The sequence below is a fragment of the Achromobacter sp. 46006 genome, assembly GCF_059761975.1.
The window spans coordinates 1-55,098 of the sequence record NZ_JCBANN010000003.1 but is presented as its reverse complement, the minus strand read 5'-3'; the positions used below and the strand labels follow the sequence as shown (position 1 = coordinate 55,098).

Genomic DNA, 55,098 nt, shown 5'->3' with positions numbered 1-55,098 from the left:
GCCGACCGCCATCAGGCCGGAGGCGACCGCGCCCTGCAGGTTCTCGGGCGCGCTCATGTAGATCAGGCGGGTAGCGATGGCGCTGGGCGTGAGGCCGTGTTCCATCAGCGTCACCAGCACCGCGTCGACGATGCGCATGTCCACCGGCCGCGCTTCGCGGCCCAGGATCTGCATGATCATGACTTCAGTGAAGGTCTTCTTGCCGATCAGGTCTTCCACGAGGTCGACGTCGCGGTACGACATACCGGTGAGGTGATGGGCGCAGAGGCGGGTTTCGGGCGTGGTCATGGGGATTCCTTGAGGGCCGCGTCGCGCACGGCGTTCTTGAGCACCTTGCCGACGGGCGAGCGCGGCAGGCTGGCGTGCAGGTGGATCTGCTTGGGCGTGGCGACCGGGCCGAGCAGGCCGCGCACGTGGGCCTTGAGCGCTTCCGCGTCCGCGGCCATGCCGGGGTGCAGTTGCACGGCGGCATGGACGGCCTCGCCCCATTTTTCGTCGGGCAGGCCGAAGACCGAGCATTCGTAGACGGCCGGGTGGGCCGACAGCGCATTTTCGACGTCCACCGGGTACACATTGAAGCCGCCGGTGATGATGACGTCGCGCAGGCGGTCCTTCAGGAACAAGTAGCCGCGCGCATCGATCAGGCCGGTGTCGCCGGTGTGCAGCCAGCCGTCGACGATGGTTTCGGCAGTCTTCTCGGGCAGGCGCCAGTAGCCCGACATCACCAGGTCGCCGCGCACCACCACTTCGCCGATGGCGCCGCGCGGCAGCAGGGCGCCAGCCGGGTCCATGATGGCGACGTCCGAAAGCCAGGTGACGCGGCCGACCGAGGCGCGGTTCTCGGGAGATTCCAGATCGGTGGGGCGCAGCACCGTGACGATCTGCGGCGCCTCGGTCTGGCCGTAGGTGGTGCCCAGCACCGGGCCGAAGAAGGCGCGGGCGCGTTCAATTTTCTCGGGTGGCATGGGGGCGCCGCCGTAGATCAGGTTGCGCAGCTTGGGGAAATCGGCGCGCGATACGCCGGGCTGCGCCATGATCATGTAGATCAGGGTGGGCGGCATGAAGCTGAGCGTGCCGCCGCGCTCGCGGAAGGCCGCGGTGATGCTGGCCGGCGTGGCGCTGTCGAGCAGCACGTGCGCGCCGCCGCACGCCAGCACGGGCAGGAGGTAGGTGCCGGTGCCATGCGTGACCGGGGCGGCGACCACGTAGCGGTCCTCGGGCGTCAGGGCCCAACTGGTGATCTGGTTGATGATGGCGGCATTCCAAGCGTGATAGGGCTGCATCACGCCCTTGGGCAGGCCGGTGGTGCCGCCCGTGAACTTGATTGCCTGCGTGGCGTCGCGCGGCAGCGCGTGGCGCTGGGGTTCGCGTCCGGCGCCGCGCCGCAACAGCGCTTCGACATCCAGCCCGGCGGCCGGAGCGGACAGGCTGACGCGGTGCGGCGCGCCCGCCGCCACCAGGGCGTCGCCGGCGCCGTCCACCATGACGATGGACGGCTCGGTGGCATCCAGGATGCGCCCGATCTCGCGCGCCGTGCTGCGGGTGTTGAGCGGCACCCAGACCTTGCCGCTGGCCAGCACCGCCAGCAACGCCAGGATGTGGCGGCCGGTGTTGCCGGCACAGAGCGCGACACGGGTCTGCGGCGCCGGGTCCAGGTCCTGCAGCGCCGCGGCCAGCGCGCGCACGTCGGTGGCCAGTTGCGCATACGTCACCTGGCCCTCGGGCGCGTCCAGCGCCACCCGGTCCGGATACTGCTCGGCGGCGCGGAAAAAGAAATCGATCGGGTACACCCTGCGGCTCCTCAGTTGGCTTTGATATCGGCGCGCTTGACCACCGCGCCCCACTTATCGATTTCGCTGGCGATCATCTTGGAGAAGGTCGCCGGCGTATTGGGCGGCTTGGGCGCGTAGAAGCCCGCCTGTTTGTAGGACGCCTGCAAGGCGGGGCTGGCCAGGGCTTTGTTCATGGCCTGGTTCAGGCGGTCGATGACGGCTTGCGGCGTGCCCGCGGGCGCCATCAGGCCGAACCAGGATTCGACGTCGAAGCCGGGCAGCCCGGATTCGGCCAGCGTCGGGACGTCTGGCAGCACCGCCAGGCGTTGTGGCGAGGTCACGCCGATGGGGCGCAGTTTGCCGCCCTGCACGTGCGGCAGCGACGAGGGCAGGTTGTCGAACATCGAATCCACCTGGCCGCCCAGCAGGTCCGCCACCGCCGGGCCGCTGCCACGGTATGGCACGTGCAGGATATCGGTGCCGGTGCGCATCTTGAACAACTCGCACGACAAGTGGATGGACGAGCCGGTGCCTGACGAGGCGCAGGTCAGCTTGCCCGGATGGGCCTTGGCGTAGTCGATGTACTCCTGTACGGTCTTGACCGGCAGCTTGGGGTTGACCACCAGGATGTTCGGGATGGTCGCCAGCAGGCCGACAGGCTTGAAGTCCTTGACGAAGTCGTAGTTCAGCTTGCTGTAGAGCGTGCGGTTGATGGTGTTGGCGATCGAGCCGACGTACAAGGTATAGCCGTCGGGCGCGGCGCGCGAGACGATTTCGGCGCCGATGTTGCTGTTGGCGCCGGTCTTGTTCTCGACCACGAAGGTCTGCCCCAGTTCCTCGGCCAGTGACTTGGCCACCAGCCGCGCGACGATGTCGGTGGCGCCGCCCGCGGCATAACCGACCACCAGGGTCACGGGGCGCTCGGGGTAGGGCTTGGCGGCGTGGCCGGGGGTGCTGAAGGCCAGGGCGCTCGCCAGGGCCGCGACGCTCGCGGCCAGCCGCTTGCTGAATGTCTGCATGGTTGTCTCCGTCCTGTTTGTCTAATATTTGGACAGATCTTTGCCTGCCCGACCTCATATTGGGCTTTGATAGGCGCCTCATCAACGCAAGGTGTCCAGAAAATGAACAAACCGGAAAGCGACGACGGCGGGCCGCGGGTGTTGCGGCGCGGGTTGCGGGTGCTGGGCGTACTGCGCCAGGCGGGCGCGGCCGGCATGCATGTCACCGACATCGCGCGCGCCGCCGGCATGCAGCGTTCCACCGTGTACCGCTACCTGGATGTGCTGGCGCAGGAAGGCTATGCGCTGCGCGAACCGGACGCCCCGCATTGGCGCATGGCGGAACTGGGCGTGATGCTGGCCGGCGACCCGCACGCCGAGGCGGTGCGCGGCCTGCGGCCGGTGTTGCGGCATATCAGCGATGTCAGCGGCGATTCGGCATTCCTGATCTGCCGCGCCGGCGGCGATTCGCTATGTCTGCATCGCGAGGTGGGCAATTACCCGGTGCAGGTGTTGGCGGTAACGATCGGCCACCGCCAGCCGCTGGGCGTGGGCGCGGCCGGCCTGGCGCTGTTGGGCGCGCTGCCGCCGGCCGAGGCCGACGAGGTGATCGCGCAGAACGAGCAGGCCCTGCGCGCCTATGGCGGCATGACGGTGGCGCAGATGCGGCGGCTGGCCGGGAACACGCGCGATCGGGGCTGGGCGGTGGTGGGCAATGCCGCGGTGCCGGGGGTGTTGGGCGTTGGCGTGGCGTTGTGCGACGCCGGCGGCTATCCGCGGCTGGCCGTGAGCGTGTCGAGCCTGATCGACCGCATGCAGGCGCCGCGCCAGCGCGCCATCGCCGAGTTGATCCGTAGCCAGTTGGCGCAGGACGAGGTCAGGCGCCAGCGCTGGAGCCTGCCGGGCGCGCAGGACGAGGCGGATTGACGGCAACGACATCCGGTCTCTCTGGCGGCGAGGCCGGCGGGTGTGCCTCAGGCCTGGGCCGGCGCCGGCGCGCGGTAGGTCTTCTGGTAATGCACCGTGAAGGTCTTGAACGCCTCCAGGGCCTTGCGCGGGTCGTGGCCAGGCTTGACCAGGAAGCTGTCGAAGCCGACGCGCGCCTGGTAGTGGATGGTGTCGATCATCACGTCGCCGACGGCGCGCAGTTCGCCGGTCCATTGGTAGCGGGTGCGCAGCAACTGGGCCAGCGAATAGCCGCGGCCATCGGTATATACCGGGAAGTCCACCGCGATGAAGGCGATGCCGGCGGGGTCGAGCCTGCCGTCGGCTTCCAGCAGGTCGCGCAGGTCGGCGTCCGGTTCGAGCAGGACCGCGACCGGGTGGCGATGGCGCCGCAGCGTGGCGTGCGAGGCCTTCCAGGTGGCCAGCGGCACGATCCAGCCAGGTTCGTCGGTCGGCACCTGGCCTTCGGCCGCCACTTCGGGATCGGGCACGAAGGGGCGGGCGCTGTCGGCTTCGAGCCGGCCGTTGCGGATCAGGTGCGGGCCGGGCGCGTCGTGGGCGTAGGGCTCAGACATGGGCGGCCTCCTGGGCAGGCTTGGCAAAGGCGGGGTCGGAATACACGTCTTGCTTGAAGGGATCGATGCCGACGCGGTCCACCACGTCGATGAAGCGTTCTTCCTCGCTGTCGCGCAGGCCCAGGTAGGTGCGGATCAGGCGGTCGACCACGCCCGGCACCTGCTCGCGCGCGAACGAGGGGCCGATGATGCGGCCGATGGCGGCGCCGCCGCCCTTTGTGGATTCGATATCGGGCAGCGGCTTGGCGGCGCCGTTCTGGCGGCCGCCGATGGTGACCTGGTACCACTCTTCGCCGGCCTTATCGACACCCAGGATGCCGATGTGGCCGACGTGGTGGTGGCCGCAGGAGTTGATGCAGCCGGAGATATTCAAGTCCAGCTCGCCGATCTCGAACAGGTAGTCGAGGTTGTCGAACTGGCGCTGGATGGCCTCGGCCACGGGGATCGACACGGCGTTGGCGAGCGCGCAGAAATCCCCGCCCGGACAGGCGATGATGTTGGTCAGCAGGCCGACGTTGGGCGTGGCCAGGTTCAGCGCTTCGAGCTTGCCCCACAGTTCGTGCAGGCGGGCGCGGCGCACGTCGGCCAGGATCAGGTTCTGCTCGTGCGACACGCGCAGTTCGCCGAAGCCGTATTCATCGGCCAGCGCGGCCACCGCGTCCATCTGGTCGGCGGTGATGTCGCCCGGCGGCACGCCGGTGGCCTTGAGCGAGACCGTGACGGCGGCGTAGCCCGGCGTCTTGTGCGCATGCACGTTGGTGCGGAGCCAACGGGCGAAACGCTTGTCGGCGGCCGCCAGCGCCGCCGTGTTGTCGGTGTCATTGGCCGCGGCCGCATCGTATTGCGGCCAGATGAAGCGCGCGGCGATGGTGTCGACGAACTCCTGCGTGATGGTGTCGGGGCCGCCCTTGATGAGCTGCCACTGTTCGTCCACCTGCTGCGCATAGACTTCCGGCGTCAGGTCCTTCACCAGGATCTTGATGCGCGCCTTGTACTTGTTGTCGCGGCGGCCATGCAGGTTGTAGACGCGCAGCGCGGCCTGCAGATAGGTCAGCAGGTCCTGCCATTCGACGAAGGGGTTGATCAGCTTGCCGACGATGGGCGTGCGGCCCATGCCGCCGCCGACCCAGACGCGGAAACCCAGCTTGCCGTCGCGCTCGACCGCCTGCAGGCCGATGTCGTGCACGCCGACCGCCGCGCGGTCCTGCACCGCGCCGCTGACGGCGATCTTGAACTTGCGCGGCAGGAACGCGAATTCGGGGTGCAGCGTGGACCACTGGCGGATGATCTCGCACCACACCAGCGGGTCGATCAGCTCGTCCGGCGCGACGCCGGCGAAGTGGTCGGTGGTGGTGTTGCGGATACAGTTGCCGCTGGTCTGGATGGCGTGCATCTGCACCGTGGCCAGTTCGGCCAGGATGTCCGGCACGTCTTCCAGCCTGGGCCAGTTGAATTGGATGTTCTGGCGCGTGCTGAAGTGGCCATAGCCGCGGTCCCACTTGCGCGCGATGTGCGCCAGGGTGCGCAACTGGCGCGAAGCCAGGATGCCGTAGGGGATGGCCACCCGCAGCATCGGCGCGTGGCGCTGGATGTACAGGCCGTTCTGCAGGCGCAGGACGCGGAATTCATCTTCGGTGAGCTGGCCGTCGAGGAAGCGGCGCGTCTGGTCGGCGAACTGCGCCACACGCTGCTCGACGAGCTGCTGGTCGACGGGGTCATACACGTACATGTCTACTGCCCTTGAGGTCTTCTCGGTCGGGTCCCCGCAAGCGTGGCCCGCCGGGGGCGGGGTTTGGGGGATTCATAACCGTAACAGGCAGCCGCTTCGACCGTCTAAGTCATTCTGGTAATAACGGTATGCCCCCGCGCCGGGGGCGGATATTCGCAAAGGCCGGGCCGTTTCGCTGCCCCCTGGACAGGAGGGGCCCAGCCACGCGCGCCGGGCGCGCGGCCCGGCTATTTCGCGCAGATGCGTCCTCGCGCCGTTGCTACAGCGCGGCACTCACCGCCCAGCGCGCCACCAGCACCAGGATCGCGACCAGGCAGGCCGCCATCAACAGGCCGGTGAGGATCAGCGGGGCGGGCTTGTTGTGGGCGATGTCGGCGTCGTAGCCGCGGCCGCGGCGCACGCCGAAAAAGCCCCACAGGACGGATTTGACCGTGCGCAGGAAGCTGAGCATGGGGGGGCTCCAGACAGGGGATGGACCGACTGTAGCCGCCCCCGCGCGAACGGGGCAGATGCAGATTCGCGCCAGGAGACCGTATCAGATGGCGTCGGCGGGCGTGCCGATGCCGCGCACGATGTGGTCCAGCAATTCGCGCGCCGCCGGCGAGATGTGGCGGCCGGCGCGGCTGAGCACGTGCAGGCTGCCCTGGTTGAGGATGGGGTTGGCCAGCGGCAGGCTGGCCAGGCGCTGCGCCGCCATGTCTGCGGTGACGGCGATGGGCGGGGTCAGGGCGTAGCCGATACCGGCGGCGGCGAACTGCCACAGGGCCTTGAACGATGAGGTGGTCAGCACGTTGCGCAGCCGCACCTGTTCGCTGATCTCGGCGGCCTGGATGTGCTGGCGCACGCCGAAGCCTTCCTGCATCGAGGCGCCTGGGTAGTCGACCAGGTCGGTCAACAGCAGCGGGCGCTGCAGGCGCGTCAGCGGATGGTCCTGGCGCACGATGGCGCGGATCGGTTCGGGGCGCGAGTAGTGCGTGCGCAGCCGGGCGTCGTTGGGCGGCTGGAACACCAGCCCGATATAGGCCAGGTCGTCGACGATGCGCTGCACGATTTCCGAGGTGCGGGCCACGTCGATGTCCAGCGTCACCTCGGGATGGCTGCGCCAGTAGCCGGGCAGCACGCGGTCGAACATCAGTTCGACGAAGCCTTCGCCCAGCACCAGGTCGATGTGGCCGCGTTCGGCCTTGCGCAGGCTGTCGATCTCCGAGAAGAAACTTTCCTGGATGTTCTGCTGGCGCTTCACGTAGCGCGCCAGGATGTGGCCGGCGTCGGTCGGCACCACGCCGCGGCCGCGGCGTTCGAACAGGGCCATGCCGCAGTCGCGCTCCAGCGCGGCGATGGCGCGGCTGACGGCCGACGGGTCCATGTTCAGCACTTCGGCGGCGCCGCGCACCGAACCCCGGCTCATGACCTGCATGAAGTAATGGGTGCGGCGGGCGTCGAGTTTTTCGTCCATGGCGGTACTCCGTGGCGCAAAGGCATCGGTTCGGTCTGCAATATATTGAGGGTTTACCCTTATATATTGCTGGTTCTTGCAAAAAATTCCCTGCCAAGGGGCATCCGTTGCATTTTACGCAACACATTAGCCCTGGCGCTGTCATGGTTGGCGCGCCGGCCCCCGGGCGAAAATCGCCGCAGCCGCCCGCTCGCGCCGCGAGCCGTCCCCCGCGCAGGCCGTTTCGCCGGGGGAAAATCCGCCACGGACATGGCGATCGGGCCGCGCCTATACCTACTCACGTACTCAGGGGAATCCGATGTCTCATGCCAGCGCCAGCCTGGCCATGCCCGCCATGTCGCTATCGAGCCGCATCCGCATGCTTGTCGCCATCTTGCTGGTGGTGCTCGTGTCCGAAGCGATCGGCAGCGTCACCTTCGCGGTGGGCCCGGGCAAGATCGTTCTGCAGCCCATGCTCTGGGCCATCTTCATCGGCGCGGTCGTGGCCGCCTTCGGTCAGCGCCTGCCGGCCAACGCGGGTATCGACACCGCCATGCAGACCCGCATCAGCGGCTATCTGCAATACGCGCTGCTGCCGTTCCTGGCCAAGCTGGGCCTGATGGTCGGCGGTTCGCTGCCGCAGGTGCGCGAGGCCGGCTGGGCCCTGGTGTTCCAGGAATTCGGCCACTTCTTCGGCACCATGGCCATTGGCCTGCCGCTGGCGCTGCTGCTGGGCATCAAGCGCGAAGCCATCGGCGCGACGTTCTCGGTGGGCCGCGAGCCCAGCCTGGCGATCATCGGCGAGCGCTACGGCATGAATTCGCCCGAAGGGCGCGGCGTGATGGCCGAGTACATCACCGGCACCGTGATCGGCGCGCTGTTCGTGGCGCTGATGGCCGGCTTCATCACCAGCCTGAACATCTTCGATCCGCGTTCGCTCGCCATGGGCGCCGGGGTGGGCTCGGGCAGCATGATGGCCGCGGGCGTGGGCGCCATCGCCTCGCAGCAGACGCCGGAAGTGGCGCACCAGGTGGCCGCGCTGGCCGCCGCCGCCAACCTGCTGACCACGGTGGTGGGCGTGTACTTCACGCTGTTCATCTCGCTGCCGACGACCGTATTCCTGTACGGCAAGCTGGAGCCGGTGCTGGGCCGCTTCTCGCGCGGCAAGGCAGAAGCCGCCGACACCGCCACCGCGACCGACGCGCCCTCGCACGCCGTGAAGATGGGCTTCGGCGACCGCCTGACCGCCTACGCCGTGTGCGGCCTGTTCGCGCTGGTCGGCAACCAGTTCGGCTACAAGGTGCCGATCCTGGATGCGCTGCCCGGCATGCTGATCATCATCCTGCTGGTGGTGATTGCCGACCTGCTGCTGCGCGTGGTGCCCAAGCTGCCGGCCGTGGCCGTGCTGTCGCTGATCGCGATGACCGTGGGCTGCCCGGGCGTGCTGCCGTACTCGGACCAGATCATCGCGGCGGTCAACAAGGTCAACTTCCTGCCGTTCACGACGGTGATCCTGGCCATGGCCGGCCTGTCGATCCTGAAGGACCTGCCGGCCTTCCGCAAGCTGGGCTGGAAGATCGTGGTGGTGTCGCTGGCGGCCAACGCCGGCACCTTCCTGGGCGCGACGATGATCGCCGAGTTCTTCCACTGATCGGACCTCGCCGTCCGGCAAGTGACAAGCCGCCCGTGTGGGCGGCTTTTTTCTTGCGTGGATCGGCGCAGCGGCGCACGTGAGCGTTGTGTGAGGCGTCTCTACACGAGCCCTTCATGTCTCGCGCCAGTGCGCCCCTGCGCGGTTCAATCAAGTGCGCGCGTTGGGCCGGTAGCGGGCGTTGTCGGTGGCGTTCTCGGTCGGGCCGATGTTCTCGACCTTGGGAATGCCCAGGCCGGCGGCCTTCATGGCCACGGCGGTCTGCAATTCCTGCACCTGCGGATTGCCCATGGCCACGCGGTAGGGTTGCAGCGGCGTCAGGCCCTCGATGGTGCCGAGGTCGTTGGCGTTGCCGGCGCGCAGCGCGAGCGGATCGGGACGCGCCGAGAATTCGTCGACCGCGCGGCGCATGCGCGCATCGGCGTACAGGTCGCGCAACTGGTCGATGTTGACGGCGGGGGGCGCGGCGGCCGCGACGATGGCCCGGGGCGGCGTGCTGGTGACGGACCGACTGGCATCGGCGCCATCGGCCTGCGACGCGAGGGCAGTGCTGGCGACGCGTTGGGCCTGCCAGGCAGCCCGCGCCTGCGCGCTGCGCTGCGCCTGGCGCGTGGCGGCGTTGCGGGCGGCCCATTCGGCCTCCCAGACGGGGCGGGTATCGTCCAGCAGCGGAATGCGCGCGGCATGCGGCGCTTCCATGCGGCTGATGGGGGAGACGGCGGTCACGTTCATGCGTGGGCTCCCGGTGCGATGAGGGGTACGGGTTGGTCTGGCCGGTATCTCGAAAGTTCAATATAGACGGCGCCAGCGCCGCGGGCATTTCCATCTGTAAGCAAAAAAAGCCCCTGGCAAAAAGCCAGGGGCTTGCGACGGGCCCAAGGGGACGCGCCGTACCAGACCGGGACCCGGCCTGGAGCCCGGCGGGATCTCCAGGTTGGGCGCCGGCCCAAACCGGGCCGCTTCAGGCGGGCGGCAACGTGGCCTGCATCGACGGGCGCTGGTTGAACGCCTTGAACCAGGAGGCCACGGCCGGATGGCCGGCGCGCCAGTCGAAATCGGGATAGCGGAAGTCCAGGTAGCCCAGCGCGCAACCGATGGTGATGGTGCCGATGTCCAGGCGGCCTTCCAGGCTGGCGGCGGTCTTTTCCAGCAGCGCCAGGCCATCGCGCACCTTGCCCATCTGGCCTTCGTACCAGCCGTCCCAGCGCAGCGGCTCGGGCCGCAGCACGGTTTCGTAGCGCGCCAGCAGCGCGGCGCCCAGCATGCCGTCGCCCAGCGATTGCTCGGCCAGCGCGGCCCAGCGGCTGGCGCCGGTGGGGAACAGTGCGCCCTTGCCCAGGTCGTTGAGGTATTCGCAGATGACGCGGCTGTCGAACAGGCGCTGGCCGTCGTCGGTGATCAGCGTCGGCACCTGGCCCAGCGGATTGTCGGGGATGATGTTCTGGTCGCGGGCCACGGGGCCGGCGGCGCTGGGCAGTTTCTCGATGCGATCGGCCAGGCCCAGTTCGTGGGCGATGACCATGCATTTGCGCACGAAGGGCGAGGCGGGCGAGAAGTAGATCTTCATGGGAGTCCTTGTCGGAGGGGAGCGTCAGTGTTGGCCATGGGCCAGGTGTTGTCCAGCGACCCAGCCGAAAGTCAGGGCGGGACCGAGCGTGATGCCGGGCGCGGGGTAGGCGCCGCCCATGACCGAGTGCATGTCGTTGCCGGCCACGTAGAGGCCGGGTATCGGTTGGCCGCTGGCATCCACGGCCTGGGCATTGCCATTGGCCGCGATGCCGCAGGCGGTGCCGATGTCGCCGGCGTACACCTTGACCGCGTAGTAGGGGCCGGCGCCGAGCGGGGCCAGGCAGGGATTGGGTTGGTGTTCGGGATCGCCCAGGTAGCGGTTGTAGGCGGTGCTCCCCTTGCCGAAGTCGGGGTCCAGGCCTTGCGCCGCGTATTCGTTGTAGCGCGCGACGGTCGCGTGCAGCGCATCGGGCGGCACGCCCAGTTTCTGCGCCAGTGCCTCCAGCGTTGCGCCTTGCAGCAGGTAGCCGGCATCGATGAGATGCTGGCGCGGCCGTCCGCCGGGCAGCGCCAGGCCCAACCCCCAGGTATCGATGAAGCGCTGGTCGCACAGCAGGAAGGCCGGCATGGTCGGCACCTGCTCGTGGCTGCGGTACATGGCCTGCACGAAGGCGTGGTACGAGGTCGATTCGTTGACGAAGCGGCGGCCGGCGCCGTTGACGGCGATCAGCCCCGGCTTGGCGCGGTCCCACACCAGGTGAGGATAATGCAGCCGCTTGCCGCCGGGTTGTTCCAGGATCGACACCGGCGCCCAGAAGGCGGGGCTGGAATGGCCCTGGCCCAGCGCCGCGCCGGCGTCCTCGGCCAGGCGGATGCCGTCGCCGGTATTGTCGCGCGGCGACATCGACCAGTCGCCGGTGGGGTGGGGATAGGTCTGGCGGCGGCGGGTCGAATCCCACGGAAAGCCGCCCGTGGCCATGACCACGCCACGGCGGGCGCGGATGTGCATGCGTCGGCCTTCGTGCTCGACGGTGGCGCCCAGCACCGCGCCGTTGGCGTCGCGCAGCAGCGCCAGCGCCGGCGTGTTCAGCCAGTACGGCACCTTGCGCGCCAGCATGGCGTGGAACAGTTGCGCGGCCAGCGCGTTGCCCAGCAGCAGGCGGGTGCCGCGATGGTAGCCGCGCAGGCGGTCCGCGCCATAGCGCAGCACCAGCTTCATGGCGTGGCGCCACGAGGCGAACGCGCGGGTGGCGCGCAGCAGGTGGCGCACGTCGGTGATGCTGACCATCATGCCGCCCAGCACCGTGAATTCCTTGAGCGGGTCGCGCAGCGTCTTGAAATGGCGGCCCAGCTTGCGGCCGTCGAATTCCACCGGATCGAGCGAGCGGCCGCCCATGGCGGCGCCGGGCAGGTCGGGGTAATAGTCGGGCGACGCGGTGCGTGCCGCCACTTGCAGGAAGCCGCGCGCGACCAGGTCATCCATCATGCGCGGCCCGGCATCCAGGTAAGCGCGCTTCATGTCGTCGGAGGCGCCGTCGCCGACGGTTTGCGCCAGATAGGTCCAGACCTTGTCGAAGCTGTCCGGATGGCCGGCAGCCTCGGTCTGCGAGTTAAGCGGTATCCACAACGCGCCGCCGGAGATCGCGGTCGAGCCGCCGATGCGGTCGGTCTTCTCGATGAGTAATACGTCCAGGCCCGCCACGCTGGCGGTCAGCGCGGCGCTCATGCCGCCCGCGCCCGAGCCGACCACGAGCGCGTCGACTTCCTTGTCCCACTTGATGCTGTCCATGCCGCCTATGCTCCCGATCCGCCCAGCGACTTGCCGCCATCGACGAAAATCACCTGGCCGGTGATGAAGTCCATTTGCGGCGAGGCCAGGAACGACACCGCGTTGGCCACGTCTCGCGGCTGGCCGGCGCGGCCCGTGGGCTGCAAGGCCAGTTGCGCCGCCAGGCGCTCGGCGCTCAGGTTGCGCAAGAGCGGCGTGTCGATCAGCCCGGGGGCGATGGCGTTGACCAGGATGCCGCGCGGCGCCAGCTCCATGGCCGAGGCGCGGGTGTAGCCGACCAGCGCGGCCTTCGAGGCCACGTAGTGCGGATGGTTGCGCGCGCCCAGGTAGGCGCGCGAGGCGATGTTGACGATCCTGCCGCCGGCGGCCATGTCGCGCGCCGCTTCCTGCGTCAGCGTGGCGACCGCCAGCAGGTTGACGTCGAACATGCGGCGGTAGTCGTCGCTGGAAACGTCGAAGAATTTGCGCTCGTCGAACAGGCCGGCGTTGTTGACCAGCGCCGCCAGCGGCGCCAGTTCGCGCACCAGGGCGCGGGTGGCGTGTTCGTCGGCCAGGTCGACCACGCGGTAGTCCACGTTTAGCCCTTGCGCGCGCAACGCCTGGGTTTCCTGGTCGGCCAGGGCCGCGTTGCGGTCGGCCATAACCACGCGAAAACCGTCGCGCGCCAGCCGTTCGACGATCGCCAGGCCCATGCCGCTGGCGCCGCCGGTGACCAGCGCGGTGCCGGGGGAGGTAAGGGGTTCCATATCGATTCCTATACGGCCAGGTAGCCGCCGTCCACCGGCAGCACCACGCCATTGACGTAGCTGGCCATGTCCGAGGCCAGGAACAGCACGGGGCCGACGATCTCGTCGGCGCGTCCGGCCCGCGCCATGGGCGCGCGCCGCATGTACCAGTCGGTGCCGTTGGCCTGGGCGCGCTGGCCGGCGGTCATCTCGGTTTCCATCAGGCCGGGGGCCACGGCGTTGACTCGCACGCCGTGCGGCGCCAGGTCGCGCGCCAGCACTTCGGTGAACGAGCGCACGCCGCCCTTGGAGACCACGTAGCCGGCGGTCGAGATGCCGCAGCCGTAGGCCACGATCGAGCACAGGTTGACGATGGCGCCGCGGCTGGCCTTGAGCTGTTCGACGAAGGCGTGGGTGACGTTGAAGGTGCCTTGCAGGTTCACGTTCATCACGCGTTCCCAGATCTGCGGCGTCTGCGGATCGTCGAACGGCGCCCGCGCCGAGATGCCGGCGTTGTTGACCAGCACGTCGATGGCGCCATGGCGCGCCTCGCATTCGTCGGCGAAGGCGCGCACCGCGGCGGCATCGGTCACGTCCAGCGCGGCATCGATGGCGCGGCCGCCCGCGGCCGCGATGGCCTGGGCGCTGGCGCGGGCCAGGGCGGGGTCGAGGTCGGCCACGATCACGCTGGCGCCTTCGCGGGCGAAGCCCTGGGCGATGGTGGCGCCCAGGCCGCGCCCGGCGCCGGTGACGAGAACCCGCTTGTCTTGCATCATCAGGGTCATGGTTTGCTCCTAGCCGCCCAGGTAGGCGCGCTGCACGCCTTCATCGCTGGCCAGCGCGGCCGATTCGCCTTGCAGCGCGATCTCGCCGTTTTCCAGGATGTAGGCATAGCTGGACACCGACAGCGCCAGCTTCACGTTCTGTTCCACCAGCAGGATGGTGATGCCCTGTTCGCGGTTCAGGCGCAGCACGATGTCGAAGATCTGTTCCACCACCAGCGGCGACAGGCCCATGGACGGTTCGTCCAGCAGGATCATGCGCGGCCGCGCCATCATGGCGCGGCCGGTGGCCAGCATCTGCTGTTCGCCGCCCGACAGCGTGGCGGCCTTCTGCTCGAAGCGCTCGCGCAGCCGCGGGAAGTTGTCGCAGACCATGTCCAGGTCGGCCTTGACCGCCTGGCGGTCCTGGCGCAGGTAGGCGCCCATTTCCAGGTTCTCGCGCACGCTCATCTCGCGGAAGATCTCGCGGCCCTCCGGCACCTGCACGATGCCGCGGCTGACGATGGCGTCGGCCGGCTGGCGGTGGATCGCTTCGCCGGCAAAGCGCACGCTGCCCGCGGTGGGCGTCACCAGCCGCGAAATTACGTTGAGCGTGGTGGACTTGCCGGCGCCGTTGGCGCCCAGCAGCGCGACGATGGCGCCTTGCGGCACCTTCAGCGACACATCCTGCAGGGCGCGGATATTGCCGTAGGCGGCGCTGACCGATTCGACTTCAAGCAGGTTCTCAGCCACCGGCGGCTCCCTTGCCCAGATAGGCTTCGATGACTCGGGGGTTGCTGCGCACCTCCGCGGGCGTGCCTTCGGCGATCTTCTCGCCGAACGACATGACGGTGATGCGATCCGAGATCGACATCACCAGCTGCATTACGTGCTCGACCAGCAGCACCGTGATGCCGTCGCGTTCGCACAGTTCGGTGAGGATGCGGTCGAGCGTCTCGATCTCGCGGTTGCGCAGGCCGGCGGCGGGCTCGTCCAGCAACAGCAGCTTGGGCGAGATGGCCAGCGCGCGCGCCAGTTCCAGCATCTTCTGGCGGCCGAAGTCCAGGCTGCATGCCGGCGTGTCGAGGAAGTCGGCCAGGCCGACGCGTTCCAGCAGGTGCTCGACGCGTTCGCGCGCCTCGGCATTGGCCGGGCGCAGCAGGCGCGAGGCCGTGTTGGCGCCGTGCGCATAGGTGCCCAGCAGCGCGTTCTCGCGCACCGTCAGGGCGCTGAACAGTTCCAGGTTCTGGAAGGTGCGGGCCACGCCCAGCGCGGCCATCTCGTGCGGCTTCTTCTTCGTGATGTCGACGCCGTCGAAGACGATACGGCCCTGCGTCGGCCGGTAGTAGCGCGAGACGCAGTTGAAGGTGGTGGACTTGCCGGCGCCGTTGGGGCCGATCAGCGCGTGGATGCGACCGCGCTCGACCTGCATCGACAGGCCGTTGATGGCGGTCAGGCCGCCGAACTTCACCGTCAGGCCCTGGACGTCGAGATAGGGTTGGGCGCTCATGCCGCGCTCCTTTGCGTGGGTTTGGCGGTGGCCCCCTGGCGCGCGGGCAGCGGCGCGGCTGGCGGGGGCGCGCGGCGACGCGCCTCGCGGCTGGCGAACAGGCCCTTGGGCGCGAACATCATGAAGCCCATCAGGATCACGCCATAGATGATTTCCTGGAACGACAGTGCCTGGCGCAGCAGCTCCGAGATCAGGCCGAAGCCGATCGCGCCGGCGATGGCGCCGCGCACCGAGCCGATGCCGCCCACCACTACCATGGTCAGGATCAGGATGGTGGTCTGGAAGCCCAGGCTTTCCGGGTGGATGAACGAGGCGAAGGTGGTGTACATGCCGCCGGCGACGCCGGCGTAGGCGGCCGACAGTGTGAAGGCGGTGCGCTTGATGGCGTTGACGTTCACCCCCATGGCCTGCGCCGCCACGTCGCTCTCGCGCACGGCGCGAAAGGCCGAGCCCAACTGCGAGCGCGACAGCGCCACGGTGAGCCACAGCAGCAGCGCGGCGATCGCGACCACGAACGGATAGGCCTTGATGTCCGACACCAATTCATAGCCGAACAGCGTGGCCGGCGAAATGCGGAAGCCGTTCGAGCCATTGGTCACCGACTGCCAGTTCAGGAACACCCACTGCATCGCCTCGCCGAAGGCGAAGGTCGACAGCGCCAGGTAGATGTCGCGCATGCGCAGCGCCAGGGCGCCAATGACGTAGCCGAGCAGCGCGGCCAGCAGCCCGCCCGCCACGATCGACAGGAAGAAGGGCGGATGCCACAGGTTGTTGATCAGCCCGGCCGTATAGATGCCGACGCCGTAGAACGCGGCGTGGGACAGGGCGAACTGCCCGGTTTCGCCGATGACGATGTGCAGGCCCAGGGCCAGCACCACGAACACCATGAGCAGGTTGACGACATAGATCACATAGCCACTTGCAACGAACGGCAGGGCCGCCAGGGCCACGGCCATCAGCGCCAGCAGGGCGAGGTCGGTCTTGGATTTCATACTTTTTTCACCTGCAGTTTGCCGCCCAGCAGGCCTTGCGGACGCAGCAGCAGCACCACCATGATGGCGACGAAGGGCGCCACCACGATGGCGTTGGTCGAAATGAACAGGCCCACCAGGTTCTCGGCCACGCCGATCACGAAGCCGCCGACCACCGCGCCGGGCAGGCTGGTGATGCCGCCGACGATGGCGGCCGCGTAGGCCAGGATGGCGATGTGGCCGATGTCCGGGGTGATCAGGATCTTGGGCGTGATGAGCAGCGCGGCCACGGCCGAGATCAGCCCGGACAGCGCCCACACCATCATGCGGATGCGCGTCAGGTTCACGCCCACCAGGCGCGCGGCCTTGGGGTTCATGCCGACGGCGCGCATGGCCTTGCCCACGCGGGTGTAGGTGAACATCCCGTACAACAGCAGCATCACGCCCACCGCCACGGCGAAGATCACCAGGTCCAACTGGGTCAGCACGGCATCGCCGATGAGGATGGCGTCGGTCGGGGCCAGCGGCGGCAGTGAGCGTGGCGTGTCGCCCAGCCCGCTCTGGCGCACCAGGCCCTTGAGCGCATACGCCAGGCCCAGCGTGGCAATCACCATCTGCACGCCCACGCCCCTGGAGGCGATGACGCGCTCCATGACGATGCGCTGGAACAGGCCGGAGACCACGGCCACCACGGCCAGCGTCACCGGGATGACCACCAGGTAGGGCCAGCCCATCACCAGGGTCAGGAACAGGGCGATGTAGCCCCCGACCATGAAGATCTCGCCCTGGGCGAAGTTGGGCACGTCGGTGGTCTTGAAAATGATGACAACGGCGACCGCCAGCAGCGCGTACACGCTGCCCGTCACCAGTCCCGACAGCACCCCCTGCTGCAGGAACAACCAGATATCGGCAAAGCTCATGATGGTCTCCGGCGGTCCGCGCGGCGCTGCGCCGCGGCGCGGACTGGGTGCGCTGTCCCGCAAATTCGCCCGCACGTCATGCGCACGTATCTACGGGACAGCACACTGGCCTGTGGCTGCGGTTACGGTTGGTACTGCCAGACGCTCTTGAAGGCGCCCGGCACGAGCGACATGTTGGTGCCGTCGAACTTGATGTAGATGGCCGATTCCTGCGCGGCGCGGTCGTTCGGGCCGAATTCGATCGGGCCGGCCATGACGCCGGAATCGAACTTCATGGTCTCCAGCGCGGCCAGCACCTTCTCGCGGGTGGGCTGCGGGCCGGCGGCCTTGAGCGCGTTGACCACCGCCATTGCCGACGGCAGGCCGTAGGGCATGTAGGTCTGCGGGTGGCCGGGCTTGGCGGCCAGGTCCGGATAGGCCTGCTTGTACATGTCATAGACCCAGGTCAGCTTGGGACCGCCGGGCATGTCGCTCAGCACTTCCTGGATGTAGACATTCTTGAAGGCGTCCTTGTTGCCGACGTTCTCCACCAGCTGCTTCAGGTCGGCGGTGCCGTTGACGGCCAGCACGATGGGCTTGTTCCAGCCCAGCTCCTGCGCCTTTTTGATGATCAGCGCGGCGGGACGGGCGTAGGTCGTCAGCAGCAGCACGTCCGGGTTGGCGGCGCGTATCTTGAGCATCGGCGCCGTCACGTCGGTGATGTTGGGATTGACCGATTGCACCTGCAGGTTCACGTTGCCCAACTGCTTGGCCTGGGCCTGCGCGGCTTCCAGATTCCAGCCGCCGTAGGCGTCGTCGTGGTTGATGTAGCCGATCTTCTTGCCTTTCAGATGCTCGGCGGCGAATTGCACCATCGAGCCGCCCACGGCGTGCTGCGAGATCGAGAAGGCGCCGTAGATGTACTTGGACGGCGGATACAGCGCGCCGTCGCCCGAGGCGTTGAGCATGACCAGCGGCACCTTCTCGCGTTCGACGTATTCGCGCGCGGCCACCACGGCGGCCGAGCACGAGCCGCCGTTGAGCAGGAAGACCTTGTCCTGTTCGGTCAGCTTTTTCACGGCCGCGACCAGGTCGTTGGCGTTGCAGCGGTCGTCCTCGATCACCAGTTCGATCTGGCGGCCGTTGACGCCGCCTTCCTTGTTGACCTTCGCGTACCACATCTTGGCGGCGTTCAGCACGTCGAAGCCATAGGCCATGCCGCTGCCGGACAGCGGCGCAAACAGGCCGATGCGGATGGTCTTGTCGGTGATGCCCGGTTCCTGCTGGGCGTGGGCGGAGGCGCCCAGGGCAATGGCGCATAGCGCGGCGGCCGCGTGGCGGCGGATTTGTTTCATGGTTTGTCTCCCGTTTTATGTGTCTGCGCGCCTTTATCCATGGCGCGTTGCTGCGTAGGCGGCGAAGCCGCCGGATAAGGAATCACTGCATGCGATAGCCGCCATTGACGTCGATGACGCTGCCGGTGATGTAGCCCGCTTCTTCCGAGACCAGGAAGCGCACGGCTGCCGCCACGTCGTCCACCGTGCCGATGCGGCCCAGCGGAATCGCCTGTGCCGCGGCGGCCAGCGCGCCGCTGCTGGTGACGGTGCTGCGCAGCATGTCGGTGTCGATCAGCCCCGGCGCGATGCCGTTGACGGTGACGCCCAGGTGCGCCGATTCGCGCGCCATGGCCTTGGTCAGGCCCAGCACGGCCGACTTGGCGGCGATGTACGAGGCGCTGGAGCGATAACCGCCCAACTGCGCGGCGACCGAGGTGAAGGTGACGATGCGGCCATGCTTGAGCGGTGCGGCTTCGCGCCTGCGCAGGTAGGCCCGGCCGCACAGGAACACGCCGCGCGCGTTGACGGCGAAGCTGCGTTCCCAGATATCGAGCGTGGTGTCCTTGATCAGCGGGCGTTCGCCGTCGGGCTGGAACAGCAGCAGGCCGGCGGCGCTGACCAGTACGGCGATGGGGCCGTGAGTCTTTTCGATCTGGTCGAACGCCGTTTCGACGGCGCTTTCGTCGCTGACGTCGAAGGCATGGGCGCTGTGCGGCGCGCCGAGTTCGTCGGCCACGCGACGGGCGCGCTGGGCGTCCACGTCCGACACCACCACGCGGTAGCCGGCGCGGGCCAGCTCCTGGCAGATGGTGGCGCCGATGCCGCCGCCGCCGCCGGTGACGAGCGCGAGCCGCGGGGCCGGGCCCGCGGCCGGCGTGGATACATTGGACATGCTGTCTCCTGTTGCGCGGATTCGCCTGCCTTGGAGGAAGCGTCCGCTGATCTGAATTTTTGGCGATTATGTATACATGAAGGGGTGGCAGGTATAGGGGGTTTCCCGTATTTGTCGAGGAGCCTTGACTGTTCTCATTGGGGAAAGCCCTAGCACGGTGGTAAGGGGCGGTGTCGCATGTATTCTTCATGTATACAATGCGGGCATGGATACGCTATCTCAACACGTGACCGATACGCTGCGGAACTGGGTGCTGCATGGCAAGTTCAGCCCCGGGGCCCGCCTGGAGGAAATCCCGCTGGCCGAGAAACTGGGGGTGTCGCGCACGCCGGTGCGAGCGGCCCTGGCGACGCTGGGCAACGAGGGGTTGCTGGAGCACCTGCCCAAGCGCGGCTACACCGTGCGGGCCTATGACCTGGCCGAGATCGTGGCGGCTTACGAGGTGCGGGCGGCGCTCGAAGGCCTGGCCTGTCGGCAGGCGGCGCTGCGCGGTTTATCGAATGACGCGGTGGCGGTGCTGAAGAACTGCCTGGACGAAGGCGATCGCATTCTCGGCAAGGGCGTGCTGCTGGCGGAGGATCATCTGCCGTACCAGCAGGTCAACATCACGCTGCACAACGGGATCCTGGAGGCGGCGGGCAATCCGTGGGTGAAGCGGTTCGCGACGCAGGCGCAGGCGATTCCGTATGCGTCGGATCGGATCATCCTGTGGGAGGACCATGGGATCATTCAGCGGTCGCATGATGATCATCATCGGATCGTGAATGCCATCATTGCGCGGGATGGGGCGCGGGCCGAGGATCTGATGCGGGAGCATGTCTACTATGCGGGGATCATTCTCAAGAATAATTATGAGAGGTTGGCGCAGGCCTATCGGGTTTGAGGGGGCTGGCGGTTGGGTTCTTTAGCCGCGGGCGCCGGGGCAGGCGGGGGATGGCGGGGCTACGATTGCGGTCCGGAGCCTTCGCTCCGGACTGCCCCTTCCTCATCTTCGTCACAGCCTTCGGCTGTTCCTTCAGATTCCGTCGGGCGCATCTACACGCCCCACCATCCCCCGCCTGCCCCGTCACCCGCTCGCGATGAGACTTAACGGGGGCCGTGGGGGCTAGTTGTGTGCTTGGCGTTTTTGCCAGCGATCGGGGGTAGGGGAAGGTCTTGCGGGGTCGCCAAAGGCGGCCGCGCGGGCGGCCTTCTTTGGCGTTTGGGTGTGTTGCGTCGGCGGGATGACGCTGCGCGCTCGGGGTGGCGCTGCGTTGGCCGTGATGTTGTGGCTGCGCTGTGATGGCCAGGGGCGATTGGGGCGCGTGAGTGGCGCGCTTGTCGCGGTTGTATGGCACGGATGCGACGCACGCCTGCACGCCGGCTGCCGGCTTGCGCTGCGCTATTTGTGACGGGATGTGGCGGCGCTGCCTGCGCGCGGCGGCCGAGCCGCCGCGTTCGCGGCGCGATCAGCCGGGCAGGCCGGTTTCCAGGCAGGGGCTGAATTCGCCGGTGGCTGGGTCGCGCAGGAACAGGACGCCGGTGGCGACGCCGAAGTAGGTGCCGTGCAGTTCCAGGTCGCCGCTTTCGACGCGGCGGCGGATGGAGGGGAAGGTCATCAGGTTGTTCAGGCTGTGGCCGATGACGGCGAGTTCGAGGCGCTTGAGGTTGGCGGCGCGGTCGTCGCCGCCGGGGCCGATTGCGTCGGCGACGGGGGCGATCTGGGACATCCACTTGCCGATGAAGTCGCCCTTGGTGAGCGGCTTGGCGTCGTCGAAGAAGGCTCGGATGCCGCCGCAGGAGGCGTGGCCGAGGACGACGATGTGCTTGACGTTCAGGCCGTTGACCGCGAACTCGATGGCGGCGCTGGTGCCGTGGTACGAGGATTCGGAATCGGGATCACAGGGCGGGACCAGGTTGGCGACGTTGCGCACGACGAACATTTCGCCGGGGCCGGCGTCGAAGATGGCTTCGGGCGAGACGCGCGAGTCGCAACAGCCGATGATCAGGATTTCCGGGCTTTGCCCAGTTTCGGCCAGTTTTTCGTAGCGGCTGCGTTCGGAATGGAAGCGGCCGGCGAGAAAGGACTGATAGCCTTCGGTGAGTCTTTTGGGAAACATGATCTGTTCATTTCCTTGGTAACGAGGCCGGGCATGCCGGCGTGCCGGCAGACGCAACAAGGGGCTTCGTGTGGAAGCCCCTTTTGTCGAGTCGGCTGCGGAATTTTCCCACAATTGGACTGCCGCTTGCTTGACTAAACCCTATCTGGATAAGGGTTTTTCGGTCACCTGGCGTGGATGTCCAGGGCGGTGACCTTGGCGAATCGCAGTGGCGTGATGGCCCGGATCGTCTTGATCTGGCCCGGCGCCAGCGGGCCGATGTCGTCGTCGCGCACGCGGCCGATTTCGCGGCCCTGTTCGTCGTAGAGAACGAAGGTGAGCATCACGTAGTTCACGGCTCGCATCGATTGGTTGGCGAGCGAGCCGGTGATGGTGGACAGGTTTTCGTTGGTATCGCGTATGGCTTGGATATTGCCCAGCGTAATGCCGTACAGGCTCTGCGCGCCGGCAGCGCCAGTCAGGCCAGCCAGCAGGGCGAGGGAGGCGAGGGCGGTTTTCATGGCGGTCTCCTGTGGGACCCGGCTACGGGGTTGTCCGCGTCGCGGTCTCGGGCGCCGCGTATCGGGGACATGTGCCTATCTCACACCTTTCCCGCGCGCCGCACAACGGCCCAAACGGATGAATGGGTAACAGGTTGCAGGGGATAGCCGCAGATTCTTCTGCGGATGCCACAAGTGCATCGGAATGTCTCCGACTTGCGGGTATTTCCGGGGGAATTTCGCCGGCATGTCCACAGTATCGGCGCAGTTAGCATTTGTTGTCTTTTCGGCGCTTGCGAAGCGTGCGGCTTTGTCCGATGATGACCACGCCGGCAACGTGGCCGGTGGATCTTGCGGCCCGATTGCGCGCCAGGATGGCGTCCATGGGCGCTCAAGGGAGGAACTCATGCTTTCCCGTACCAGCCAATTGGCCTCGGCCATCGTGTTGTCCGCCTGCTTTTTTGGCGCCGTCCACGCCCAGACCGCCACGCCCGCGCCGGCCAAGAAGCCGACCGCGCAGCAGCAGCGCATGGCCGACTGCAACAAGTCGGCCGAAGGCAAGAAGGGCGATGAGCGTAAAACCTACATGAGCGCCTGTCTCAAGGGCGAGGCGCCGCCGCCTGCCAAGCAATTGACGCCGCAGCAGCAGAAGATGAAGGACTGCAACGCCAAGGCCAGCGAGCAGAAGCTCACCGGCGACAAGCGCAAGACCTTCATGAGCACCTGTCTGAAAGGCTGAACGCGGGATAGCTCCCGCGTCATGCAAAAAACGCCGACCTTTGAACGGGTCGGCGTTTTTCTTTGGCGCAACCGGGCGGACGGTGCGCCGCGGGCCGTCCGGATTACACCGTGGCGATCGGCGTGACCGGCGAGCCGATCGCGTGCGGCAGGCGCAGCGGCGGGGCGGTCAGCATGAAGCGGTGGCGGCCGTTGGCGTGCAGCCAGTCGGCCAGGTCCTTCAGGTACCACAGCTCGGCCAGCGGCAGGCCCAGCTTGAACAGGCAGTGGTGGTGCAGCGGCAGCATGGCGCGCGGGCCGGTCTTTTCGCGCGCGGGATAGGCTTCCACCGCGTAGTTGTCGGCGCAGATGGCGGCGATGCCGCTGTCGGTGATCCACTGCAGCAGCGCGGCGTCGGTGCCGTCGAGCGCGGCGCCATAGGTGTGCAGCACCTCGGCGTCGGGCTTGCCGGCCATGGCGACCACGGCTTCGGCGTAGCCGGTGCGCAGCACCAGCATGTCGCCGGGCTCGATCTCGATGCCGTCCGTTTTCAGCACGTGCTGGATCTCGGCGTGGCCGATCAGGGTGCGGCCGGGGCCGTAGTGGCGCGCCAGGTCCAGCAGCACGCCGCGGCCCTGCATGCCTTTCTGCGCCAGGTTCTCGACGCCGAGCTTCAGCGCGGCCGAGGGGCTGCCGCTGTTGCAGCCGCAGCCGGTGTGGTCGCCGTCGGCCGGGCCAATGACGTCGACGCCGGCCTGGTAGCCGTTGTAGTAGCGCAGCTCGGGCTTGCCGTCGCCGTCGGCGTCGAACAGCGCGCCGACGTGCGCCAGCGCATCCCATTGCGTCGAGTACTGCATCGACAGCAGCACCTGGTCGTCGCTCAGCACGTCGACCGCGTCCGGGTTGACGTTGCGCAGCGGGAAGTTCAGGTAGGGCGTGTCGGCCAGGCGCGTCGGGCTCAGTTGCGGCGGATGGCGCCGCGGGTTGAGCACGTTGCCGCCGGGCAGGTCCAGCGGCAGCGACAGGCAGAAGGTCTTGCCGGCGCGGATTTCACGCGCGCCTTTCAGGACCTGTTCTTCGGTGATGAGATTGAGGCGGCCGAGTTGGTCGTCGGGTCCGAAGTCGCCCCAGTTGGAGCCTTCGGGCCGATGGGTCCAGCGCTGCATGGTTTACTCCGCGAGGAAGTCGACCACCGCGCGGGTGAAGGCTTCCGGTTGTTCCCAGTTGGAGATGTGGGAGGTGTTCAGTTCGAGATAGCGCGCGCCGCTGATGGCGGCGGCCAGTTCCTGGCCCTGCGCGGGCGTGGCGGCCAGATCGTGGCTGCTGCTGATGACCAGCGTCGGCGCCGTGATGGCCGACACCTGTTCGCGGAAGTCGGCGTCGCGCAGCGCGGCGCAGTTGCCCGAGTAGCCGGCGTCGGGGGTGCGGCGCAGCATATCGACCAGCACTTGCGACAGGCCCGGCTCGGCGGCGCGGTAGCCGTCGGTGAGCCAGCGCTCGACCAGGGTCGGGGCCATCTTTTCCAGCGTCTGCTCGGCCACGGCGGCGATGCGGGCGCTCCAGCCTTCGGCCGAGCCGATGCGCGCGGCGGTATTGCACAGGATCAGCTTGCCGATCAGCTCGGGCCGGTTCAGCGCCAGCCACAGGCCGGTGGGGCCGCCCATCGACAGGCCGCAGAAGTGGGCGCGTTCGATGTTCAGGTGCGCCAGCAGTTCGGCGACGTCGTTGCCCAGTTGCGCGAACGTGTATTCGCCGTCGGGGACCGAGGACTTGCCGTGGCCGCGGGTGTCGTAGCGCAGCACGCGGAAGTGCTTGCTCAGCGCGGGAACCTGGCGCGCCCACATGTCGGCGTTGGTGCCCAGCGAATTGGAGAGCACCAGCACCGGCGCGTCGGCGGGGCCATCGATGACGTAGAACAGCCGTGCCTGGCTGAGATCGGCGTAAGACATGCGGGAAATCCTCGGGGAATGAAAGCGCGGCCCCCCGGAGGCGGCCGCGTGGCGATTACAGATAGCAGGTGCCGTCGACGTAGGCCTTGCGCCAGCGCGTGATGGTCACGCGCTGGAACAGCTGCGCCTGGGCGAAGGGATCGGCGTCGATGAACTGCTGCGCGGCCTCGCGCGTGTCCAGGTCGACGATGTACAAGCCGCCGCCCAGGTCCTTGCCGTCATCCTGCAGCTTGGCGCCGCAGGCCAGCAGCAGATGCTTGTTGGCGTCCAGGTATTCCAGATGCGCGGCGCGATGCTGCTGGCGCACGGCCTGGTGGTCGGGCTTGTCGAAGGTTTCGATGATGTAGGGCATGGGCGGCTCCGTTCAGATCGCCGAGGGATGGCGCGCCAGCGCCGTCACCTGGATGTCCATGTAGGGGAACAGCGGCAGCGACGACAGCAGCGCGTGCAGTTCGTCGTTGTCCTGCACGTCGAAGATGCTGACGTTGGCGTAGCGGCCGACGACGCGCCACAGGCTCTTCCACTTGCCGTCGCGTTGCAGCTGCTGCGCCAGGGCCTTTTCGTCGGCCTTGAGCTTGTCGGCTTGGGCCGCCGGCATGTCGACGGGCAGATTGACCTGCATTTGAACCATGAACAACATGATGGGTGTCTCCAGGAAAGCGGCCCCGGCGTTGCCGGGGCGCGGGGGGAATGATCAGTTGGAAAACTTCAGCGGCAGGCCGGTCAGGCGCAGCAGTTCGTCGGCGGTGGTCTCGCCGAACATGTCGATCACCGTGACGCCGTCGGCGCGGATGTCGAACACGGCCACGTCGGTGTACACGCGCGACACGCAGCGCACGCCGGTCAGCGGGTAGGTGCAGGCGTCGACCAGCTTGCTCTGGCCTTCGCGGGTCTGCAGTTCCATCATGACGAAGACGTCCTTGGCGCCGATGGCCAGGTCCATCGCGCCGCCCACCGCGGGGATGGCGTCGGGCGCGCCGGTGTGCCAGTTGGCCAGGTCGCCGTGCTGCGACACCTGGAAGGCGCCCAGCACGCAGATGTCCAGGTGGCCGCCGCGCATCATCGCGAACGAGTCGGCGTGATGGAAGAACGAGCAGCCGGGCAGTTCGGTGACGGGCTGCTTGCCGGCGTTGATGAGGTCGTAGTCTTCCTCGCCCTTGGCGGGCGCCGGGCCCATGCCCAGCATGCCGTTCTCGGTGTGCAGGATGACTTCGCGGTCGGCCGGCAGGTGGTTGGCCACCAGCGTCGGCAGGCCGATGCCTAGGTTGACGTAGGCGCCTTCAGGAATGTCCTGGGCGACGCGGGCGGCGATCTGGTCGCGGGTCAGTTTGGTGCTCATTGCTGCTCCTTGGCGGCCTGGGCGGCGTCGATCTGCACGACGCGCTGCACGAAGATGCCGGGGGTGACGACGGTTTCCGGATCGAGGGCGCCCAGTTCGACGACTTCACGCACCTGCGCCACGGCCACTCGCGCGGCGCTGGCCATGATGGGGCCGAAGTTGCGGGCCGTCTTGCGGTACACCAGGTTGCCCCAGCGGTCGCCGCGCTCGGCCTTGATGAGCGCGTAGTCGGCGTGCAGCGGATATTCCAGCACGTAGTGGCGGCCGTTGATCTCGCGGGTTTCCTTGCCGTCGGCCAGCGGGGTGCCGTAGCCGGTGGGCGAGAAGAACGCGCCGATGCCGGCGCCGGCGGCGCGGATGCGCTCGGCCAGGTTGCCCTGGGGCACCAGTTCGAGTTCGATCTTGCCGCTGCGGTACAGGCCGTCGAAGATCTGCGAGTCCACCTGGCGCGGGAACGAGCAGATGATCTTGCGCACGCGGTTGGCGCCCAGCAGGGCGGCCAGGCCGGTGGTGCCGTTGCCGGCGTTGTTGTTGATGATGACCAGGTCCTTGGCGCCCTGTTCGAGCAGGGCGTCGATCAGTTCCATGGGCTGGCCGGCGGTGCCGAAGCCGCCGATCATGACGGTGGCGCCGTCGGGGACGTCGGCGAGGGCGGCCGCCGCGCTTGCAACAAGCTTAGAAATCATGGTGTTCGCTCATAGAGGTGGCGTGTCATAATTTGTTCTTAATTAGAACTTTCGTTCTTCTGAAGAACATCGTTTCATGGGGATCGTCGACCGTCAAGGCAAGCCGGCGCGGCGCGATCCTCCCCGTTTCAGGGTTGCCGCCAGCGGCAACGTTTTTTCTCGCGGTAGACGGATGGCCGAGCAAGCAACCCAGCAACCCAGCGACAGCTACGTTCAATCCTTTGCGCGCGGCCTGTCCGTGATCCGGGCGTTCGGCCCGGATCGTTCCCAGATGACGCTGTCCGAGGTCGCGGCCGTGACCGGCCTGACCCGCGCCGGCGCGCGCCGCATCCTGCTGACGCTGGAGCACCTGGGCTACGTCACGGTCGAGGACCGCAAGTTCGCGCTGACCCCGCGCATCCTTGAGCTGGGCTACGCCTACCTGTCGGGCACGCCGTTGTGGAACCTGGCCCTGCCGTACATGGAAGAAGTGGCCGAGCAGACGCGCGAGTCGTGCTCGGTGTCGGTGCTGGAAGGCGCCGACATCGTCTACATCCTGCGTCTGTCGACGCACAAGGTCATGACCATCAACCTGGCCGTGGGCAGCCGCCTGCCGGCCTGGGTGACGTCGATGGGCCGCGTGCTGCTGGCGGGCCTGCCCGCGGCCGAACTGGACCGGGTGCTGGCGATGAGCCAGATCCAGGCCTACACCAAGGACACCGTGACCGACATCGGCGCGCTCAAGGCCATCCTGGCCGGCGTGCGCGCCGACGGCTACGCCTGCGTGGCGCAGGAACTGGAACCGGGCCTGCAGTCCGTGGCGGTGCCGATCGTCGACCGCAGCGGCCGCGTGATCGCCGCGATGAACGTCAGCGGCCATGCCAACCGCTTCTCGCGCGAGGAAATGCTGGCGACCTTCCTGCCGCCGCTGCGCCACGCCGCCGACCAGATCAACCACGCGCTGCTGCGCCGCTAGGCGGCGCGGGCGGGCGGAGTCGGGCAGGCGGGCGGACATGGCGGCCGGCCTCAGATCGGGGCGACGCCCAGCGTCGTGCCGCCGCAGACATACAGCATCTGGCCGGTGACGAAGCCGTTGTCGGGCGACAGGAAGAACATGGCGGCGCGCGCCACGTCCTCGGGGGTGCCCAGGCGCTTGACCACGATGCTGTTGATGATGCGTTCGGTCTGCGGCGCGCCGGCCGGATTGCTCTTGGTGAACAGGTCGGTGGCGATGGGGCCGGGGCCGATGGCGTTGACGGTGATGCCGTCGCCGCCCAGTTCCATCGCCAGCGTGCGCGTCAGGCCGACCAGGCCGGCCTTGGTGGCCGAATAAACCACGCGGTCCGGCTTGCCCAGCGCGGCGCGCGACGACATGTTGACGATGCGGCCGAAGCCGGCCGCGCGCATCGCCGGCAACGCGGCCTGCACCAGGATCAGCGCGGTGCGCAGATGCAGGTTGACCACGTAGTCCAGGTCGGCCAGGGTGGCCGTGTCGGCGGTGCCGGGACGCGTGGCGCCGGCGTTGTTGACCAGGCCGACGATGTCGTAGGCCGCGGTCACTTCGGCGGCCACTTCCTTGGTGCGCGCCTCGTCGGTCAGGTCGGCCTGGTACGACACCAGCCCGGCCGGCGGATGCTCGGGCAGGCGGTAGTCGATGTTGACGACCTTGTGTCCGGCATCCAGCAGCATGCGGATGATGGCGGCGCCGATCCCGGCGCTGCCGCCGGTCACCAGATACGCGGTAGGTTTGCTCATCTCGGTTTCCCGTTGCAAGTCAATATGGCGGCGCCACGCGCGGCGCCGCGGTTCTCAATGGGTCAAATAGCCCCATGCCAGGACGGCGGTGATGTGGATCACGCCAACCCACAGCATCATGATGACCGTATAGCCCATCACGTCGCGCAGCTTGAGCTTGGACAGCGCCAGCGCCGGCAGGATCCAGAAGGGCTGCACCAGGTCGTTCCAGGCGTTGCCCAGCATCACGGCCATGGTGGTCTGGTTGAGCGCGCTGCCGATCTCGCGGGCGGCGTCGATCATGAACGGACCCTGGATGACCCAGTGGCCGCCGGCCGAGGGCGCGAAGAAGTTGATGACGAACGAGCTGATCAGGCCCCAGAATGGCAGCGAGGCCGGCGTGGCCACGTCGACGAACACCTTGGAGATCGACGTCACCAGGCCGGAGGCGGCCATGATGGCCATGATGCCGGCGTAGAACGGGTACTGCAGGATGATCCCGGAGATCGTCTTGATGCCTTCGGTCAGCTTGGCCACGTAGGCGGCCGGCGTGCCCAGCAGGATGATGCCCAGGAACAGGATGATGAAGTTGATCAGGTTCAGGTCGAGCGAGCCGCCGTCGATGAAGTGGAAGGCGACGTAGGCCACGCCCAGCGCGCCGATCAGCAGGCTGAGGATGCGGCTGTTGTTCAGTTTGGAGGCGAGGGTGCCTTTCTCCAGCATGTCTTCGGCCGCATTGGACGCGTTGGCATCGCGGTCGATGGCCGGGTCCACTTCGACGATCTTCTCGCCCTTCTTCGGGTGCAGCCACGCGTTCAGCAGCGGCAGCGTCACGATGATCACCAGGCTGGTGATCAGCATCGGCACCGAGAAGATGGTTTCCGTCAGCGGGATGATGCCCATCTGCTTGGCGGTGGGATGGCCGGGGGTGGCCACCAGCACGGGGATGCTGGCCGACAGGCCCAGGCCGTACATGGTGAAACCGCTGTAGGCCGCGGCGATGATCAGCGGATAGTGCACGCCCTTGACCTTGAGCGCCAGCTTCTTGGCGACGATGCCGCCGATGACCAGGCCGAAGCCCCAGTTCAGGTAGCTGCCGATGCCGCCCACCAGGGTGGCGACGATGATGGCGCTATGCGGCTTGTGCACGTGGCTGACGATGCGGTTGAGCAGGCGGTCGGTCAGCGGCGCGGTGGCCAGCACGTAGCCCATGGCCAGGATCACGGCCATCTGGGTGGTGAAGGCCAGCAGGCTCCAGAAGCCCTTGCCCCAGGCGCGGGTCACGTCGCCGATGCTCTGGCCTTCGATGCCCATGGCCAGCAGCACGGTGAGCAGGGTCAGCGCGATCGCGAAGACAAAGGGATCGGGCAGATACTTGCGCATCAGCTCAGTGAAAAAAGATGCCAATTTATTCATGGTGCCTCCAACGAACTCCGGTAAGGCGTATTGCACTGGTGTCTTGCGCCGCCGCGCGCCAGGGGGCGCGGGGCGGATGGGACGGTCGGTTTCTTTGCGTGGTTGGGCTCGTGGCCCGCTGGCGCGTCGGACGGATCGCCGCGCGCCTTATGGTGTAGGTATTCGGTAATGCGGCCGTGGCGTCAGGACCCGTCGGCCTTGGCGTCGAGCCACGCCGCGAGCTCGCCGAGCGCTGCGCTTTTTTCGCGCAGCACCTGTTCGCGGCGCTCCGGGCTCCAGGTGTAGAACCCCTGGCCGCTCTTGGCGCCGAGCTGGCCGTTCTCGACCTTGCTCTTGAGCAGGTCGGACGGCTCGGTGCGGTTTTCCAGATCCTTGTAGAGATAACTGGCGATGGCGTAGTGGACGTCGATGCCGTTCATGTCGCGCTGTTCCAGCGGACCCGACAGCGCCAGGCGGATGCCCAGGCTCCACTTGACCACTTCGTCGATGTCCTCGGCGCTGGCCACGCCTTTTTCCAGCAGCGAGATAGCCTCGCGCGCCAGGGCGTGCTGGATGCGGTTGGCGATGAAGCCGGGGATGTCCTGGCGCACCAGCACCGGGCGCTTGCCGCCCAGGCGCAGCGTCGCCATGACGCGCGCCACGGTGTTCTCCGAGGTGGCGTCGTTGCGCACCACTTCGACCAGCGGGATGACGTCGGCGGGGGTGAAGAAGTGCGTGCCGACGAAGCGGTCGCGGCGCGTGACGGCACTGGCGATGGCGTTGATCGACAGGCCCGAGGTGTTGGTGGCGAAGATCGCTTCGGGCCTGCACAGTGTGTCGAGCTGGGCGAACAGGCCGCGCTTGAGTTCCAGGTTCTCGGGCACCGCTTCGATCACCAGGTCACAGGCGGCGGCCGCGTCCAGGTCGGGCGCCATGCGAATGCATTGCATCACGGCGTCGACCTGGCCGGGGGCGTAGACATTCAACTGGCGTTCGATGACGGCGCGGGCGCGATCCAGCGCGCCTTCCATCGGATCGACCAGGACCACGTCCAATCCCTTCGAGGCGAAGAGCGCGGCAATGCCGCTGCCCATGGCGCCGGCGCCGATGACGGCCAGATTCTGCAGGGGAGTATCCATGAGGGTTCGCTTGCCTTACGGGGCGCGCGCGGCGGGCGGCACAGGCGGAACCAGGGAACTGCGATCTGTCTCTTCCGTCGGTGTCTTCCTGTGCGCGGGCCAGAAAAATCGTTATGTTCTATATGCGAACATTTGTGCGTATATAGAATTTCTGACGAAGATAGTACTAAAAGTTGCCGGGGGTGGACAAACGGCCGATTTGAGGTGTTCGTCCCGTGGACGATGTGGCGTGGGCGAGGGCTGGCTCCCCCCGCCGGGCAATGGACGGCGGCGGAAGGTGGCTGGAATGCCGCCGTCCGCGCCTGCCATTCACCCCCGTCGCTCAGCCCGAATTGCGCAGTCCCGCGGCGATGCCGTTGATGGTCAGGTGGATGGCGCGCTGCACCCGTTCGTCGCCGTCGGCGCCGGCCGACTTCTGTGCGGCGCGGTGGCGGCGGATCAGGTCGACCTGCAGGTAGTTGAGCGGGTCGATGTAGGCGAAGCGCTCGCGCAGCGAGGCCTGCAATGCGGGGTTGTCGGCCAGCAATTCGCGCCGCGTCAGCAGCTTCAGCATGGCCAGGCTGCGGGCGTGTTCGGCGCTGATCATGCCGAAGATCTTTTCGCGCAGCGCGCGCTGCGGCACCAGTTGCGCATAGCGCGCGGCGATGGCCAGGTCGGACTTGGCCAGCACCATCTCCATGTTGGACAGCAGCGTGCGGAAGGCTGGCCAGTCCTGCGCCATCTCGCGCAGTTGGGCCAGGCGGCCGCGCTGCGAGCGCGGCGCCCCCGGCGCGCCGGTCTCCAGGTAGGCCTCGATGGCCGAGCCCATGCCGTACCAGCCGGTCAGCATCAGGCGGCATTGGGCCCAGGAAAAACCCCAGGGAATGGCGCGCAGGTCTTCGATGCGCTGGCCCTTCTTGCGCGAAGCCGGGCGCGAACCGATGTTCAGCCCCGCGATCTCGGAGATCGGGGTGGCGGCGAAGAAGTATTCGGCGAAGCGCGGCGTGTCGTAGACCAGCCCGCGGTAGCTGCGCTGCGCGGTCTCCGACATGAACGACATGGCGGGGCCGTGCTGCGCCATGTGCGCGTCTTCGGCGCTGGTGGCGGCGGCGCGCGGCGCCAGGCTCGATTCGAGCGCGGCGGCGACCAGTAGTTCGAGGTGCCAGCGGCCGACCTCGGCATCCTTGTACTTGCTCTGGATGACCTCGCCCTGTTCGGTCAGGCGGATCTGGCCGGCCACGGTGCCCGGCGGTTGGGCCAGGATCGCATCGAAGCTGGAACCGCCGCCCCGGCCCACCGAGCCGCCGCGTCCATGGAACAGGCGCAGGCGCACGTGGCGGCTGGAGAACACGTCGACCAGCGCGCGCTCGGCCTGGTACAGCGACCAGTTGGAGGTGAGGAAACCGCCGTCCTTGTTGCTGTCGGAATAGCCCAGCATGACTTCCTGGGCGCCGTTCTGGGCGCGCTTCACGCGTTCGCGGATCTCGGGCAGGTCGAGCCAGGCGGCCATGATGTCGGCGCCGCGCTGCAGGTCGGGGATGGTCTCGAACAGCGGCACCACCATCAGGCCGTCTTCCGGCGCGATGTCCTGGCCGGCGGGCGCGATCAGGCCCGCTTCCTTTTGCAGCACCATCACTTCCAGCAGGTCGCTCAGGGTTTCGGTGTGCGAGACGATGGTCTGGCGCACGGCCTGCTTGCCGTAGCGCTGGCGGCCGGCGGCGGCCGCGCGCAACACCGCCAGTTCGCGCGTGGTGTCCTCGCTGTAGGCGATCCAGGGCGAGGCCAGCGGCCGCGCCTGCGCCAGTTCGGCGCGCAGCAGGGCCACGCGCGCGTCTTCGTCCAACGCCAGGTAGTCCAGCGGCTGGCCGTCATGCGAGGCGCCGGCGCGGCTGAACAGCTCGGCCAGCGCGCGCTCGTGCACGTCGGAACTCTGGCGCAGGTCGACCGTGGCCAGGTGAAAGCCGAACACTTCGACGGCCTGCTGCAATCCGGCCAGCCGCAGCTTGCCGATGGGCGCGCCATGGTGCGCGGCCAGCGAGGCGGCGATGACGGCCAGGTCGGCCGACAATTCCTGCGGCGTGTCGTAGGGCCGCGCCGCGACGGTGCTGCGGCGCGCCAGATCCTGGCCGGTCAGGCGTTGCGCGGTGGCGGCCAGGCGCGCATAGACGCCGACCAGCGCGCGCCGGTAGGGTTCGTCGCTGCGATGCGGCGAGTCATCGCCGCTGCGCTCGGCCAGCGCCAGCAGCGCCGGGTCGACCGCGATCAGCAGCGTGGTGATGGACAGCTCGGCGCCAAGCGCGTGCACTTCCTGGAGATAGTGTTCGAACAGCACGGTGGCCTGGCGCAGCAGGGCGCGTTCCAGCGTGCCGGCATCGACGTTGGGATTGCCGTCGCGGTCGCCGCCGATCCAGCTACCCATGCGCAGGAAGGGTTCCAGCGGCGGCGGCGGGGCGACGAAGGGTTTGGCGTCGCGGTTGAGCAGCTTGGACAGGTCGCCGTAGACGCGCGGGATGACCTGCAGGAAGGTGCTGCGGTAGTACGAGAGCGCGTTCTCGATCTCGTCGGCCACCGTCAGGCGGGTGTAGCGCAGCATGCGCGTCTGCCACAGCGTGGCCACGCGGCCGAGCAGCGCGGCGTCCAGTTCGGCCAGTTCTTCAGGGGTCAGCGGCTGGTCGCGCTGCGTCAGCGCGGCGGCGATCTCGCGGTGCACGTCGAGCGTGCTCTTGCGCTGCACTTCGGTGGGGTGGGCGGTCAGCACCGGCATGACGCAGGCGTCGGCCAGCAGGCGGCGGATGCGCGCCGGCGACACGCCGTGGCGGCCCAGGGTCTGCACCGCGTCGCGCAGGCTGCCGCGCGCGGGGGCGTCACCGGCCAGGGCGCGGGCCCGCTGGCTGCGGTTCTGGTCGCGGTCCTCGGCGATGTTGGACAGGTGCAGGAAATAACTGAAGGCGCGCGCCACCGAGTTGGGGTCGCTGCCCTGCAGGAGCTTGACGCGTTGTTCCAGCAGCTTGCCGTCGGCCTTGTTGCCCTCGCGGCGGAATTTGACGGCGGTGCGGCGCAGGGTTTCGATGGTGTCGAATACCCGTTTGCCTTCGCATTCGGCGATGACTTCGCCCAGCAATCGGCCTAACAGCCGGATATCGTGACGCAAGGGTTCTGCGGAGTCGGACTGCGGGCGGCTGGCATTCATCGGGCGGGAGATCCGTCGGGCTGCTGGAGGAAGGGGAAGGGTCAGGTGATGCGCACTGCGGGCAAATCGTGAACGAAAACAGCAGTGATTTTACGCAGGCTTCCTTACGGACCGCGCCCCTGGCTGCGGTAAAGTCTGGCCTATCCCTTTGTCTTTGCAGAAGCCCCCTTTTATGCTGAATCACCAACGTCGCGCGCTCGTGCTGTTTTCGGGCGGCCAGGATTCCACCACTTGCCTGGCCTGGGCGCTGGACCGCTATGCCCATGTGGAAACCGTGGCGTTCGATTACGGCCAGCGCCACCGCATCGAGCTGGATGCGCGCCTGAACGTGCTGCGCGAGATCCGCGTGCGCTTTCCTCAATGGGCGCCGCGGCTGGGCGAAGACCATCTGCTGGATCTGAAGGTGCTGGGCCAGGTGGGCGATACCGCCATGACCAGCGACCGCGCCATCGAGATGCAGGCCAACGGCCTGCCCAACACCTTCGTGCCGGGGCGCAATCTGCTGTTTCTGACGCTGGCGGCGGCGCTGGGCTACCGGCGCCAGTTGGATGTGCTGGTGGGCGGCATGTGCGAAACCGATTTCTCCGGCTATCCCGATTGCCGCGACGACACCATCAAGGCGCAGCAGGTAGCGCTGGGCCTGGGGCTGGGCAGCCGCGTCACCATCGAGACGCCGCTGATGTGGATCGACAAATCGGAAACCTGGGCGCTGGCGAAAAGCCTGGGGGGCGATGCGCTGGTCGAGACCATCGTCGAGGAAAGCCACACCTGTTACCTGGGCGAGCGCGGCGCGCGCCATGCCTGGGGCTATGGCTGCGGCGAATGTCCGGCCTGCAAGCTGCGCCGGGCTGGCTGGGACAAGTGGCAGGCGCAGGGCGGCGCCTGACCGGGCCGCCGGTCGTTACCGGCTGATTCCCCCCTTCGAGCGGCGCCGGGCAGTCCCGCCCTGGCGCCTGGCAAACCGGCGCGCGAATGGCGTCGGAACGCGCACGGACGGTAGCCGCGCGCGTGTCGCTACGTTTCGCCGATCTGTGAATTTTATTTCGATATATTGAATTCCATTCATTTAATAATGAATGGAATTCAATTATTTGCGTCTTTACGCCTTGCGGCGGGGGATGGCGCGTTCTTTTTTTGCGACCCTGTTCCAGGTATGGAGATGCAAAAAAAACATTTCAATACCGTGCGATGGAAAAGCGTTTTTACTCAGGGCTCAGTCATCATGAATCGGTCGCGCATTATCCTTATTTTTGACAATGAATTCGCCAAACAAGGCATCTCCGATTCGCTCGAGCAGATCGGGTTCGTCCTGAATCCGGTATCGCTGCAAGAGCCCGCGGCGGCTCGCCAAGGCGGTGACATCCAGGTGCACCTTTGCCTGCCGCGCGATCTGGACATCACCATCGGCCAGTTGCGCGCGCGGTTCACCCACTCGACGATCATCGCCATCCGCCACATCGAAAGCCCGGCGATGCGCATCAATGCGCTGCTGGCCGGCGCCGACAGTTGCTATGGCGCCAACATCAGCTATAGCGAGGTGGCGGCGGCCATCCAGTCGGCGCAACGCAAGCTGACCCTGTGCCAGCCGGCGGCCGCCGCCGTGTCGCGCCGGCCGGACGCGGCCGCCGAGCCGGCCGCGACCGACAAGGGCTGGCGCCTGTGCGACAACGAATGGACGCTGGTGTCGCCCGGCGGCCGGGGCATCAGCCTCACGCCCATGGAGCGCGCCGTGCTCAAGGGCATGCACGGGCATCCCGAGCGGCTCATCCGCCGCGCCGATTTCGCGGTTGCGAGCCTGGACCTGCCCGGCAATGGCCGGGCGCTGGATCTGATCATCAGCCGGCTCAAGCGCAAGGGAGCCGCTGGCGGGGTGCCCATCCCGATCCGCAGCCTGCGCGGCAAAGGCTATTCGTTTTCGGCGGCGCTGACACAGGACTGCGGCGCCGCCGATGGCCCGGCACCCGTCGTGGTACGCAAGGACAGCGCCCTGTCGCCGCTGCTGGCCGCGATCCAGAGCGACAGGCTGCAGTTTCACTACCAGCCCATCGTTGCCGCGTCCGACCTGGAGATCGTCGGCGCCGAGGCGTTGTTGCGCTGGCGGGCCGCGGGCGGCGAGTCGCTGGGCATCGATGCCCTGTTGCGCGAAGCGGGCGCGCCCGAGGTTGGGCTGGCGCTGACCAGTTGGGGGCTGCGCACCATCGCCACCGATCAGGCGCGCTGGCGGCAGGCGGCGTCCGGCTCCGGCCTGGTGGTCAATATCAACATCTCGCCGCAGAGCTTCGCCCGCCGCGACATGGTGGGCCTGATCCTGCGCGACATCGCCGCATGCGGCCTGGCCCCTGGCGATATCCGTATCGAGTTGACCGAAGAGGCGGCGCTGCACGCCAGCTCCGCCGACATTCGCGGCATGCTGGAGGAATTCACCAGCCGAGGAATCCAGGTCTGGCTGGACGATTTCGGCAAGGGCTACAACAATCTGGAGTGGCTGTCGACGCTGCCATTGGCGGGACTGAAGCTGGACAGTTCCATTGTCTGGAGCGCCGCGCGGCAGGCGGAAGCGCAGAAGGTGCTGACGTCGATCTGCCAGTTGGCGCGTGACCTGGACATCGCCACCGTGGCCGAAGGCGTCGAAACCGAGGCGCACTGCCGCGCCGCGCGCGAAGCCGGTTGCGACCTGCTGCAGGGTTTTCTGTTCTTCCGGCCCGGCACCTGCGACGAGCTGGCGGCGGCCCTGGCCGAGCAGCACTGGCGCCCGGGCGGCATGGCGCGCAACCGCGAACGCATCGGGCCGGCCATGGTGTTGCGCGACGGCGCCGCGCCGTTCAACTCCGCGTCCGGGCAATGAAGCGCCATCGCAGCGCCAGCGTGGCGGCCAGGATGGCGATGGCCAGGCCGGCCGACCATGCCATCGTGGCGGGCGCGCCCTGCCGTTCCACCAGATAGGCGTAGGCCACCGGCGCGGCGGCAGTCAGCAGGAAGCTGGGGATCAGCAGGGCGCCGACTAGCGCGCCATAGCTGCGGAAATCGAACAGCGCCAGCGGCAAGGTGCCGCGCGTGATGGTCAGCAGGCCGTTGCAGGCGCCATACAGCAGCGCGTAGGCGGCCAGGGCGATGGGCTGGCCGCCGGAAAGCCGGGCCAGCACGAACACCAGGGGCAGCAGGACGGCCACCGCCAGCGTCAGGGTCAGCGGGTGCACGCGCGAGCCCAGCGCGACGTCGGCCAGGCGCGAGGCGAACTGGCCGACGCCCCATAGCGCCGCGACATTGACCGCCAGCGCCTGGGCCAGCCCCAGGCCGGACAGCATCGGGACCAGGTGGGCGGCGTTGCCGGCCGCCAGGAAGTTGGTGAGCATGGCGATCACCGCATACAGCACGCCGGCCAGGCGCCGTTCGCCAGCGCTGCGCGCAAGGCCAGAGCTTCCCTGGGCGGGAGCCGCCGCGGGGGCGGCGTAGCGCATGCGCGGCAGCGCCAGGTATAGCGGCACCGTCGCCAGCGCCAGCGCGCCATAGGCTAGCACCGCGCCGCGCCATCCCAGCCAGCCCGACAGCGCATGACCCACTGGCCACATGACGGTGGAGGCGAGCCCCCCGAAGAGCGTGATCTGCGACATCGGCCGCCGCGCGCCGGGGCCGGCGGCACGCGCCAGCGAGGCGAACGCCGCATCGTACAGGCACAGCCGCATCCCGACGCCCAGCAGCGCCCAGGCGGCGAAGTACGCCGCCACGCCATGCGCGGCGGCCAGGGCGGCGCAGCCGGCGGCGGCCAGGATGGCGCCGGCGGGCATGACGCGATGCCCGCCCCACTGGTCGATCGCGCGGCCGGCCAGCGGCGACACCAGCGCCATGACCACGATGGCGCAGGAAAACCCGCCATAAAGGGTGGCCGGTTCCCAGCCCAGGTCGGCCGCCATGTCCGGGCCCAGCGCGCCGATCAGGTAGAAGGTCACGCCCCAGCCGAGCAACTGCGTCAGCCCCAGGCAGATCACCGCACGTGGCGGGATCATGGACGTTGCGGCGGTGTGGTGTCGCCTTCGCCCAGCGCGCGTTGCATCAACACCGTGTCGCGCCATTCGCCATGCTTATGGCCCACCGAACGCAGCGTACCCACGGGATGGAAGCCCTGGCGCGCATGCACCGCCAGCGAGGCGGCGTTGCGGCTGTCGCCCACCACCGCCAGCATCTGGCGCCAGCCGGCCGCGGCGCAGCGTTCGATCAGCGCGGCCAGCAGCTTGCCGCCGATACCCAGCCCGGCGCGGCCGGCCTTGACGTAGACCGAGTCCTCGACCGTGTGGCGATAGGCCGGCCGCGGCCGATAGGGCGTGACGTAGGCGTAGCCCACCACTTCGCCGCCGATCTCGGCCACCAGGTAGGGCATGTCCTTTTCCAGCACCCCGGCGCGCCGCTGGCGCATCTCCTGGATCGATGGCGGCTCGAGTTCGAATGACGCCGTGCCGTGCTCTACATGGTGAGTGTAGATGGCCTTGATGGCGGGCAGGTCGGCATCCACGCTGTCGCGGATCAGGATGGTGGGGGCGGCGGGTTGCGGCATGGCGGGTTCGCGGTGGGAAACAACGGACGGGTGAAAAACCAGCCGCCAGTGTGGCGCAAGCCCATTCATAAATAAAGCTTTGGTCTATTATGATTTTTATAAGTAAAACTTTGGATTAAGCGGGGGGCGTGACGCCATGCGCGGACTCAATCTGGACGCCCTGCGCACCTTTGCGCAGGTGATCGAACTGGGCAGTTTCTCGGCCGCCGCCGAACGCGGCGGCATCACCCAGCCCGCCGTCAGCCTGCAAGTGCGCCAGCTCGAGCGCCGCTTCGGCCTGAAGCTGGTCGAGCGGGTCGGCCGCCGCGCCGGACCCACCGCCGCCGGGCTGGAACTGCTGACCCACATCCGCGCCATCGACACCGCGCTGGCGCAGGCCGAGCAGGCCATGACGGCCCACGCCTCGCAAGTCGCCGGCCGCCTGCGCCTGGGCACCGGCGCCACCGCCTGCACCTATCTGCTGCCGCCGCTGCTGGCTGGCCTGCGGCGGCGCTTTCCGGCGCTGGACGTGGTGGCCAGCACCGGCAATACCGCCGACATGCTGCGCGGCCTGGAGAACAACACCCTGGACATCGGCCTGGTGACGCTGCCGGCGCCGGGCCGCATGATCGAGGCCACGCCGGTGCTGGAAGACGAGTTCGTGGCCATCTTCCCGGCGCGCGGCCCGCTGGCCATTCCCGCCAGTGTGACGCCGCAGGCGCTGGCGGCGCTGCCGCTGGTGCTGTTCGAACCGGGCGCGCGCACCCGCCGCCTGGTGGACGACTGGTTCGAGGCCGCGGGCGTGGCGGCCAAGCCGATGATGGAGCTGGGCAGCACCGAGGCCATGAAGGAAATCGTGGCGGCCGGCCTGGCGTGCGCGGTGCTGCCGCGGCTGGCGGTCAGCGGCGCGGGCCAGCGCGCCAGCCTGGCGGTGCGTTCCTTGACGCCGCGCCTGGCGCGCACGCTGGCCGTGGTGGTGCGCCGCGACAAGCCGCTCAGCCGCGGATTGCGCCACTTGCAGGAGGCATTGCTGGCGCTGCGTGGGTGAACGCGTACGGGTGGAACACGTCCACCGGCAACTGGTTGCAGGCCTGGACGCAGTCGCGCACGGCTGCCATGTCAGTGAAGTCCAGGCCGCTGGCGATGCCCTGGCGTTCCAGATTCAGCGCCAGCGTCACCAGGTCGACATTGCCGGTGCGCTCGCCATTGCCGAACAGGCATCCTTCGACCCGGTCGGCGCCGGCCAGCAGCGCCAATTCGGCCGAGGCCACGGCGGTGCCGCGGTCGTTGTGCGGATGCACGCTCAGCACGATGCTGTCGCGCCGCGCCAGGCGGCGGTGCATCCATTCGATCTGGTCGGCATAGACGTTGGCGGTGGTGCATTCCACCGTCGACGGCAGGTTGATGATCATCCTGTTTGCCGGTGTCGGGCGCCAGATCGCGCTGACGGCGTCGCAGACCTCCAGCGCGAAATCCAGCTCGGCCAGGCTGAAGGTCTCGGGGGAGTACTCGTAGATCCACTCCGTCTCCGGATGCGCATCGGCCAGCGCGCGGATCTGGCGGGTGCCGGCCAGCGCGATCTCCTTGATCTCGGCGCGACTCATGCCGAACACGATGCGGCGCCATTGTGGCGCGATCGGGTTGTACAGGTGCACGATGGCGCGGCGCGCGCCGCGCAGTGATTCGAACGTGCGTTCGATCAGGTCGGGCCGCGACTGGGTCAGGACCTCGATGGTGATGTCTGCGGGAATGCGGCGTTCCTCGATCAGCGTGCGCACGAAATTGAAGTCGGTGTCGGAGGCCGAGGGAAACGCGGCTTCGATCTCTTTCAGGCCCACGGCCACCAATTGCTCGAAAAAGCGCAGCTTGCGCGCCGCGTCCATGGGTTCGATCAGCGCCTGGTTGCCATCGCGCATGTCGGTGCTCATCCAGATGGGCGGCGCGCTCGGGCGGCGCGACGGCCATTGGCGCTCGGCGTAGTCGCGCGAGAAGGGCTGGACGGGGCGGTATTTGTGTTGGGGATGGTCGAGCATGGAAACCTCCGGCCGCGCGGCGCGCGGCGTGTGTGGCCGCCGGTGTGCGGCGGCGGTCGGGCAAGGGAGGTGGCGGACGGACCCGTCAGAAGGTCCGGGGCTGCCGGGCGGCCACGGGGCGCAAGGCCCGGCAACCGCGCGCTAGTCGTAGCGTCGGCAGCGAGGTGAAGCTGTCCGATTTCCCGGCCGCGCGCGTGCGCCGGCCGCGCAAGGCGGCGGGGATGGCGGGGGAGCGGGGCGCAAGAAGACGCATGATCGGAACGCGGACAACCAGGAAATCGACGGGAATGCAGGCAGGATAGGTACACTGGAAAAGACCGTCTACCGCCAGTTGGACATGAATCGTCGAAAAATGGACAAGCCAAAATCACCGTCGCGCGCATCCGGAGCGCGACCGCCCGCCGATCTGGACCTGTTTCCGTACGAGTCTTCGCTGCGTCCGGTGGCAGCGCTGGCGGTCGATTACGAGGACGGACACCGCGTGCGGCGCCACCGGCATCGCCGTTCGCAACTGGTGTATGCGGTTTCGGGCGTGATGGTGGTGGATACCGACGCCGGTATCTGGGTGGTGCCGCCCACGCGCGGCGTGTGGGTGCCGGCCTGGGTCTCGCACGCCATCCGCATGAGCGGCGAGCCGCGCATGCGCACCGTGTTCGTCGAGCCGGGCGCGGCCGCGCACCTGCCCACCGAATGCTGCGTGCTGTCGATCTCGCCGCTGCTGCGCGAGCTGATGGTGGCGGCGGCCGAGGTGCCGCTGGACTGGAAGCCCGGCACCCGCGACGGGCGCCTGATGATGCTGCTGCTGGACGAATTGAAACAGGAACCGGTGCTGCCGCTGCATCTGCCGCAGCCGTCCGAACCGCGCCTGGCGCGCATCTGCCGCGCGATCGTGCGCCACCCCGAGCGCCAGGCGGGCGCGGCCGACTGGGCGAGGGAATTGGGGGTGGATCCCAAGACGGTGCACCGCCTGTTTCTGCGCCACACCGGCATGACCTTCGGCCGCTGGCGCCAGCAGGCGCGGCTGCTGGCGGCGATGGAGCGGCTGGCGCGCGGCGAGCGGGTGCTGGATGTGGCCCTGGATCTGGGCTACGACAGTCCCAGCGCGTTCGCGGCCATGTTCCGCAAGGCCTTGGGCGAGCCGCCCAGCGCCTTCGCCGCGCGCGGCGCGGCGTCCGCCTGATGGCCGCGGCGCGGCCTCGAGGCGGCCTGCGGCCGCTGCCGGCCGGAACCAGCGTATTATTTACCGTTTTGCCGCCCACGCTAATAGCCTGAGACAAGATCATGCCGCACTACCGTTCCCGCACCTCGACCCACGGCCGCAACATGGCCGGCGCCCGCGCCCTGTGGCGCGCCACCGGCATGAAGGACGGAGACTTCGGCAAGCCGATCATCGCGGTGGTCAACTCGTTCACGCAGTTCGTGCCGGGCCACGTGCACCTGCGCGACCTGGGCGCGCTGGTCGCCAAGGAAATCGAGGCCGCCGGCGGCGTCGCCAAGGAATTCAACACCATCGCGGTCGATGACGGCATCGCCATGGGCCACGGCGGCATGCTGTATTCGCTGCCCTCGCGCGAACTGATCGCCGACTCGGTCGAATACATGGTCAACGCGCACTGCGCCGACGCCATGGTCTGCATCTCGAACTGCGACAAGATCACCCCGGGGATGCTGATGGCCGCGATGCGCCTGAACATTCCCGTGGTGTTCGTGTCCGGCGGCCCGATGGAAGCCGGCAAGGTCAAGTCGCCGACCGACGGCAAGGTGATCGCCAAGATCGACTTGATCGACGCCATGATCAAGGCCGCCGATCCCAACGTGTCGGATGCCGACGTGGCCGAAGTCGAACGCAGCGCGTGTCCGACCTGCGGCTCCTGTTCCGGCATGTTCACCGCCAACTCGATGAACTGCCTGACCGAGGCCATCGGCCTGGCGCTGCCGGGCAACGGCACCATCGTCGCCACGCACGCCTGGCGCAAGGGGCTGTTCGAGCAGGCCGGCCGCCTGGTGGTGGACCTGTGCCGCCGCTACTACGTCGAGGAAGACGAATCGGTCCTGCCGCGCAGCATCGCCACCAAGAGCGCGTTCCAGAACGCCATGGCGCTGGACGTGGCCATGGGCGGTTCCACCAACACCGTGCTGCACCTGCTGGCCGCCGCGCAGGAAGCCGGCGTCGACTTCACCATGGCCGACATCGACCGCATCTCGCGCAAGGTGCCGTGCCTGTGCAAGGCCGCGCCGGCCACCGACAAGTACCACATCGAAGACGTGCACCGCGCCGGTGGCATCCTCGGCATCCTGGGCGAACTGGCGCGCGCCGACCTGCTCGACCTGTCCTGCGGCAACGTGCACAGCGGCACGCTGGGCAACGCCATCGCGCAATGGGACGTGGCCGGCGGCGCCGGCGAAGCGGCGCAGAAGTTCTATCGCGCCGCGCCCGGCGGCATTCCCACCACCGTGGCCTTCAGCCAGGACGCGACCTTCCTGACGCTGGACACCGATCGCAAGACCGGCTGCATCCGCAGCAAGGAAAATGCCTACTCCAAGGACGGCGGACTGGCCGTGCTGTACGGCAACCTGGCCGAGAAGGGCTGCATCGTCAAGACCGCCGGCGTGGATGAATCGCAGTGGGTCTTCACAGGCCGCGCGCGCGTGTTCGAAAGCCAGGACGACGCCGTCGAAGGCATCCTGGGCGACAAGGTCGTGCCGGGCGACGTGGTGGTGATCCGCTACGAAGGCCCCAAGGGCGGCCCCGGCATGCAGGAAATGCTGTATCCCACGTCCTACCTGAAGTCCAAGGGCCTGGGCAAGACCTGCGCGCTGTTCACCGACGGTCGCTTCTCGGGTGGTTCGTCGGGCCTGGTGATCGGCCACGCCTCGCCCGAAGCGGCCGAGGGCGGCACCATCGGCCTGGTGCAAGACGGCGACACCATCGAGATCGACATCCCCAACCGCAAGATGCACCTGGCCGTGTCCGACGAGGAACTGGCCCGCCGCCGCGCCGCGATGAACGCGCGCGCCGATGGCGGCTGGCTGCCGGTGGACCGCGAGCGCGTGGTGTCGCAGGCCCTGCAGGCCTACGCGGCGCTGGCCACCTCGGCCGACCGTGGCGCGGTGCGGGACCTGTCGCAGCTCAAGCAGAAGCGTTGATCGCCGGTCGGTCGATGCCATGAAAAAGCGGCGCCGCGTGCGCCGCTTTTTTTGGTATGCGCCGCACCGGCAGCAGCGCGTCGCAACACCCCGCCGCTGCCGCTTTTGCCACCTCATGCCTCTCGGGATCGCTGCTCGCGCGTTGGCCAGATAACCCTGCCATCGGCCGGGCCACCGCGCAATTGCGGCGGCGGCGCGCTATAAAATTCCGCCACTTGTGATCCGGAGTCAAAAATGGCGCTCAATTCCGAAGCCCTGCGGCTGTTCCTGGGCGTGGTCGACGCCGGCTCGATGAGCGCCGCCGCCGAGATGCTGGGCCAGACCGCCTCCGGCGTCAGCCGCGGCCTGTCGCGCCTGGAGGAAGACCTGGGCGTGACGCTGCTGACCCGCACCACGCGGCGCATGGAACTGACCGCCGAGGGCGCGCATTTCCTGCAGAAGGCGCGCCAGATCGTGCAGTCGCTGGAAGAGGCCGAGGAATGCATGCGCATCGTGCACCAGCAGCCGGCCGGATGTCTGCGCGTGGATGCCTCGGTGCCGGTGATGCTGCATTGCGTGGTGCCGCATGTGGCGGACTTTCGCCGGGAGTATCCGGCGATCTCGCTGGAGCTGACCAGCAACGACCGCATCGTCGACCTGATCGAGCACCGCACCGACGTGGCCCTGCGCATGGGGCCGCTGAACGATTCCACGTTGCATGCGCGGCCGCTGCGGCCGCGTCCGCGCTGGCTGATGGCCAGCCCCGAGTACCTGGCGCGGCGCGGCGTGCCGCGCACCGTCGAGGACCTTGCCCGGCACGAACTGCTGGGCTTCACCCAGCCGGAAAGCCTGAACGTCTGGCCGCTGCGCCACGCGGGCGGCTCGACCTATCTGGCCACGCCCACGCTGGCCACGTCCAGCGGCGAGACCCAGCGCCACCTGGCGCTGCGCGGCGTGGGCATCGCCTGCCTGTCGGATTTCGTGTCGCGCGACGATCTGCGCGAAGGCAGGCTGGTGCGCATCATGGAAGACCAGCACACCGACTACCTGCAGCCGATGCACGCGGTGTACTACCGCAACACGCAGCTATCGCGGCGCATCGCCTGTTTCCTGGATTTTTTCGCCAGTCGCTTGTGAAGCGGGGCGCCCCGCGCGGCCGATGACGGTCCACGCGAGACGCCTGGCGCGTTGCCAGGGGCCTTAGCCGTGCAGCGCCCGGCCGAAGGCCGCGAGCACCGATTCGTGCAGCGTTTCCGACAGCGTCGGATGCGCGAACACGCTGTGCATCAGGTCTTCCTCGGTGGCTTCCAGCGCCGCCGCCACGCCGTAGCCGGCGATCAGTTCGGACGCCTCCGGATGGATGATGTGCGCGCCCAGCAGCTCGCCGGTCGCGGCGTCGAACACCGTCTTCACCAGCCCCTGGTCTTCGCCCATGGCGATGGCCTTGCCGTTGCCGACGAAGGTGAACCTGCCGACGCGGATCTCGCCGCCCGTTGCCTTGGCGTGTTCGCGCGCGCGCGTCTCGGTCATGCCGATGCTGGCGACCTGCGGATGCGAATAGGTGCACGCCGGAATGCGCAGCGGGTCGAGCGCGTGCGCCGGCAGGCCGGCGATGGCTTCCACGCACAGCACCGCCTCGTGGCTGGCCTTGTGCGCCAGCCACGGCGCGCCGGCCACGTCGCCAATGGCGTAGACGCCCGGTTCCGCCGTGCGGCCCAGGCCATCCGTGACGATGTGGGTCTTCTCCACCTTCACGCGGGTCTGCTCCAGGCCCAGATTCTCGACGTTGCCGACGATGCCGGCCGCGACGATGACGCGCTCGACCTCCAGCTCGATCTGCTTGCCCTGTTGCTCCAGCACGGCCTTGACGCCGGTGGCCGTCAGGCTGGACGACTTGACCGCGCACTGCGTCAGCACGCGGATGCCCTGCTTTTCGAACGCCTTGCGCGCCAGCGCGGAGATCTCGCCGTCTTCCTGCGGCAGGATCTCGGCGCTCATGTCGATCAGCGTCACCTCCGCGCCGACCGCGCGGTAGAAGCTGGCGAACTCGGCGCCGATCGCGCCCGCGCCCACCACCAGCAGCGACTTGGGCAGCGCCGGCGGCGTCAGCGCCTGGCGGTAGGTCCAGACGCGTTCGCCCACCGGCAGCGCCGGCAGCTCGCGCGCCCGCGCGCCGGTGGCCAGGATGATGTGGCGGGCCGACAGCGTGGCGCCGTTATCGAGCGCGACGCGGCCGCCGCCTGCCAGCCGGGCGCTGGCGGCGAACACCGTCACGCCGTTCTTTTTCATCAGGTGCGCCACGCCCTGGCCGAGGCGGCCGGCGACCTTGCGCGAGCGCGCCACCATCGCGGCCAGGTCGGGTTGGGCCGCGCCGGCGCCGGTCACGCCGTACTGCTCGGCCTCGCGGCAGGCGCGCAGCACGGTGGCGCTGTGCAGCAGCGCCTTGGTCGGGATGCAGCCCCAGTTCAGGCAGATGCCGCCGAGTTCGGCGCGTTCCACCAGCGCGGTGGACAGGCCTAGCTGCGCCGCGCGGATGGCCGCCACGTAGCCGCCGGGCCCGCCGCCCACCACCACCAGGTCAAACGAAGTCTTGGTCATGGCGGGGCTCACAGCAGGATGCGCACAGGGTTCTCGATCAGCGCGCGGAAGGCAGCCAGCCAGCGCGCGCCGACGGCGCCGTCCACCACGCGGTGGTCGGCCGACAGCGTCACGGTCATGACGGTGGCGGCCTTCAGGTCGCCATTGTCGTCCACCACCGGGCGACGCTCGGCCGCGCCGACCGCCAGGATCGCCGCCTGCGGCGGGTTGATGATGGCGGCGAACTGCTTGATGCCGTACATGCCGAGGTTGCTCACCGTCAGCGAGCCGCCGGTGAATTCCTCGGGCTTGAGGCGATTGACCTTGGCGCGGCCGGCCAGCTCGACGATCTCGCCGGCGATGGCGGACAGCGGCTTGACGTCGGCGTCGCGCACGATGGGCGTGACCAGACCGCCGTCGGTGGCCACGGCCACGCTGATGTCGGCGCCGGCATGGAATTCGATGGCGTCCTCGTGCCAGCTGGCGTTGACCTCGGGCACCTCGCGCAGCGCCAGCGCGGCGGCGCGCACGATGAAGTCATTGACCGACAGCTTGACCGTGCCACCCTGGTTGGCCTGCGCGCGCAGGGCCAGCAAGGCATCCATGCGGCAGTCCACCGTCAGGTAGAAGTGCGGCACCTGCTGCTTGCTTTCGGTCAGGCGGCGGGCGATGGCGCGGCGCATGCCGGAATGCGGCACGCGGCGGCCGGCGGCGCGGCTGGACTGGGACGCGGCGGCCACAGGGGCGCGGTCGCGCGCGGCTTCGACGTCGCGGCGCACGATGCGGCCGCGCGGACCGGTGCCCTGCACGTCGAGCAGGTTGACGTGCCATTGCGCGGCCAGGCGGCGCGCCAGCGGGCTGGCGAAGCGGCGGGCGGTGGGGGCGATGGCGGTGTCGGGCGAGGCCGGCGCGGAAGGGGCGGCTGGAGAGGCTGCGGCGGTCGTTACCGCGGCAGTCGATGCCGCGGTAGCCGTTGCCGTGGCCGTGGTAGCCGGCGCAGCGGCGGTCGAAGGGCCCGCCGGCGCGGCGCCCGCGCCGTGTTCCGCCAGCGCCTGATCGATCGCCGCGGCGTCTTCGCCAGGCGCCAGCAGCACGCCGATCACCGTGTTGATCGGCACCGACGCCGGGCCGGCCTGCACCACGATGCGGCCGAGCACGCCCGCCTGTTCGGCATTGATCTCGACGATGGCTTTCTCGGTTTCGATTTCCGCCAGCGCCTCGCCCACGGCGACCGTGTCGCCTTCCTGCTTGAGCCATTGGTGCAGCGTGCCGGCGTCGGCGTCGGCCGCGACGGAGGGGAGCTTGATAAGGTGTGCCACGTGTAGTTCGTCCTATTCTGCGCGCACGGCCAGGTCGGGCCGATAGGCCGCCGGGTCGTCGTATTCGACCAGTTCCAGCACATTGCCTTCGGGGTCGCGGAAGAAGGCCAGCCAGGTGCCGGGCCGAACCTCCATCGGCGCCGGCTCGCTGTCGAAGGCCACGCCGCGCGCCCGCAGGCGCTCGACGGTGCCGGCCAGGTCATGCGCGATGAAGGTCAGGTAGGCGTTGCCTTGCCGGTCCAGGATGGCGGCGCCGCGCACCGCCGGCTCCGGCGCCTTGGCCGGCTGCAGCAGCTTGATGCGCTCGCCGTACGAGGTCTGCAGGCGCGCCACGTCGTAGCCATGCTGTGTCAGGCCGGTGGCGCGGGCCTTGTCGGCCGGCACGCTGACGCGGTTCACCAGCGCCAGGCCGACCACGTCGGTGTAGAACGCCAACAGCGCGTCCAGGTCGGCGCAGCAAATGCCGACTTCCATCGGCACGCTCATGCGCAGGGCGGCGCTCATGCGCGTTCTCCCAGGTCGGCCAGCACGTCGTTCAGGCCGGCGATGACTTCCTCGGTGTCGGCGAAGGCCGCGCGTTCCAGCACCTTGGAGATGCTGGGCGAGGCTTCGCCGCCGGTGACGCGCTTGACCGGCTGGTCGAGCCAGTCGAAATAGCGGCGCTGGATTTCGTCGGCCAGCATGGCGCCGTACGAGGTGCCGCGCGCGCCCTGTTCGACGATCAGCACGTTGTTGGTCTTCTGGATGCTGGCGCCGATGGTGTCCCAGTCGAGGTTGGCGCGGTCCAGCGTGCGCAGGTCGATCACCTCCGCATCTACGCCGGTTTCCTCCGCCGCCTTGAGGGCGCGGCTGACCATCGACAGGTAGGTCAGCACCGTGACCTTGGAACCGGCGCGGCGCACGCGCGCCTTGCCGAACGGAATGGCGTAGTCCAGGTCGCCGTCGGGGACCTCGCCCGACGAGGCGTAGAGATCCACGTGCTCGATCACCAGCACCGGGTCCTTGGAGGCCAGGGCGGTGTTCATCAGGCCGATGTACTCATACGGCGTGGACGGCGCGACGATGCGCCAGCCCGGGGCCGTGGCGAACACGCCGGCCGGGTCCATCGAGTGTTGCGAGCCGTAGCCCGTGCCCATGGCCACCTTGGTGCGCAGCACGAACGGCACGTCGATGTCGCCGCCGAACATGTGGCGGGCCTTGCCGATCTGGTTGAAGATCTGGTCGGCCGCGACCCACATGAAGTCGGGGTACATGAATTCCACCACCGGCTTGTAGCGGCCGTCCATGGCCAGGCCGCCGCCCAGGCCGGCGAAGGCGTTCTCGGAGATCGGCGTGCCCAGCACGCGGTCGGGGTACTTGTCCTTCAGGCCGCGGGTGGCGCCGTTGGTGCCTCCCTTCAGGCGGTGCACGTCCTCGCCCAGCACCACCACGCCGGGATCGGTTTCCATGCGGCGGTCGAGCACGTCGGCCACCGCGTCCACGAACTTGCGTTCGACGCGGGCGCCGGCATGGTCGGCGGCGTCCTGGTAGCGCAGGCCGGTCAGTTCCGAGCCGTCGCTGCGCAGGCCCACGTCGCGGAAGTCTGGGCGCGGCCACAGGTCGGCGCGCACGCGGCGCTTGCCGCCATCGGTGGCCTCGGTCAGCCGGCCCGATACGTCTTTCATCACGTCCTTGCAGCGCTGGCGCAGGGCGTCGACCTCGGCCTGGGTAATCAACTGGCGGCCGATCATCTCGGCGGCGATCTTGTCGAGGGGATCGCGGCGGCGCCATTGCGCCTCCTCTTCCTTGCTGCGGTAGCCGAAGGCGCTGCCGGGGAAGGGGCCGTTCTGGTGGAAGAAGCGGTAGACGTCCACCTCGATGATGGTGGGGCCGTTGCCGGCGCGCATGTGCGCCACGGCTTCCGACATGGCCAGGTGCACGGCCAGCGGATCCATGCCGTCGACCTGCCAGGCCGGGATGTTGAAGGCCTGGCCACGGGCCGACAGGCGCGGCTCGGCGGTCGATTCCTCAACCGTGGTGGACACGGCGTAGCGGTTGTTCTCGATGAAGAAGCACAGCGGCGTCTTCCACGCGGCGGTCAGGTTCATCGTCTCGAGCACCGAGCCGATGTTGACGGCGCCGTCGCCGAAGTACGTCACGGCCACGCGGTCGGTGCCGGCATGGCGGTGGGCCCAGGCCGCGCCGGCCGCCAGCGGCACGCCGCCGCCGACGATGGCGTTGGTGCCGAGCGCGCCGGCTTCCAGCCAGCGCAGGTGCATGCTGCCGCCACGGCCGCGGCAGTAGCCCTGCGCCAGGCCCATGATCTCGGCCAGCGTCTTGTGCAGCACTTCGTCGATGGCGGGCGTGAGCGGGTTGCGCGGGTCCAGGCCCAGCGGCGCCACGTGTTGCAGGGCCTTGGCCAGGAACTGGTGGTGACCGCGGTGCGAGCCGTTGATCTGGTCGCCGGCGCCCAGCGCCAGCACCGAGCCGACGGCGCCGCCTTCCTGGCCCACCGACGAGTGGGCCGGGCCATGCACCAGGCCCTCGGCGGCCAGGTCCAGCACCGCTTCCTCGAAGGCGCGGATCCAGTGCAGCTGCGTCAGCATGGTGGCCAGCAGCGCCGGGTCGGCCTGTTGCCAGTCCGAGGCCTCGACCGTGAATTGCCGCCAGGGCGCCTGGGAACCAAGCGGTTGGTAGGTGGCCATGAGTGAATCTCCAGAATGTAGGTAAGCGGTCAGAGGTAGCTGTAGCGGCTCCAGCCGCCATCGGCCACCAGGGTGTGTCCGGTGATGTAGGCGGCCTGGCTGGACGCCAGGAACACCGCCAGGTCGGCCATTTCGGCCGGCTGCGCCAGGCGCCGCAGCGGCGTGCGCTGTTTGAGGCGTTCGGGGTCGAGGCGGCCGCGCGCGGCCAGGTCGCGCACCAGGTCGGTCTCGACGTAGCCGGGCGCCAGCGCGTTCACGCGCACGCCCGCCGGGCCCCATTCCACCGCCAGGGTCTCGGTCAGCAGCACCACCGCGCCCTTGGTGGCGCAGTAGGCGGCACGGTCGGGCGCGGCCACCACGCCGTACATCGAGGCCAGGTTGATGATGCAGCCCTCGCCCTTGGGCACCATGCGGCGGCCAGCGGCCTGGGCGCACAGGAACACGCCGGTCAGGTTGATGTCGACGGCGCGGCGCCATTCCTCGGGGGTGACTTCCAGCGACGGCTTGTTGGCCGAGATGCCGGCGTTGTTGACCAGCACGTCGATGCCGCCCCAGGCCTGCTCGACCTGGGCGAAGGCACGCTCGACCGCCTCGGCGTCGGTGACCGAGGCCTGCGCGGCCAGCGCTTCGCCGCCGGCCGCGCGCAACCCGGCCACGGCCGCGTCCAGCGCTACCGGGTCCATGTCCAGCAGCGCCACCCGCGCGCCCTGGCGCACGAACGCCTCGGCCGTGGCGTAGCCGATGCCTTTGGCGCCGCCGGTGATCACCACGTTCTTGCCGCGCAGATCGGCATGGCGTACTTCAGGGGTATTGTCCAAGTGCTTGCCTCTACAGATGCGTTAAGCGGTTAGTGTGAACAGGCCCTAAACCGCCAGCCATTCCTGGACCACGTCCTGGCGCTCATGCAGCTGCGCGGGCGGTCCTTCGAAAACGATGCGGCCATGGCCCATCACGCTCACCCGCGTGGAGACCTTCAGCGCGATAGTCAGCTTCTGCTCGACCAGCACCACCGACACGCCGCGCTGGTGGATGTCGCGGATCACGTCGGCGATCACTTCCACGATCTTGGGCGCCAGGCCCTCGGTGGGTTCGTCGATCAGCATGACCTTGGGGTTGCCCAGCAGCGAGCGGCACATGGTCAGCATCTGCTGTTCGCCGCCGGACAGGTTGCCGGCGCGGGTATTGCGGCGTTCCTTCAGGCGCGGGAAATAGCCGAACATCTGCTCGATGGTCCAGGCCGGCGCGTCGGGCCGGACGGGCTGTTCGCCCATGCGCAGGTTCTCGTCCACCGTCAGGTTGGCGAACACCTCGCGCTCTTCCGGCACGAAGCCCAGTCCGGCGCGGGCGATCTCGAAGGGGCGCTTGTTGGTGATGTCGCGCCCTTCGATGGCGATGCGGCCGCCCGTCACGTCCACCAGCCCCATGATGCTTTTCATGGTGGTGGAGCGGCCGGCGCCGTTGCGGCCCAGCAGGCTGACCACTTCGCCGCGGCCCACCGCGAGGTCGATGCCGTGCAGGATGTGGCTCTTGCCGTAATGCGCGTGCACGCCTTGCAGCGCGAGCAGGGGGGATTGCATGCTCATACCGTTTCCTCTCCCAGATAGGCTTCGCGCACGCGGGCATCGCCGCGGATGTCGGCGGGCGTGCCGGTGGCCAGGATCTCGCCGTACACCAGCACGCTGATGCGGTCGGCCAGCGAGAACACCACCTGCATGTCGTGTTCGACGATCAGCAGGGTGCAGTCGCGCGTCACGTCCTTGATGAGTTCGACGGTGTAGTCGACCTCGTGCTGCGACATGCCGGCCATCGGCTCGTCCAGCAGGATCACCTTGGGCCGCGAGGCCAGCGTCATGCCGATTTCCAGCGAGCGCTGCTCGGAGTAGTTCAGGTCGCCCGCGGCGGTGTGCTGCTTGGGCGCCAGACGCACTTTCTCCAGCAGCTGGTCGACGTTCTCGTTGACGGCGCGGTGGCGCGCGATGGGGCGCCAGAAGTTGTAGACCAGGCCGTGCATGCGCAGCACCGCCAGCCGCAGGTTCTCGCGCACCGACAGGCGCGGGAACACGTTGGTGATCTGGAACGAACGCGCCAGGCCGAGGCGGTTGATGCGCTCGGGCGGCAGGCCGCCGATTGGGCGCGCGTGCAGGCTGATGTCGCCCGAGGTCGGCGCGAACGAGCCGGACATCAGGTGGAACAGCGTGGACTTGCCGGCGCCGTTGGGGCCGATGACGGCGTGGCGTTCGCCGGCCTCGATCTTCAGGTTGACGCCGCGGATGATCTGCGCATCGCCGAAGGACTTGCGCACGTCGGTCAGGGTCAGGATCTCGTGGCTCATTTTGCGGTCTCCAGCGCGGGCGCGGCCGCGGCCTCGCTACGCCACAGGGCCAGCGCCCAGCGGCAGGCCAGCAGGCCGCCCAGGAACAGCGCCAGCGGCAGCAGCCAGGTCGACAGCGCCAGCGGCGCCCAATCGTGGCCGAACAGGGGAATGGCGGGCCAGCCGGCCTCGGGATTCATCGCCAGCAGCGAGCGGTAGTCGCGCGCGAACATGCGTTGCAGCAGTTCCACCGAGAACACCGTTGCGCCGGTCAGCAGCAGGGCGCCGGCGACCGACACCGTGGCGCGCGGCAGCCAGTCGGCCAGGCCGCGCTGGCGCAGCGACTTGGCGGCGCGCTGCACCAGGCCGACCAGGCCGTCCGGCACGAACAGCATTACCAGCACGAACAGGATGCCTTGGTACAGCAGCCAGGAACGGGTGATGTCGGCCAGCGTCTGCGACAGGAAGGTCAGGATCGAGGCGCCCAGCACCGGGCCGAGGAAGGCATTGACGCCGCCGATGTAGGCGAACAGCACCGCATCTGTCGACAGCTTGACCTCGAACAGCACGTAGTTGCCAGCCTCGATGTTCAACGCCTGCAGGCCGCCGGCGATGCCGGCGAACATGGCCGACAGCGCGAACACCATGGTCTTGAGCGTGTGCGGCCGGTAGCCCAGGTAGCGCAGGCGGTTGGCGTTTTCGCGCAGGCCCAGCGTCAGTCGGCCCAGCGGCGTGCGGGTCAGGCCATACAGCGCGGCCAGCGACACCAGCACCCAGGCCAGCACCAGGAAGTACACCTCGACGTCCGAGCCGAAGGTAAAGCCCCAGGCCGGCATGCGCATGGCCGACAGGCCGGCTTCGCCGCCGAACACGCCCTTCAGGTGCGGCGCCAGCGCGTGCAGCAGCTCGGCCAGCGCCAGCGTGATCATCGAGAAGTACACGCCGGCGCGCATGGTCGCGAACCAGCCCGCGATCAGTCCGAACAGCAGGCCGGCCACGCCGCCGGCCAGCGGCATCAGCGGCGTGGGCAACAGGCCCGCGCCGCCCAGCGCGTTCATGGCGTGGATGGTGGCGAAGGTGCCGACGCCGAAGTAGGCGGCGTGGCCGAAGGACAGCATGCCGCCCTGGCCGGCCAGCAGGTTGAAGGCGCAGGCGAACAGCGCCGCGATCAGCATCTGCACCGCCGCGACCAATTGACCCGGCGGCAGCAACCAGGGCAGAGCGCACAGCGCGGCCACGCAGGCGAGCAGCAGCAGGCCGCCGCCGGCGCGGCGCGAAGTTTTCTGGTTCATGCCTGTTCTCCCTTCAGGCCCGAGGGCTTGACCAGCAGCACCACCAGCATCAGCAGGAACGGCAGCGTGGCGGCCAGACTGGAGATCTTCACTGTCATCAGGCCGCCGACGCTTTCGGCCCACTCGCCGGCGCCAAACAGGCCGAACAGCGTCGCCAGGCTGGCGTCGATGCCGACCGAGAACGAGCTGATCAGGCCGATCAGCAGCGAGGCGATCATGGCGCCTTCGAGCGAGCCCAGGCCGCCCACGACCACCACCACGAACACCAGCACGCCCAGTTCTAGCGCCATGTTCGGATTGGTGGTGTAGAAGGCGCCCGCGACCGCGCCGGCCAGCCCGGCCATCGCCGCGCCCACGCCGAACACGCTCATGAACACCAGCGGCACGTTGTGGCCCAGCGCCTCGGCCATGCGCGGCCGGTAGATGGCCGAGCGCACCACGATGCCGACGCGGGTGCGCGACAGCAGCAGGTAGATCACCGCGAACATCGCCAGCGACACGCCGCCCATCAGCAGGCGGTAGAAGGGATAGTCGGCGTCGAACACGCGGAAGGCCGCGAAGTTCAGGAATTGCGGCACGCGGTAGTCGACCGGGAAGTCGCCGTAGAACAGCTTGATCAGCTCGGCGACGATGAACGCCAGGCCGAAGGTCACCAGCAGTTCCTGGGCGTGGCCGAACTTGTGCACGCGGCGCAGGAAGAAGCGTTCCACGCCCATGCCGAGCACGCCGGCGATGACGGTGGCCAGCACCAGCGCGGTCCAGAACCCGGTGACGGGCGTCAGGGTATAGGCGGCGTACGCGCCTATCATGTAGAACGAGGCGTGCGCGAAGTTGAGCACGCCCATCATTCCGAAGATCAGTGTCAGGCCCGCCGACACCATGAATAGCAGCAGGCCGTAAATCACGCCGTTCAACAGCGAGACGGTAAAGTATTCCATGTCCGCTCCAAAATCCTTGCGCGCAGGCGCAGCGCGCCTGGCGTTCCATCACGCCCTGGTTTTCCGGCCCCGCGCCGGCGGGCGTTTTATTGGCGATTGGCCGCGGG

The 55,098-nt window shown here is 68.4% G+C and carries 53 protein-coding genes (1 of these 53 only partly in view); 11 read left to right on the top strand and 42 right to left on the bottom strand.

Annotation, left to right across the window (positions count from 1 at the left end; all coding sequences use genetic code 11):
* The 3 genes in view from AC6LKG_RS02575 to AC6LKG_RS02565 are tightly spaced (at most 11 nt apart) and all read right to left on the bottom strand, a layout consistent with a single transcriptional unit that may run on beyond the window.
* Positions 1-288, bottom strand: partial view of a citryl-CoA lyase gene (locus AC6LKG_RS02575; protein WP_498162494.1) — the 5' end (the start) only. Its footprint begins 501 nt before the window's first position; only the first 288 of its 789 coding nucleotides appear in the window; the start codon lies at positions 286-288; its stop codon lies beyond the left edge, outside the window.
* Positions 285-1,790, bottom strand: coding sequence for a class I adenylate-forming enzyme family protein (locus AC6LKG_RS02570; protein WP_498162492.1), 1,506 nt, complete (start codon positions 1,788-1,790; stop codon positions 285-287). The genes AC6LKG_RS02575 and AC6LKG_RS02570 overlap by 4 nt, the downstream gene beginning before the upstream one ends.
* A gap of 11 nt (positions 1,791-1,801) precedes the next feature.
* Entirely contained in the window at positions 1,802-2,791 is a 990-nt protein-coding gene (locus AC6LKG_RS02565; RefSeq protein ID WP_498162490.1) for a Bug family tripartite tricarboxylate transporter substrate binding protein, read from the bottom strand.
* Positions 2,792-2,893: 102 nt separating this feature from the next.
* Between AC6LKG_RS02565 and AC6LKG_RS02560 the strand changes: the two genes are divergently transcribed.
* On the top strand, positions 2,894-3,697 hold the full coding sequence (locus AC6LKG_RS02560) for an IclR family transcriptional regulator (protein WP_498162489.1): 804 nt from the start codon (positions 2,894-2,896) through the stop codon (positions 3,695-3,697).
* Between the two features lie 47 nt (positions 3,698-3,744).
* Here the strand turns inward: AC6LKG_RS02560 and AC6LKG_RS02555 are convergent, their stop codons facing one another.
* From AC6LKG_RS02555 to AC6LKG_RS02540, 4 genes are all read right to left on the bottom strand, one after another.
* The gene (locus tag AC6LKG_RS02555) at positions 3,745-4,290 is read right to left on the bottom strand and encodes a DUF934 domain-containing protein (protein WP_498162487.1); all 546 of its coding nucleotides are present in this window, start codon (positions 4,288-4,290) and stop codon (positions 3,745-3,747) included.
* Positions 4,283-6,019 carry a nitrite/sulfite reductase gene (locus AC6LKG_RS02550; RefSeq protein ID WP_498162485.1) on the bottom strand — a complete coding sequence of 579 codons (1,737 nt, stop codon included), beginning with the start codon at positions 6,017-6,019 and terminating at the stop codon, positions 4,283-4,285. Before AC6LKG_RS02550 ends, AC6LKG_RS02555 begins: the two co-directional genes overlap by 8 nt.
* A gap of 259 nt (positions 6,020-6,278) precedes the next feature.
* Positions 6,279-6,470, bottom strand: a complete 192-nt coding sequence (locus tag AC6LKG_RS02545; protein ID WP_498162484.1) for a DUF2970 domain-containing protein — start codon at positions 6,468-6,470, stop codon at positions 6,279-6,281.
* Between the two features lie 84 nt (positions 6,471-6,554).
* Complete coding sequence (locus AC6LKG_RS02540; protein WP_498162482.1) at positions 6,555-7,475, bottom strand: LysR family transcriptional regulator; 921 nt, start codon at positions 7,473-7,475, stop codon at positions 6,555-6,557.
* A gap of 298 nt (positions 7,476-7,773) precedes the next feature.
* Here AC6LKG_RS02540 and AC6LKG_RS02535 point away from each other — a divergent pair, with 298 nt between their 5' ends.
* Entirely contained in the window at positions 7,774-9,105 is a 1,332-nt protein-coding gene (locus AC6LKG_RS02535) for a DUF3100 domain-containing protein (RefSeq protein WP_498162481.1), read from the top strand.
* Positions 9,106-9,255: 150 nt separating this feature from the next.
* Here AC6LKG_RS02535 and AC6LKG_RS02530 read toward each other — a convergent pair whose 3' ends face one another.
* The 11 genes from AC6LKG_RS02530 to AC6LKG_RS02480 form a co-directional block, all read right to left on the bottom strand.
* Positions 9,256-9,837, bottom strand: a complete 582-nt coding sequence (locus AC6LKG_RS02530; RefSeq protein WP_498162480.1) for a hypothetical protein — start codon at positions 9,835-9,837, stop codon at positions 9,256-9,258.
* Between the two features lie 229 nt (positions 9,838-10,066).
* Positions 10,067-10,672 carry a glutathione S-transferase gene (locus AC6LKG_RS02525; RefSeq protein ID WP_498162479.1) on the bottom strand — a complete coding sequence of 202 codons (606 nt, stop codon included), beginning with the start codon at positions 10,670-10,672 and terminating at the stop codon, positions 10,067-10,069.
* 24 nt (positions 10,673-10,696) lie between these two features.
* Positions 10,697-12,403 carry an FAD-dependent oxidoreductase gene (locus AC6LKG_RS02520; protein WP_498162478.1) on the bottom strand — a complete coding sequence of 569 codons (1,707 nt, stop codon included), beginning with the start codon at positions 12,401-12,403 and terminating at the stop codon, positions 10,697-10,699.
* 5 nt (positions 12,404-12,408) lie between these two features.
* Positions 12,409-13,149 carry an SDR family NAD(P)-dependent oxidoreductase gene (locus tag AC6LKG_RS02515; protein WP_498162477.1) on the bottom strand — a complete coding sequence of 247 codons (741 nt, stop codon included), beginning with the start codon at positions 13,147-13,149 and terminating at the stop codon, positions 12,409-12,411.
* Positions 13,150-13,157: 8 nt separating this feature from the next.
* Positions 13,158-13,913, bottom strand: coding sequence for an SDR family NAD(P)-dependent oxidoreductase (locus AC6LKG_RS02510; protein ID WP_498162476.1), 756 nt, complete (start codon positions 13,911-13,913; stop codon positions 13,158-13,160).
* 9 nt (positions 13,914-13,922) lie between these two features.
* Complete coding sequence (locus AC6LKG_RS02505) at positions 13,923-14,642, bottom strand: ABC transporter ATP-binding protein (protein ID WP_498162475.1); 720 nt, start codon at positions 14,640-14,642, stop codon at positions 13,923-13,925.
* Positions 14,635-15,399 carry an ABC transporter ATP-binding protein gene (locus AC6LKG_RS02500; protein ID WP_063581620.1) on the bottom strand — a complete coding sequence of 255 codons (765 nt, stop codon included), beginning with the start codon at positions 15,397-15,399 and terminating at the stop codon, positions 14,635-14,637. The genes AC6LKG_RS02505 and AC6LKG_RS02500 overlap by 8 nt, the downstream gene beginning before the upstream one ends.
* Positions 15,396-16,391: a branched-chain amino acid ABC transporter permease gene (locus tag AC6LKG_RS02495; RefSeq protein WP_498162474.1), complete on the bottom strand. Its 996-nt coding sequence runs from the start codon at positions 16,389-16,391 to the stop codon at positions 15,396-15,398. Before AC6LKG_RS02495 ends, AC6LKG_RS02500 begins: the two co-directional genes overlap by 4 nt.
* Positions 16,388-17,290, bottom strand: a complete 903-nt coding sequence (locus AC6LKG_RS02490) for a branched-chain amino acid ABC transporter permease (protein ID WP_498162473.1) — start codon at positions 17,288-17,290, stop codon at positions 16,388-16,390. Before AC6LKG_RS02490 ends, AC6LKG_RS02495 begins: the two co-directional genes overlap by 4 nt.
* Positions 17,291-17,412: 122 nt before the next feature.
* The gene (locus tag AC6LKG_RS02485) at positions 17,413-18,624 is read right to left on the bottom strand and encodes an ABC transporter substrate-binding protein (RefSeq protein WP_498162472.1); all 1,212 of its coding nucleotides are present in this window, start codon (positions 18,622-18,624) and stop codon (positions 17,413-17,415) included.
* 82 nt (positions 18,625-18,706) lie between these two features.
* A complete protein-coding gene (locus tag AC6LKG_RS02480) occupies positions 18,707-19,498 on the bottom strand; it encodes an SDR family NAD(P)-dependent oxidoreductase (RefSeq protein WP_498162471.1) in 792 nt (263 codons plus the stop codon).
* 226 nt (positions 19,499-19,724) lie between these two features.
* Here AC6LKG_RS02480 and AC6LKG_RS02475 point away from each other — a divergent pair, with 226 nt between their 5' ends.
* The gene (locus AC6LKG_RS02475; RefSeq protein WP_498162470.1) at positions 19,725-20,381 is read left to right on the top strand and encodes a GntR family transcriptional regulator; all 657 of its coding nucleotides are present in this window, start codon (positions 19,725-19,727) and stop codon (positions 20,379-20,381) included.
* A gap of 565 nt (positions 20,382-20,946) precedes the next feature.
* Here AC6LKG_RS02475 and AC6LKG_RS02470 read toward each other — a convergent pair.
* Both AC6LKG_RS02470 and AC6LKG_RS02465 read right to left on the bottom strand, forming a co-directional pair.
* A complete protein-coding gene (locus AC6LKG_RS02470; protein WP_498162469.1) occupies positions 20,947-21,597 on the bottom strand; it encodes a carbonic anhydrase in 651 nt (216 codons plus the stop codon).
* Positions 21,598-21,761: 164 nt separating this feature from the next.
* A complete protein-coding gene (locus AC6LKG_RS02465) occupies positions 21,762-22,097 on the bottom strand; it encodes an FxLYD domain-containing protein (RefSeq protein ID WP_498162468.1) in 336 nt (111 codons plus the stop codon).
* Positions 22,098-22,482: 385 nt separating this feature from the next.
* Here AC6LKG_RS02465 and AC6LKG_RS02460 point away from each other — a divergent pair, with 385 nt between their 5' ends.
* Positions 22,483-22,815 carry a PsiF family protein gene (locus tag AC6LKG_RS02460; RefSeq protein ID WP_498162467.1) on the top strand — a complete coding sequence of 111 codons (333 nt, stop codon included), beginning with the start codon at positions 22,483-22,485 and terminating at the stop codon, positions 22,813-22,815.
* Positions 22,816-22,918: 103 nt separating this feature from the next.
* Here AC6LKG_RS02460 and AC6LKG_RS02455 read toward each other — a convergent pair whose 3' ends face one another.
* Genes AC6LKG_RS02455 through AC6LKG_RS02430 form a run of 6 tightly spaced genes read right to left on the bottom strand, consistent with a single transcriptional unit; the run spans position 22,919 to position 26,767 of the window.
* Positions 22,919-23,959: a cyclase family protein gene (locus AC6LKG_RS02455; RefSeq protein ID WP_498162466.1), complete on the bottom strand. Its 1,041-nt coding sequence runs from the start codon at positions 23,957-23,959 to the stop codon at positions 22,919-22,921.
* A 3-nt stretch (positions 23,960-23,962) separates the two neighbouring features.
* Positions 23,963-24,742: a 3-oxoadipate enol-lactonase gene (pcaD, locus tag AC6LKG_RS02450; RefSeq protein ID WP_498162464.1), complete on the bottom strand. Its 780-nt coding sequence runs from the start codon at positions 24,740-24,742 to the stop codon at positions 23,963-23,965.
* Between the two features lie 55 nt (positions 24,743-24,797).
* On the bottom strand, positions 24,798-25,094 hold the full coding sequence (locus AC6LKG_RS02445) for a YciI family protein (RefSeq protein WP_006390035.1): 297 nt from the start codon (positions 25,092-25,094) through the stop codon (positions 24,798-24,800).
* 12 nt (positions 25,095-25,106) lie between these two features.
* On the bottom strand, positions 25,107-25,382 hold the full coding sequence (catC, locus tag AC6LKG_RS02440) for a muconolactone Delta-isomerase (RefSeq protein ID WP_020926098.1): 276 nt from the start codon (positions 25,380-25,382) through the stop codon (positions 25,107-25,109).
* A 54-nt stretch (positions 25,383-25,436) separates the two neighbouring features.
* The gene (locus tag AC6LKG_RS02435) at positions 25,437-26,081 is read right to left on the bottom strand and encodes a 3-oxoacid CoA-transferase subunit B (protein ID WP_020926099.1); all 645 of its coding nucleotides are present in this window, start codon (positions 26,079-26,081) and stop codon (positions 25,437-25,439) included.
* On the bottom strand, positions 26,078-26,767 hold the full coding sequence (locus AC6LKG_RS02430; protein ID WP_173000055.1) for a 3-oxoacid CoA-transferase subunit A: 690 nt from the start codon (positions 26,765-26,767) through the stop codon (positions 26,078-26,080). The genes AC6LKG_RS02435 and AC6LKG_RS02430 overlap by 4 nt, the downstream gene beginning before the upstream one ends.
* A 172-nt stretch (positions 26,768-26,939) precedes the next feature.
* On the opposite strand from AC6LKG_RS02430, the gene AC6LKG_RS02425 reads away from it, so the two are divergent.
* Positions 26,940-27,722 carry an IclR family transcriptional regulator gene (locus AC6LKG_RS02425; protein ID WP_020926101.1) on the top strand — a complete coding sequence of 261 codons (783 nt, stop codon included), beginning with the start codon at positions 26,940-26,942 and terminating at the stop codon, positions 27,720-27,722.
* 50 nt (positions 27,723-27,772) lie between these two features.
* Here the strand turns inward: AC6LKG_RS02425 and AC6LKG_RS02420 are convergent, their stop codons facing one another.
* The 4 genes from AC6LKG_RS02420 to ppc form a co-directional block, all read right to left on the bottom strand.
* Entirely contained in the window at positions 27,773-28,501 is a 729-nt protein-coding gene (locus tag AC6LKG_RS02420) for an SDR family NAD(P)-dependent oxidoreductase (RefSeq protein ID WP_006391655.1), read from the bottom strand.
* A gap of 54 nt (positions 28,502-28,555) precedes the next feature.
* Positions 28,556-29,896, bottom strand: coding sequence for a short-chain fatty acid transporter (locus AC6LKG_RS02415; RefSeq protein WP_498162462.1), 1,341 nt, complete (start codon positions 29,894-29,896; stop codon positions 28,556-28,558).
* A 182-nt stretch (positions 29,897-30,078) separates the two neighbouring features.
* Positions 30,079-31,014, bottom strand: coding sequence for a 3-hydroxyacyl-CoA dehydrogenase family protein (locus tag AC6LKG_RS02410; RefSeq protein ID WP_498162461.1), 936 nt, complete (start codon positions 31,012-31,014; stop codon positions 30,079-30,081).
* A gap of 322 nt (positions 31,015-31,336) precedes the next feature.
* The gene (gene ppc / locus AC6LKG_RS02405) at positions 31,337-34,183 is read right to left on the bottom strand and encodes a phosphoenolpyruvate carboxylase (protein WP_498162460.1); all 2,847 of its coding nucleotides are present in this window, start codon (positions 34,181-34,183) and stop codon (positions 31,337-31,339) included.
* 172 nt (positions 34,184-34,355) lie between these two features.
* Here ppc and queC point away from each other — a divergent pair, with 172 nt between their 5' ends.
* A complete protein-coding gene (queC, locus tag AC6LKG_RS02400; protein ID WP_498162459.1) occupies positions 34,356-35,069 on the top strand; it encodes a 7-cyano-7-deazaguanine synthase QueC in 714 nt (237 codons plus the stop codon).
* A 336-nt stretch (positions 35,070-35,405) separates the two neighbouring features.
* Positions 35,406-37,028: an EAL domain-containing protein gene (locus AC6LKG_RS02395; RefSeq protein ID WP_498162458.1), complete on the top strand. Its 1,623-nt coding sequence runs from the start codon at positions 35,406-35,408 to the stop codon at positions 37,026-37,028.
* On the opposite strand, the gene AC6LKG_RS02390 is transcribed toward AC6LKG_RS02395, so the two are convergent.
* Together AC6LKG_RS02390 and AC6LKG_RS02385 are read right to left on the bottom strand one after the other, a co-directional pair.
* Complete coding sequence (locus AC6LKG_RS02390; protein WP_498162457.1) at positions 37,006-38,187, bottom strand: MFS transporter; 1,182 nt, start codon at positions 38,185-38,187, stop codon at positions 37,006-37,008. The genes AC6LKG_RS02395 and AC6LKG_RS02390 overlap by 23 nt on opposite strands.
* Positions 38,184-38,732 carry a GNAT family N-acetyltransferase gene (locus tag AC6LKG_RS02385; protein WP_498162455.1) on the bottom strand — a complete coding sequence of 183 codons (549 nt, stop codon included), beginning with the start codon at positions 38,730-38,732 and terminating at the stop codon, positions 38,184-38,186. Before AC6LKG_RS02385 ends, AC6LKG_RS02390 begins: the two co-directional genes overlap by 4 nt.
* Before the next feature lie 136 nt (positions 38,733-38,868).
* On the opposite strand from AC6LKG_RS02385, the gene AC6LKG_RS02380 reads away from it, so the two are divergent.
* Positions 38,869-39,759: a LysR family transcriptional regulator gene (locus AC6LKG_RS02380; protein WP_498162454.1), complete on the top strand. Its 891-nt coding sequence runs from the start codon at positions 38,869-38,871 to the stop codon at positions 39,757-39,759.
* Here AC6LKG_RS02380 and AC6LKG_RS02375 read toward each other — a convergent pair.
* Positions 39,707-40,744, bottom strand: coding sequence for a 2-isopropylmalate synthase (locus tag AC6LKG_RS02375; RefSeq protein ID WP_498162452.1), 1,038 nt, complete (start codon positions 40,742-40,744; stop codon positions 39,707-39,709). The two genes, AC6LKG_RS02380 and AC6LKG_RS02375, sit on opposite strands and share 53 nt — an antisense overlap.
* A 352-nt stretch (positions 40,745-41,096) precedes the next feature.
* Here AC6LKG_RS02375 and AC6LKG_RS02370 point away from each other — a divergent pair, with 352 nt between their 5' ends.
* From AC6LKG_RS02370 to AC6LKG_RS02360, 3 genes are all read left to right on the top strand, one after another.
* A complete protein-coding gene (locus AC6LKG_RS02370) occupies positions 41,097-41,924 on the top strand; it encodes an AraC family transcriptional regulator (RefSeq protein ID WP_498162450.1) in 828 nt (275 codons plus the stop codon).
* A gap of 101 nt (positions 41,925-42,025) precedes the next feature.
* Complete coding sequence (gene ilvD / locus AC6LKG_RS02365; RefSeq protein WP_498162448.1) at positions 42,026-43,891, top strand: dihydroxy-acid dehydratase; 1,866 nt, start codon at positions 42,026-42,028, stop codon at positions 43,889-43,891.
* 234 nt (positions 43,892-44,125) lie between these two features.
* A complete protein-coding gene (locus AC6LKG_RS02360; protein ID WP_498162447.1) occupies positions 44,126-45,007 on the top strand; it encodes a LysR substrate-binding domain-containing protein in 882 nt (293 codons plus the stop codon).
* A gap of 63 nt (positions 45,008-45,070) precedes the next feature.
* Here AC6LKG_RS02360 and lpdA read toward each other — a convergent pair whose 3' ends face one another.
* Genes lpdA through AC6LKG_RS02315 form a run of 9 tightly spaced genes read right to left on the bottom strand, consistent with a single transcriptional unit; the run spans position 45,071 to position 54,991 of the window.
* Positions 45,071-46,468, bottom strand: a complete 1,398-nt coding sequence (gene lpdA / locus AC6LKG_RS02355) for a dihydrolipoyl dehydrogenase (RefSeq protein WP_498162445.1) — start codon at positions 46,466-46,468, stop codon at positions 45,071-45,073.
* An 8-nt stretch (positions 46,469-46,476) separates the two neighbouring features.
* Positions 46,477-47,766: a pyruvate dehydrogenase complex dihydrolipoamide acetyltransferase gene (locus AC6LKG_RS02350; protein ID WP_498162443.1), complete on the bottom strand. Its 1,290-nt coding sequence runs from the start codon at positions 47,764-47,766 to the stop codon at positions 46,477-46,479.
* A gap of 12 nt (positions 47,767-47,778) precedes the next feature.
* A complete protein-coding gene (locus AC6LKG_RS02345; protein WP_498162442.1) occupies positions 47,779-48,270 on the bottom strand; it encodes a VOC family protein in 492 nt (163 codons plus the stop codon).
* The gene (locus tag AC6LKG_RS02340) at positions 48,267-50,450 is read right to left on the bottom strand and encodes an alpha-ketoacid dehydrogenase subunit alpha/beta (protein WP_498162440.1); all 2,184 of its coding nucleotides are present in this window, start codon (positions 50,448-50,450) and stop codon (positions 48,267-48,269) included. Before AC6LKG_RS02340 ends, AC6LKG_RS02345 begins: the two co-directional genes overlap by 4 nt.
* 29 nt (positions 50,451-50,479) lie before the next feature.
* Positions 50,480-51,268, bottom strand: a complete 789-nt coding sequence (locus AC6LKG_RS02335) for an SDR family NAD(P)-dependent oxidoreductase (protein WP_054419395.1) — start codon at positions 51,266-51,268, stop codon at positions 50,480-50,482.
* Positions 51,269-51,313: 45 nt separating this feature from the next.
* Entirely contained in the window at positions 51,314-52,033 is a 720-nt protein-coding gene (locus AC6LKG_RS02330; RefSeq protein WP_498162438.1) for an ABC transporter ATP-binding protein, read from the bottom strand.
* A complete protein-coding gene (locus AC6LKG_RS02325; protein WP_498162436.1) occupies positions 52,030-52,782 on the bottom strand; it encodes an ABC transporter ATP-binding protein in 753 nt (250 codons plus the stop codon). The genes AC6LKG_RS02330 and AC6LKG_RS02325 overlap by 4 nt, the downstream gene beginning before the upstream one ends.
* Positions 52,779-54,053, bottom strand: coding sequence for a branched-chain amino acid ABC transporter permease (locus AC6LKG_RS02320; RefSeq protein WP_498162434.1), 1,275 nt, complete (start codon positions 54,051-54,053; stop codon positions 52,779-52,781). The genes AC6LKG_RS02325 and AC6LKG_RS02320 overlap by 4 nt, the downstream gene beginning before the upstream one ends.
* Positions 54,050-54,991 (bottom strand): branched-chain amino acid ABC transporter permease, encoded by a 942-nt coding sequence (locus tag AC6LKG_RS02315; protein WP_006386228.1) that lies wholly within the window; start codon positions 54,989-54,991, stop codon positions 54,050-54,052. The genes AC6LKG_RS02320 and AC6LKG_RS02315 overlap by 4 nt, the downstream gene beginning before the upstream one ends.
* Positions 54,992-55,098 lie beyond the last annotated feature (107 nt).

Excerpts from the sequence above, each read along its gene's own strand:
- queC (WP_498162459.1), top strand. The coding sequence starts at position 34,356 with ATGCTGAATCACCAACGTCGCGCGCTCGTGCTGTTTTCGGGCGGCCAG.
- AC6LKG_RS02485 (WP_498162472.1), bottom strand. The coding sequence starts at position 18,624 with ATGAAACAAATCCGCCGCCACGCGGCCGCCGCGCTATGCGCCATTGCC.
- AC6LKG_RS02420 (WP_006391655.1), bottom strand. The coding sequence starts at position 28,501 with ATGAGCAAACCTACCGCGTATCTGGTGACCGGCGGCAGCGCCGGGATC.
- AC6LKG_RS02325 (WP_498162436.1), bottom strand. The coding sequence starts at position 52,782 with ATGAGCCACGAGATCCTGACCCTGACCGACGTGCGCAAGTCCTTCGGC.
- AC6LKG_RS02545 (WP_498162484.1), bottom strand. The coding sequence starts at position 6,470 with ATGCTCAGCTTCCTGCGCACGGTCAAATCCGTCCTGTGGGGCTTTTTC.
- AC6LKG_RS02480 (WP_498162471.1), bottom strand. The coding sequence starts at position 19,498 with ATGTCCAATGTATCCACGCCGGCCGCGGGCCCGGCCCCGCGGCTCGCG.
- AC6LKG_RS02460 (WP_498162467.1), top strand. The coding sequence starts at position 22,483 with ATGCTTTCCCGTACCAGCCAATTGGCCTCGGCCATCGTGTTGTCCGCC.
- AC6LKG_RS02390 (WP_498162457.1), bottom strand. The coding sequence starts at position 38,187 with ATGATCCCGCCACGTGCGGTGATCTGCCTGGGGCTGACGCAGTTGCTC.
- AC6LKG_RS02510 (WP_498162476.1), bottom strand. The coding sequence starts at position 13,913 with ATGACCCTGATGATGCAAGACAAGCGGGTTCTCGTCACCGGCGCCGGG.
- AC6LKG_RS02385 (WP_498162455.1), bottom strand. The coding sequence starts at position 38,732 with ATGCCGCAACCCGCCGCCCCCACCATCCTGATCCGCGACAGCGTGGAT.
- AC6LKG_RS02425 (WP_020926101.1), top strand. The coding sequence starts at position 26,940 with ATGGCCGAGCAAGCAACCCAGCAACCCAGCGACAGCTACGTTCAATCC.
- AC6LKG_RS02535 (WP_498162481.1), top strand. The coding sequence starts at position 7,774 with ATGTCTCATGCCAGCGCCAGCCTGGCCATGCCCGCCATGTCGCTATCG.
- AC6LKG_RS02340 (WP_498162440.1), bottom strand. The coding sequence starts at position 50,450 with ATGGCCACCTACCAACCGCTTGGTTCCCAGGCGCCCTGGCGGCAATTC.
- AC6LKG_RS02370 (WP_498162450.1), top strand. The coding sequence starts at position 41,097 with ATGGACAAGCCAAAATCACCGTCGCGCGCATCCGGAGCGCGACCGCCC.
- AC6LKG_RS02455 (WP_498162466.1), bottom strand. The coding sequence starts at position 23,959 with ATGCAGCGCTGGACCCATCGGCCCGAAGGCTCCAACTGGGGCGACTTC.
- AC6LKG_RS02330 (WP_498162438.1), bottom strand. The coding sequence starts at position 52,033 with ATGAGCATGCAATCCCCCCTGCTCGCGCTGCAAGGCGTGCACGCGCAT.
- AC6LKG_RS02430 (WP_173000055.1), bottom strand. The coding sequence starts at position 26,767 with ATGATTTCTAAGCTTGTTGCAAGCGCGGCGGCCGCCCTCGCCGACGTC.
- AC6LKG_RS02555 (WP_498162487.1), bottom strand. The coding sequence starts at position 4,290 with ATGTCTGAGCCCTACGCCCACGACGCGCCCGGCCCGCACCTGATCCGC.
- AC6LKG_RS02360 (WP_498162447.1), top strand. The coding sequence starts at position 44,126 with ATGGCGCTCAATTCCGAAGCCCTGCGGCTGTTCCTGGGCGTGGTCGAC.
- catC (WP_020926098.1), bottom strand. The coding sequence starts at position 25,382 with ATGTTGTTCATGGTTCAAATGCAGGTCAATCTGCCCGTCGACATGCCG.
- AC6LKG_RS02345 (WP_498162442.1), bottom strand. The coding sequence starts at position 48,270 with ATGAGCGCCGCCCTGCGCATGAGCGTGCCGATGGAAGTCGGCATTTGC.
- AC6LKG_RS02540 (WP_498162482.1), bottom strand. The coding sequence starts at position 7,475 with ATGGACGAAAAACTCGACGCCCGCCGCACCCATTACTTCATGCAGGTC.
- AC6LKG_RS02560 (WP_498162489.1), top strand. The coding sequence starts at position 2,894 with ATGAACAAACCGGAAAGCGACGACGGCGGGCCGCGGGTGTTGCGGCGC.
- AC6LKG_RS02565 (WP_498162490.1), bottom strand. The coding sequence starts at position 2,791 with ATGCAGACATTCAGCAAGCGGCTGGCCGCGAGCGTCGCGGCCCTGGCG.
- AC6LKG_RS02525 (WP_498162479.1), bottom strand. The coding sequence starts at position 10,672 with ATGAAGATCTACTTCTCGCCCGCCTCGCCCTTCGTGCGCAAATGCATG.
- ilvD (WP_498162448.1), top strand. The coding sequence starts at position 42,026 with ATGCCGCACTACCGTTCCCGCACCTCGACCCACGGCCGCAACATGGCC.
- AC6LKG_RS02550 (WP_498162485.1), bottom strand. The coding sequence starts at position 6,019 with ATGTACGTGTATGACCCCGTCGACCAGCAGCTCGTCGAGCAGCGTGTG.
- AC6LKG_RS02410 (WP_498162461.1), bottom strand. The coding sequence starts at position 31,014 with ATGGATACTCCCCTGCAGAATCTGGCCGTCATCGGCGCCGGCGCCATG.
- AC6LKG_RS02315 (WP_006386228.1), bottom strand. The coding sequence starts at position 54,991 with ATGGAATACTTTACCGTCTCGCTGTTGAACGGCGTGATTTACGGCCTG.
- AC6LKG_RS02490 (WP_498162473.1), bottom strand. The coding sequence starts at position 17,290 with ATGAGCTTTGCCGATATCTGGTTGTTCCTGCAGCAGGGGGTGCTGTCG.
- AC6LKG_RS02445 (WP_006390035.1), bottom strand. The coding sequence starts at position 25,094 with ATGCCCTACATCATCGAAACCTTCGACAAGCCCGACCACCAGGCCGTG.
- AC6LKG_RS02470 (WP_498162469.1), bottom strand. The coding sequence starts at position 21,597 with ATGTTTCCCAAAAGACTCACCGAAGGCTATCAGTCCTTTCTCGCCGGC.
- AC6LKG_RS02515 (WP_498162477.1), bottom strand. The coding sequence starts at position 13,149 with ATGGAACCCCTTACCTCCCCCGGCACCGCGCTGGTCACCGGCGGCGCC.
- AC6LKG_RS02415 (WP_498162462.1), bottom strand. The coding sequence starts at position 29,896 with ATGAATAAATTGGCATCTTTTTTCACTGAGCTGATGCGCAAGTATCTG.
- AC6LKG_RS02375 (WP_498162452.1), bottom strand. The coding sequence starts at position 40,744 with ATGCTCGACCATCCCCAACACAAATACCGCCCCGTCCAGCCCTTCTCG.
- AC6LKG_RS02500 (WP_063581620.1), bottom strand. The coding sequence starts at position 15,399 with ATGAGCGCCCAACCCTATCTCGACGTCCAGGGCCTGACGGTGAAGTTC.
- AC6LKG_RS02530 (WP_498162480.1), bottom strand. The coding sequence starts at position 9,837 with ATGAACGTGACCGCCGTCTCCCCCATCAGCCGCATGGAAGCGCCGCAT.
- AC6LKG_RS02495 (WP_498162474.1), bottom strand. The coding sequence starts at position 16,391 with ATGAAATCCAAGACCGACCTCGCCCTGCTGGCGCTGATGGCCGTGGCC.
- pcaD (WP_498162464.1), bottom strand. The coding sequence starts at position 24,742 with ATGTCTTACGCCGATCTCAGCCAGGCACGGCTGTTCTACGTCATCGAT.
- AC6LKG_RS02395 (WP_498162458.1), top strand. The coding sequence starts at position 35,406 with ATGAATCGGTCGCGCATTATCCTTATTTTTGACAATGAATTCGCCAAA.
- AC6LKG_RS02435 (WP_020926099.1), bottom strand. The coding sequence starts at position 26,081 with ATGAGCACCAAACTGACCCGCGACCAGATCGCCGCCCGCGTCGCCCAG.
- lpdA (WP_498162445.1), bottom strand. The coding sequence starts at position 46,468 with ATGACCAAGACTTCGTTTGACCTGGTGGTGGTGGGCGGCGGGCCCGGC.
- AC6LKG_RS02520 (WP_498162478.1), bottom strand. The coding sequence starts at position 12,403 with ATGGACAGCATCAAGTGGGACAAGGAAGTCGACGCGCTCGTGGTCGGC.
- ppc (WP_498162460.1), bottom strand. The coding sequence starts at position 34,183 with ATGAATGCCAGCCGCCCGCAGTCCGACTCCGCAGAACCCTTGCGTCAC.
- AC6LKG_RS02320 (WP_498162434.1), bottom strand. The coding sequence starts at position 54,053 with ATGAACCAGAAAACTTCGCGCCGCGCCGGCGGCGGCCTGCTGCTGCTC.
- AC6LKG_RS02380 (WP_498162454.1), top strand. The coding sequence starts at position 38,869 with ATGCGCGGACTCAATCTGGACGCCCTGCGCACCTTTGCGCAGGTGATC.
- AC6LKG_RS02465 (WP_498162468.1), bottom strand. The coding sequence starts at position 22,097 with ATGAAAACCGCCCTCGCCTCCCTCGCCCTGCTGGCTGGCCTGACTGGC.